Annotated in this window: 56 protein-coding genes and 1 tRNA gene (2 of these 57 running past the window's edge); 19 read left to right on the top strand and 38 right to left on the bottom strand. The window is 64.4% G+C overall.

Going from position 1 to position 55,687, the window contains the following annotated elements:
* The 5 genes in view from BLQ71_RS07745 to BLQ71_RS07725 are tightly spaced (at most 37 nt apart) and all read right to left on the bottom strand, a layout consistent with a single transcriptional unit that may run on beyond the window.
* On the bottom strand, positions 1–1,023 hold the 5' end (the start) of the coding sequence (locus tag BLQ71_RS07745; RefSeq protein WP_229754777.1) for a phosphoenolpyruvate carboxylase. 1,614 nt of this gene lie to the left of the window's left edge; 1,023 of the gene's 2,637 nt are visible here — the first part of the coding sequence; its start codon is at positions 1,021–1,023; its stop codon lies off the left edge, out of view.
* Complete coding sequence (locus BLQ71_RS07740; RefSeq protein WP_074621295.1) at positions 1,020–2,012, bottom strand: 2-hydroxyacid dehydrogenase; 993 nt, start codon at positions 2,010–2,012, stop codon at positions 1,020–1,022. Before BLQ71_RS07740 ends, BLQ71_RS07745 begins: the two co-directional genes overlap by 4 nt.
* Positions 2,012–2,905 (bottom strand): succinate--CoA ligase subunit alpha, encoded by an 894-nt coding sequence (sucD, locus tag BLQ71_RS07735; protein ID WP_043141897.1) that lies wholly within the window; start codon positions 2,903–2,905, stop codon positions 2,012–2,014. The genes BLQ71_RS07740 and sucD overlap by 1 nt, the downstream gene beginning before the upstream one ends.
* Positions 2,902–4,101 (bottom strand): malate--CoA ligase subunit beta, encoded by a 1,200-nt coding sequence (locus tag BLQ71_RS07730; protein WP_074621270.1) that lies wholly within the window; start codon positions 4,099–4,101, stop codon positions 2,902–2,904. The genes sucD and BLQ71_RS07730 overlap by 4 nt, the downstream gene beginning before the upstream one ends.
* A 37-nt stretch (positions 4,102–4,138) precedes the next feature.
* Positions 4,139–5,386 carry a pyridoxal-phosphate-dependent aminotransferase family protein gene (locus BLQ71_RS07725; RefSeq protein ID WP_074621269.1) on the bottom strand — a complete coding sequence of 416 codons (1,248 nt, stop codon included), beginning with the start codon at positions 5,384–5,386 and terminating at the stop codon, positions 4,139–4,141.
* Positions 5,387–5,626: 240 nt separating this feature from the next.
* On the opposite strand from BLQ71_RS07725, the gene BLQ71_RS07720 reads away from it, so the two are divergent.
* From BLQ71_RS07720 to BLQ71_RS07710, 3 genes are all read left to right on the top strand, one after another.
* Positions 5,627–6,229: a response regulator transcription factor gene (locus BLQ71_RS07720; RefSeq protein ID WP_043142039.1), complete on the top strand. Its 603-nt coding sequence runs from the start codon at positions 5,627–5,629 to the stop codon at positions 6,227–6,229.
* Positions 6,230–6,340: 111 nt separating this feature from the next.
* Positions 6,341–7,318 (top strand): HpcH/HpaI aldolase/citrate lyase family protein, encoded by a 978-nt coding sequence (locus BLQ71_RS07715; protein WP_043141902.1) that lies wholly within the window; start codon positions 6,341–6,343, stop codon positions 7,316–7,318.
* Positions 7,305–8,579: a glycerate kinase type-2 family protein gene (locus tag BLQ71_RS07710; protein ID WP_074621268.1), complete on the top strand. Its 1,275-nt coding sequence runs from the start codon at positions 7,305–7,307 to the stop codon at positions 8,577–8,579. The genes BLQ71_RS07715 and BLQ71_RS07710 overlap by 14 nt, the downstream gene beginning before the upstream one ends.
* 4 nt (positions 8,580–8,583) lie before the next feature.
* Here the strand turns inward: BLQ71_RS07710 and BLQ71_RS07705 are convergent, their stop codons facing one another.
* Complete coding sequence (locus tag BLQ71_RS07705; protein ID WP_069209877.1) at positions 8,584–9,039, bottom strand: group II truncated hemoglobin; 456 nt, start codon at positions 9,037–9,039, stop codon at positions 8,584–8,586.
* Positions 9,040–9,083: 44 nt separating this feature from the next.
* The gene (locus tag BLQ71_RS07700) at positions 9,084–11,456 is read right to left on the bottom strand and encodes a trimethylamine N-oxide demethylase (protein WP_074621294.1); all 2,373 of its coding nucleotides are present in this window, start codon (positions 11,454–11,456) and stop codon (positions 9,084–9,086) included.
* A 121-nt stretch (positions 11,457–11,577) separates the two neighbouring features.
* On the opposite strand from BLQ71_RS07700, the gene BLQ71_RS07695 reads away from it, so the two are divergent.
* Positions 11,578–12,423 carry a DMT family transporter gene (locus tag BLQ71_RS07695; protein WP_074621267.1) on the top strand — a complete coding sequence of 282 codons (846 nt, stop codon included), beginning with the start codon at positions 11,578–11,580 and terminating at the stop codon, positions 12,421–12,423.
* Between the two features lie 17 nt (positions 12,424–12,440).
* Here the strand turns inward: BLQ71_RS07695 and BLQ71_RS07690 are convergent, their stop codons facing one another.
* The 13 genes from BLQ71_RS07690 to BLQ71_RS07630 form a co-directional block, all read right to left on the bottom strand.
* Entirely contained in the window at positions 12,441–13,316 is an 876-nt protein-coding gene (locus tag BLQ71_RS07690; protein ID WP_074621266.1) for a bifunctional 5,10-methylenetetrahydrofolate dehydrogenase/5,10-methenyltetrahydrofolate cyclohydrolase, read from the bottom strand.
* Entirely contained in the window at positions 13,313–14,215 is a 903-nt protein-coding gene (gene folD / locus BLQ71_RS07685; RefSeq protein ID WP_043141911.1) for a bifunctional methylenetetrahydrofolate dehydrogenase/methenyltetrahydrofolate cyclohydrolase FolD, read from the bottom strand. Before folD ends, BLQ71_RS07690 begins: the two co-directional genes overlap by 4 nt.
* A 147-nt stretch (positions 14,216–14,362) precedes the next feature.
* Positions 14,363–16,039: a formate--tetrahydrofolate ligase gene (locus BLQ71_RS07680; RefSeq protein WP_043136686.1), complete on the bottom strand. Its 1,677-nt coding sequence runs from the start codon at positions 16,037–16,039 to the stop codon at positions 14,363–14,365.
* A 28-nt stretch (positions 16,040–16,067) separates the two neighbouring features.
* Positions 16,068–18,845, bottom strand: a complete 2,778-nt coding sequence (gene fdhF, locus BLQ71_RS07675) for a formate dehydrogenase subunit alpha (RefSeq protein ID WP_074621265.1) — start codon at positions 18,843–18,845, stop codon at positions 16,068–16,070.
* A gap of 3 nt (positions 18,846–18,848) precedes the next feature.
* The gene (locus tag BLQ71_RS07670) at positions 18,849–20,531 is read right to left on the bottom strand and encodes an NAD(P)H-dependent oxidoreductase subunit E (protein ID WP_074621264.1); all 1,683 of its coding nucleotides are present in this window, start codon (positions 20,529–20,531) and stop codon (positions 18,849–18,851) included.
* Positions 20,532–21,095: 564 nt separating this feature from the next.
* Positions 21,096–21,743 (bottom strand): aminotransferase class IV family protein, encoded by a 648-nt coding sequence (locus BLQ71_RS07665; protein WP_074621263.1) that lies wholly within the window; start codon positions 21,741–21,743, stop codon positions 21,096–21,098.
* Positions 21,701–22,822, bottom strand: a complete 1,122-nt coding sequence (locus BLQ71_RS07660) for an aminodeoxychorismate synthase component I (RefSeq protein WP_074621262.1) — start codon at positions 22,820–22,822, stop codon at positions 21,701–21,703. The genes BLQ71_RS07665 and BLQ71_RS07660 overlap by 43 nt, the downstream gene beginning before the upstream one ends.
* Before the next feature lie 147 nt (positions 22,823–22,969).
* Positions 22,970–23,044, bottom strand: a tRNA-Gln gene (locus tag BLQ71_RS07655).
* A 60-nt stretch (positions 23,045–23,104) separates the two neighbouring features.
* The gene (locus tag BLQ71_RS07650; RefSeq protein ID WP_074621261.1) at positions 23,105–24,103 is read right to left on the bottom strand and encodes a GGDEF domain-containing protein; all 999 of its coding nucleotides are present in this window, start codon (positions 24,101–24,103) and stop codon (positions 23,105–23,107) included.
* Positions 24,100–24,702: a heme NO-binding domain-containing protein gene (locus BLQ71_RS07645; protein WP_074621293.1), complete on the bottom strand. Its 603-nt coding sequence runs from the start codon at positions 24,700–24,702 to the stop codon at positions 24,100–24,102. Before BLQ71_RS07645 ends, BLQ71_RS07650 begins: the two co-directional genes overlap by 4 nt.
* Before the next feature lie 111 nt (positions 24,703–24,813).
* Positions 24,814–26,388 (bottom strand): trimethylamine methyltransferase family protein, encoded by a 1,575-nt coding sequence (locus BLQ71_RS07640; protein WP_074621260.1) that lies wholly within the window; start codon positions 26,386–26,388, stop codon positions 24,814–24,816.
* Between the two features lie 83 nt (positions 26,389–26,471).
* Positions 26,472–27,179 (bottom strand): HAD family hydrolase, encoded by a 708-nt coding sequence (locus BLQ71_RS07635; RefSeq protein ID WP_074621259.1) that lies wholly within the window; start codon positions 27,177–27,179, stop codon positions 26,472–26,474.
* The gene (locus BLQ71_RS07630) at positions 27,176–27,460 is read right to left on the bottom strand and encodes a DUF3572 domain-containing protein (protein ID WP_074621258.1); all 285 of its coding nucleotides are present in this window, start codon (positions 27,458–27,460) and stop codon (positions 27,176–27,178) included. Before BLQ71_RS07630 ends, BLQ71_RS07635 begins: the two co-directional genes overlap by 4 nt.
* A 133-nt stretch (positions 27,461–27,593) precedes the next feature.
* Between BLQ71_RS07630 and BLQ71_RS07625 the strand changes: the two genes are divergently transcribed.
* Positions 27,594–29,036 carry a diguanylate cyclase gene (locus BLQ71_RS07625; protein WP_229754778.1) on the top strand — a complete coding sequence of 481 codons (1,443 nt, stop codon included), beginning with the start codon at positions 27,594–27,596 and terminating at the stop codon, positions 29,034–29,036.
* 16 nt (positions 29,037–29,052) lie between these two features.
* On the opposite strand, the gene BLQ71_RS07620 is transcribed toward BLQ71_RS07625, so the two are convergent.
* The 4 genes from BLQ71_RS07620 to BLQ71_RS07605 form a co-directional block, all read right to left on the bottom strand.
* A complete protein-coding gene (locus tag BLQ71_RS07620) occupies positions 29,053–29,586 on the bottom strand; it encodes a periplasmic heavy metal sensor (RefSeq protein WP_074621256.1) in 534 nt (177 codons plus the stop codon).
* Positions 29,587–29,589: 3 nt separating this feature from the next.
* A complete protein-coding gene (locus BLQ71_RS07615; RefSeq protein WP_074621292.1) occupies positions 29,590–29,964 on the bottom strand; it encodes a hypothetical protein in 375 nt (124 codons plus the stop codon).
* Complete coding sequence (locus BLQ71_RS07610) at positions 29,957–30,544, bottom strand: RNA polymerase sigma factor (protein ID WP_069209887.1); 588 nt, start codon at positions 30,542–30,544, stop codon at positions 29,957–29,959. The genes BLQ71_RS07615 and BLQ71_RS07610 overlap by 8 nt, the downstream gene beginning before the upstream one ends.
* Before the next feature lie 84 nt (positions 30,545–30,628).
* On the bottom strand, positions 30,629–31,207 hold the full coding sequence (locus BLQ71_RS07605) for an EF-hand domain-containing protein (protein WP_088702305.1): 579 nt from the start codon (positions 31,205–31,207) through the stop codon (positions 30,629–30,631).
* 230 nt (positions 31,208–31,437) lie between these two features.
* Between BLQ71_RS07605 and BLQ71_RS07600 the strand changes: the two genes are divergently transcribed.
* The 3 genes from BLQ71_RS07600 to BLQ71_RS07590 are packed head-to-tail and all read left to right on the top strand — an operon-like array spanning position 31,438 to position 33,352.
* Positions 31,438–31,818, top strand: coding sequence for a DUF983 domain-containing protein (locus BLQ71_RS07600; RefSeq protein ID WP_043136818.1), 381 nt, complete (start codon positions 31,438–31,440; stop codon positions 31,816–31,818).
* Positions 31,819–31,827: 9 nt separating this feature from the next.
* Positions 31,828–32,541, top strand: coding sequence for an NUDIX hydrolase (locus tag BLQ71_RS07595; RefSeq protein WP_074621255.1), 714 nt, complete (start codon positions 31,828–31,830; stop codon positions 32,539–32,541).
* 46 nt (positions 32,542–32,587) lie between these two features.
* Positions 32,588–33,352, top strand: a complete 765-nt coding sequence (locus BLQ71_RS07590) for an alpha/beta fold hydrolase (RefSeq protein WP_074621254.1) — start codon at positions 32,588–32,590, stop codon at positions 33,350–33,352.
* 147 nt (positions 33,353–33,499) lie between these two features.
* Here the strand turns inward: BLQ71_RS07590 and BLQ71_RS07585 are convergent, their stop codons facing one another.
* Positions 33,500–34,465: a LysR family transcriptional regulator gene (locus BLQ71_RS07585; protein WP_074621253.1), complete on the bottom strand. Its 966-nt coding sequence runs from the start codon at positions 34,463–34,465 to the stop codon at positions 33,500–33,502.
* 65 nt (positions 34,466–34,530) lie between these two features.
* Between BLQ71_RS07585 and hisD the strand changes: the two genes are divergently transcribed.
* From hisD to cuyB, 3 genes are read left to right on the top strand one after another with little or no spacing between them, the layout of a single operon-like run.
* A complete protein-coding gene (gene hisD / locus BLQ71_RS07580) occupies positions 34,531–35,844 on the top strand; it encodes a histidinol dehydrogenase (protein ID WP_074621252.1) in 1,314 nt (437 codons plus the stop codon).
* A 3-nt stretch (positions 35,845–35,847) separates the two neighbouring features.
* A complete protein-coding gene (cuyA, locus tag BLQ71_RS07575) occupies positions 35,848–36,858 on the top strand; it encodes a D-cysteate sulfo-lyase (RefSeq protein WP_074621251.1) in 1,011 nt (336 codons plus the stop codon).
* Positions 36,855–37,520, top strand: coding sequence for a cysteate racemase (gene cuyB / locus BLQ71_RS07570; protein WP_043136651.1), 666 nt, complete (start codon positions 36,855–36,857; stop codon positions 37,518–37,520). Before cuyA ends, cuyB begins: the two co-directional genes overlap by 4 nt.
* 9 nt (positions 37,521–37,529) lie before the next feature.
* On the opposite strand, the gene BLQ71_RS07565 is transcribed toward cuyB, so the two are convergent.
* The 3 genes from BLQ71_RS07565 to BLQ71_RS07555 all read right to left on the bottom strand — a co-directional run bounded on the left by BLQ71_RS07565 (position 37,530) and on the right by BLQ71_RS07555 (position 39,373).
* A complete protein-coding gene (locus tag BLQ71_RS07565; protein ID WP_043136648.1) occupies positions 37,530–37,883 on the bottom strand; it encodes a hypothetical protein in 354 nt (117 codons plus the stop codon).
* 166 nt (positions 37,884–38,049) lie between these two features.
* Positions 38,050–38,847 (bottom strand): Hint domain-containing protein, encoded by a 798-nt coding sequence (locus BLQ71_RS07560; RefSeq protein ID WP_074621250.1) that lies wholly within the window; start codon positions 38,845–38,847, stop codon positions 38,050–38,052.
* A 334-nt stretch (positions 38,848–39,181) separates the two neighbouring features.
* The gene (locus tag BLQ71_RS07555; RefSeq protein WP_074621249.1) at positions 39,182–39,373 is read right to left on the bottom strand and encodes a hypothetical protein; all 192 of its coding nucleotides are present in this window, start codon (positions 39,371–39,373) and stop codon (positions 39,182–39,184) included.
* 196 nt (positions 39,374–39,569) lie between these two features.
* On the opposite strand from BLQ71_RS07555, the gene BLQ71_RS07550 reads away from it, so the two are divergent.
* From BLQ71_RS07550 to BLQ71_RS07540, 3 genes are all read left to right on the top strand, one after another.
* A complete protein-coding gene (locus BLQ71_RS07550) occupies positions 39,570–40,190 on the top strand; it encodes a hypothetical protein (RefSeq protein ID WP_074621248.1) in 621 nt (206 codons plus the stop codon).
* A gap of 164 nt (positions 40,191–40,354) precedes the next feature.
* Entirely contained in the window at positions 40,355–42,160 is a 1,806-nt protein-coding gene (lepA, locus tag BLQ71_RS07545) for a translation elongation factor 4 (protein ID WP_043136640.1), read from the top strand.
* Positions 42,161–42,666: 506 nt separating this feature from the next.
* On the top strand, positions 42,667–42,990 hold the full coding sequence (locus BLQ71_RS07540; RefSeq protein WP_074621247.1) for a hypothetical protein: 324 nt from the start codon (positions 42,667–42,669) through the stop codon (positions 42,988–42,990).
* Positions 42,991–43,004: 14 nt separating this feature from the next.
* On the opposite strand, the gene BLQ71_RS07535 is transcribed toward BLQ71_RS07540, so the two are convergent.
* Positions 43,005–43,283 (bottom strand): hypothetical protein, encoded by a 279-nt coding sequence (locus BLQ71_RS07535; protein ID WP_043136631.1) that lies wholly within the window; start codon positions 43,281–43,283, stop codon positions 43,005–43,007.
* Positions 43,284–43,376: 93 nt separating this feature from the next.
* Complete coding sequence (locus BLQ71_RS07530) at positions 43,377–44,240, bottom strand: DUF1353 domain-containing protein (protein ID WP_074621246.1); 864 nt, start codon at positions 44,238–44,240, stop codon at positions 43,377–43,379.
* A gap of 140 nt (positions 44,241–44,380) precedes the next feature.
* Between BLQ71_RS07530 and BLQ71_RS07525 the strand changes: the two genes are divergently transcribed.
* Positions 44,381–44,560, top strand: coding sequence for a hypothetical protein (locus BLQ71_RS07525; protein ID WP_043136629.1), 180 nt, complete (start codon positions 44,381–44,383; stop codon positions 44,558–44,560).
* On the opposite strand, the gene BLQ71_RS07520 is transcribed toward BLQ71_RS07525, so the two are convergent.
* Complete coding sequence (locus BLQ71_RS07520; protein ID WP_074621245.1) at positions 44,551–45,000, bottom strand: low molecular weight protein-tyrosine-phosphatase; 450 nt, start codon at positions 44,998–45,000, stop codon at positions 44,551–44,553. The genes BLQ71_RS07525 and BLQ71_RS07520 overlap by 10 nt on opposite strands.
* Positions 45,001–45,046: 46 nt before the next feature.
* Between BLQ71_RS07520 and BLQ71_RS07515 the strand changes: the two genes are divergently transcribed.
* Positions 45,047–45,745 carry an NAD-dependent deacylase gene (locus BLQ71_RS07515; RefSeq protein ID WP_074621244.1) on the top strand — a complete coding sequence of 233 codons (699 nt, stop codon included), beginning with the start codon at positions 45,047–45,049 and terminating at the stop codon, positions 45,743–45,745.
* A 32-nt stretch (positions 45,746–45,777) separates the two neighbouring features.
* Here the strand turns inward: BLQ71_RS07515 and BLQ71_RS07510 are convergent, their stop codons facing one another.
* From BLQ71_RS07510 to meaB, 4 genes are all read right to left on the bottom strand, one after another.
* On the bottom strand, positions 45,778–46,269 hold the full coding sequence (locus tag BLQ71_RS07510; protein ID WP_074621243.1) for a copper chaperone PCu(A)C: 492 nt from the start codon (positions 46,267–46,269) through the stop codon (positions 45,778–45,780).
* Positions 46,270–46,312: 43 nt separating this feature from the next.
* The gene (locus BLQ71_RS07505; protein ID WP_074621242.1) at positions 46,313–46,660 is read right to left on the bottom strand and encodes a hypothetical protein; all 348 of its coding nucleotides are present in this window, start codon (positions 46,658–46,660) and stop codon (positions 46,313–46,315) included.
* A gap of 105 nt (positions 46,661–46,765) precedes the next feature.
* Positions 46,766–47,053 (bottom strand): 50S ribosomal protein L28, encoded by a 288-nt coding sequence (gene rpmB, locus BLQ71_RS07500; RefSeq protein ID WP_043136807.1) that lies wholly within the window; start codon positions 47,051–47,053, stop codon positions 46,766–46,768.
* A gap of 225 nt (positions 47,054–47,278) precedes the next feature.
* Entirely contained in the window at positions 47,279–48,259 is a 981-nt protein-coding gene (gene meaB, locus BLQ71_RS07495; RefSeq protein WP_074621241.1) for a methylmalonyl Co-A mutase-associated GTPase MeaB, read from the bottom strand.
* Positions 48,260–48,369: 110 nt separating this feature from the next.
* Between meaB and hrpB the strand changes: the two genes are divergently transcribed.
* Positions 48,370–50,829: an ATP-dependent helicase HrpB gene (gene hrpB, locus BLQ71_RS07490; protein ID WP_074621240.1), complete on the top strand. Its 2,460-nt coding sequence runs from the start codon at positions 48,370–48,372 to the stop codon at positions 50,827–50,829.
* Between the two features lie 70 nt (positions 50,830–50,899).
* Here the strand turns inward: hrpB and argF are convergent, their stop codons facing one another.
* The 3 genes from argF to BLQ71_RS07475 all read right to left on the bottom strand — a co-directional run bounded on the left by argF (position 50,900) and on the right by BLQ71_RS07475 (position 54,249).
* A complete protein-coding gene (gene argF / locus BLQ71_RS07485) occupies positions 50,900–51,826 on the bottom strand; it encodes an ornithine carbamoyltransferase (RefSeq protein WP_069209905.1) in 927 nt (308 codons plus the stop codon).
* Between the two features lie 73 nt (positions 51,827–51,899).
* Positions 51,900–53,081 carry an aspartate aminotransferase family protein gene (locus BLQ71_RS07480; protein WP_043136613.1) on the bottom strand — a complete coding sequence of 394 codons (1,182 nt, stop codon included), beginning with the start codon at positions 53,079–53,081 and terminating at the stop codon, positions 51,900–51,902.
* 217 nt (positions 53,082–53,298) lie between these two features.
* Complete coding sequence (locus BLQ71_RS07475; protein WP_074621239.1) at positions 53,299–54,249, bottom strand: acyl-CoA desaturase; 951 nt, start codon at positions 54,247–54,249, stop codon at positions 53,299–53,301.
* A 169-nt stretch (positions 54,250–54,418) separates the two neighbouring features.
* Between BLQ71_RS07475 and BLQ71_RS07470 the strand changes: the two genes are divergently transcribed.
* Together BLQ71_RS07470 and BLQ71_RS07465 are read left to right on the top strand one after the other, a co-directional pair.
* Positions 54,419–55,399: a membrane dipeptidase gene (locus tag BLQ71_RS07470; RefSeq protein WP_074621290.1), complete on the top strand. Its 981-nt coding sequence runs from the start codon at positions 54,419–54,421 to the stop codon at positions 55,397–55,399.
* 21 nt (positions 55,400–55,420) lie between these two features.
* Positions 55,421–55,687 carry the 5' end (the start) of a zinc-dependent alcohol dehydrogenase family protein gene (locus BLQ71_RS07465; protein ID WP_074621238.1) on the top strand. It continues 771 nt past the right edge of the window, so only the first 267 of its 1,038 coding nucleotides appear in the window; its start codon is at positions 55,421–55,423; the stop codon falls past the right edge of the window.

Genomic DNA, 55,687 nt, shown 5'->3' with positions numbered 1-55,687 from the left:
ACCAGAGACATCGCGATAGCCGCCTGACGCAAGGCACTGCCGCATGGCCGTGCCCGCCTGGCGGAAGATCTCGTTCGGGTTGCGCTGCGCACAGAGGTCCGGATCGGAGCTGCGGGTCTCGACGATCCGGGCCAGCGCATCTCGGTGCGGACGCGGGACGGCGACGATCTTTTCGGACACGCTGAGCCGGGGAATGATCCGGTCCAGGGCCATGACGTATTCCTCGAGGATCATCTCGCGCGAGCGACCGATCGCATCGCGCGTCACCTCGGCGGTCACGTTGGGATTGCCGTCACGGTCGCCGCCGATCCAGGAATGGAACCGGATGCAGCAGTGGTCGCGCCCCGTCGGGCCGAAGACCGCGCTGACTGCGTCATGGTACCGTTCGAACAGGCGTGGCACGGCCTCGAAGAGGCTGGTGCGGTAGAATTGCAGGCCCCAGTCGATCTCGGAGGCGAGGCTGGGACGTTCCATCCGCAGTTCGCCCGTCAGCCAGAGCAGGTCGATTTCCATCTCCAGCGTTTCTTCCAGCCGCACGATTTCGCGCGGGCTCCAGCGCATGGTCTCGAACAGGACCAGCGTGCGGTAGATGCGGCGATGGATTTCCATGACCGAGACGCGCTTGGCCTCTGTCGGATGGGCGGTGATCGTCGGACCGACGGACAGCTGACCCTCGGACAGCAATCGCTGCATGGCAGGGCGCTGATCCTCGGGGCAGTCGGCCAGGGCCTTGTGAAACCCGCCCTCGCCCGGGTCGCCATCCTGTTCGGCCAGGCGCCCGGTGCGGATCGTCAGGTTTTCGTCCATGATCTGCTGCAGGTGGAACCAGATCGTGCTGGCCTGCAGGTGATCGGCGTAGTCGCCTTCGTCCCAATGGGTGACACCGTCCTCGATGGATTGCGCCACATGCGGCGCGCGACGGTGGAGAACCTTCAGCCACGCCCCGCGCAGGCGGCGGTACACGTCTTCCGCATATTGATCGGGGGCTTCAAGCCCCGCAGGTTCTGCCACCATCTGCATCATGCCACCTGGTCGCCGGGGGTCCGGCCCTCGAAGAAATCGACGAGATTGTCGAGTACGCGCAAGCCCATCGCGGTGCGGGTTTCCTCGGTCGCGCTGCCGAGGTGGGGCAACATCACCAGGTTGTCGCAATCCAGAAGGATCGGGGCCACCTTGGGTTCACCGTCGAAGACATCCAGCGCCGCGCCGCCGATGCAATCGTACATCAGCGCCTGGGCCAATGCGTGCTCGTCGATCACCTCGCCGCGGGCCGTGTTGATCAAAAAGGCGCCGGGCTTCATCAGGTCCAGCCGGTGCGAGTTGATGAGGTGCCGGTTGGCCGCGCCGCCGGGACAATGCAAAGAAACGAAGTCGCACTGAGGCAACAGGTCCTCGATCGTGTCGACCTGCACCGCGTTGTAACGGTCCAGCACGTCCTGCGCGACGCGCGAGCGGTTCTGCACGAGGATCTTCATGCCGAAACCGAAATGCGCGCGCTGTGCCATCGCCTGGCCGATCCGACCGAACCCCACGATGCCCAGAACCTTGCCAGAGACCTTGGCCCCCACCAGATGCGTCGGCCGCCAGCCGGTCCACTGCCCGGCACGCAACTCGCGCTCACCCTCGCCCGCGCGGCGGGCCACCATGAGCATCAGCGTCATGGCCAGATCCGCGGTGCATTCCGACAGCACGTCCGGCGTGTTGGTGACGGCGATGCCCAGCTTTTTCGCCGCATCGGTGTCGATATGGCTGAAGCCCACGCCGTAATTGGCCAGGATGCGGGTGCGCGCCTTGCTCACGTCCATTGCCTCGCTGCCCAGCCCGTCGGTGACGGTCGGCAGGATGGCGTCGAACTTGCCCAGGGCGTCGCGGAAATCCTCGGCGCTCATGGGACGGTCCTCGACGTTGAAGACCGTGTCGAACCGTTCCGCCAGTTCAGCCTCGACCGTCTGGGGCCAGCGGCGCGTGACAAGCACGCGCGGCCGGTTGTTCAGGATGGCGGGGGCATTCATCATGCGGCCTCCTTCTGCATCACCTTCGCAATAGTGTCGCCGATCTCGGCCGGATGCGGAGCGACGGTGACACCCGCTGCGGTCAGGATCTCGACCTTTTCGCTGGCGCTTTCGCCGAAGGCCGAGATGATCGCACCCGCATGGCCCATCGTGCGGCCCTTGGGGGCGGTCAGGCCCGCGACATAGGCGACCACCGGCTTGGTGACGTGATCGCGGATATAGGCCGCGGCTTCTGCCTCTTGCGGGCCGCCGATCTCACCGATCATGCAGATGACGTGGGTCTCGTCGTCCGCCTCGAAATGTTCGAGGATGTCCTTGAAGGACGAGCCGTTGATCGGGTCGCCACCGATACCCACGGAGGTCGAGATACCGATGCCGTGCTCCTTGAGCTGCGCGGCGGCCTCGTAGCCCAGCGTGCCCGAGCGACCGATGATGCCGACGTGGCCCGGCAGGTAGATATGGCCGGGCATGATCCCCAAGAGCGCCTTGCCCGGGCTGATGGTACCGGCGCAGTTCGGGCCGGTCAGGACCATCCGGCGATCCTTGGGATAGCGATACATGTAGCGCTTGACGCGGATCATGTCCTGGGCCGGGATGCCGTCGGTGATGCAGACGCAGTACTTGATGCCCGCATCGGCCGCTTCCATGATGCTGTCGGCGGCAAAGGGCGGCGGCACGAAGACCAGGCTGGCCTCGGCGCCGGTGGCGGCCACCGCGTCCTCGACCGTGTCGAAAACGGGCACGCCCTCGACCGTCTGGCCGCCCTTTCCGGGGACCACGCCGCCGACGACATTGGTGCCGTAGGCGATCATGTCCGCGGTATGGAACCGCGCCATCTTGCCGGTGATGCCCTGGACGATGACGGGGGTGCCTCTGTCGATGAAGATGCTCATTGGACTGCCCTCATGTTGGAGCCCTGGGAAAGGTCGTTCTGCCAGGCGCCGACGGCGCGCTGTGCCGCTTCGATCAGCGTGGTGGCGCGGATGATCGGAAGGCCGGACTTGGCCAGGATCTTCTGCCCCTCCTCGACATTGGTACCCGCAAGGCGGACCACCACCGGCACATCGACCTTCACCTCCTTCAGCGCCTGGACGACGCCCTCGGCGACCCAGTCGCAGCGGTTGATGCCCGCGAAGATGTTGACCAGCACGGCCTGGACGTTGTCGTCGGACATCACCAGACGAAAGGCCTTGGCGACGCGTTCCGGGGTGGCACCGCCGCCGATGTCCAGGAAGTTGGCGGGTTCGCCCCCGGCCAGCTTGATCGTGTCCATCGTGGCCATTGCCAGGCCCGCACCGTTCACGATGCAGCCGATATTCCCTTCCAGCCCGACATAGGACAGGCCCCGGTCGGCGGCACGGCTTTCGCGCGGGTCTTCCTGGCTCTTGTCACGCAGCTCGCTGATCTGCGGGTGGCGGAACAGCGCGTTGTCGTCAAAGGTCATCTTGGCATCGAGCGCAAGAATGCGGTTGTCGCCCGTCACCACCAGCGGGTTGATCTCGACCATCGTGGCGTCATGTTCGCGGAAAGCCCGGTAGCAGCCCTGCAGCGTGCGCACCATCGGTGCGGTCAGCGCCGGATCCATGCCCAGCTTGAACGCGATCTGGCGGCACTGGAAGTCCTGCAGCCCCACGGCGGGTTCGACGGTCGCCCGCACGATGCTGTCGGGACGGTTGGCAGAGATCTCCTCGATCTCCATCCCGCCTTCGGCAGAGGCCACGATCATCACCCGCTGCGAGGTCCGGTCGAGGACGAACCCAAGGTAGATCTCGCGTTCGATCGGCACGGCGGCCTCGACGTAGACACGGTAGATGCCTTTGCCCTCGGGGCCGGTCTGATGCGTGACCAGCTTGCGGCCAAAGAGCGACTCGCAGGTTGCCTGGATCTCGGCATCGCTGTCGCAGACCTTGACGCCGCCGGCCTTGCCGCGGCCACCGGCATGAACCTGGGCCTTGACCACCCAGCGCTCACCGCCCAGTTCCCGGGCACGGTAGGCCGCCTGTTCCGGACTGTAGGCCAGCGCCCCCGGGGGGCTGTGCACTCCGAAATTGGCCAGGATTTCCTTGGCCTGGTACTCATGAATGTCCATGATCTTTCCTCCTCCGAAAGATTGGCACGTGTTCTGATTATTCGGCCGCGACCGCGCGATCGTAGACGCCGTTCAACGCCTCGGTCACACGGACATCGTCCACCTCGCCGCCCAGCGCGCGGATCGCATCCGCGAACCGGGTGACGATGTCGGTGATCGCCTCGCGGCTCAGCAGGTTGAGAATGCCGATCCGGATCTGCACCGGCTCCGACAGGGTCGGCCAGATACCGAAGTTCTGCGCCCGACAGGCCTGGACAAGTTCCATCTCGCGGCCCGCCAGTGCCTTGGGCAGGTTCAGGACGACCAGCGAGGTCATGTTCGACGTCACCTCGCAGCCCATCGCCTGCACCGCGCGGCGCAGTGCCGTTTCGTGGTGGGCATAATCCTTGGCCCGCTCCGCGATGCCCTGTTGCAGGGTGATGCGCAGCGCCTCGTGGAAGGCGGCAACCGCGTAGGCGGAATGGGTCCGGTGATAGGTGCCCTTTTCAACGTCCTTGCCGTCGATGATGCCCCAGTGGCGGGCTTCCATGATCGGGTGATGCACAAAGGTGCGGGTGCCGGTCTTTTTCAGGGTCTCAATGTAACGGTCGCTGAAGGAGACAGGCGCGTAGGTCAGCGGCAGGCAGCAGATGCCCTTTTGCGGGCAGGAAGCCCAGCCATGCACACCCGGGTAGTCGTCGATGCGGAAGTTCTCGACCCCCAGAGACGAGACCGCGTCGACGAGGCCCATCACGTCGTGCTTTTCACAGGCCGCACTGAAACCGGCGATGTCGTTGATGCGGCCCGAGCCGGTTTCCCAATGCGCCATCGCGGCCCACTTGGGCTTGTGCTCGGCCAGCGCGGCCTCGACCATGCCCCCGGTCACGGACATGCCGTGCGGCACATCGACGATGATGACCGATGCGGGTTTCGGATCCAGCGGGCTCAGCGCCAGTTCGGCGGCGGTGGCCGCCTTCATCCGGACGGTCAGACCGTCGATGCCCGAGAAGGTGCCGTTGGTGAAGACCACGACCTTGTCACCCGGCATCACGGCGCTGAACATCACGTCCAGGCCGCTCCACCCGGTTCCGGCAACGCCGAAGGTGTGCACGTTCTCCGTACCCCAGACCTGGCGCAGCATGTGCTTGCACTCGACCATGCCACGCAGGACGTCGCCATGCATGTGATCGGCCAGCCCTGCCCCGGCATAGGCCGCCAGCACCCGCGCGTCGGTGTTGCCCGGTCCGGGGCCCGCGGCGATGGTTTCGGGGATTTCGAGCTTGGGGAATAGCTGCGCAACGGTCATGATCGCTCCGTTCGTTCACTTGAGGGGACTAGTTGTTTCCCCTCGGTTATAAAATTGCTTGCTCACAGGAAAAACGTTCCTTAATCCTGCTTTTGGGCATCCAAATGGGTGGGGAAATTACCATCCTTTTTGGCAAGTATCCCGTTGTATGCCGTTTTAGACCCTGCCCAAAGGGGTAGTTTATCACGGAAATGCGAAGAAAATCAGGGGGCTAAAGTGCAGAGAGAACGCATCGACATCATGCTGGGCGACGGCAATCCGCTGGTCCTGTCGGCCATGTCCGAAGTGTTCGAACGCGATCCCCGATTCTCGCTTGTGGCGACCAGCGCCACCGCCGAAGGGTTCCTGGGGATGATCATGCGGGTGCCGGTAAAGGTCTGCGTGATCGACTGGAACATCCCGGCGCTGGGGGCGGAAAAGCTGATCGAGGTGCTGCGCGCACAGGAAAACGCGCCGCGCATCGTCGTCTATGGCCATGACACCGACGCCGCCGTACCGCGCCAGGCGATGGCTTCGGGCGCGGCGGCCTTCGTATCGCGGGCCGCCCCGACCGACGCGCTGGTGCAAACCTGCCTCGACGTGGCCGCGGGCAAGATGGTCTTCCCCTACCTCGACATCCGCGAGCTGAAGACCGATCCCATCAGCACCCTGTCCCGCAAGGAGCGTGCGATTCTGGATGCCCTGGCCGAGGGACTGACCAACAAGCAGCTTGCCGCGCGGCTCGAGATATCGACCAATACGGTCAAGTTCCATTTGTCGAACATCTTTGACAAGCTCTCGGTCAAGAATCGCGCCCAGGCCATCGCGCATTTCTACGCGTCAAAGGCGAAAAGCGGCGGATGACACGGCGCGCTGTGTGCACTGGTATGCAAAAAAATTTATTGACAGGAATACCGATTTCCCAAATGCAAATAGGGGTCCGACCCAATTTTCCTGTCAGAAAGGACCCTGACCATGTCTTTCCACGCCATCGACCAGGCGCCCGCACGGCTTAATCGCTCGGAACTGGCCGTGCCCGGCTCTCAGCCTCAAATGTTTGAAAAAGCGGCACAATCCGATGTCGACGTAATCTTCCTCGACCTCGAGGACGCAGTTGCGCCCGACGAAAAGGCGCAGGCCCGCAAGAACATCATCAAGGCCCTGAACGAAATCGACTGGGGCACCAAGACCATGTCCATCCGCATCAACGGGCTGGACACGCATTACATGTATCGCGACGTGGTCGACGTGGTCGAACAGGCTGGCGAACGGCTGGACCTGATCATGATTCCGAAGGTCGGCACCGCCGCCGACGTCTACGCGATCGACATGATCGTGACCCAGATCGAAGACGCGATGGGCCTGAAAAAGCGCATCGGTTTCGAGCACATCATCGAAACCGCGCTTGGCATGCAGAACGTGTCGGAAATCGCCGCCGCCTCCAAGCGCAACGAGAGCCTGCACTTCGGTGTCGCCGACTACGCGGCTTCGACCCGGGCGCGGACCACGATCATCGGCGGCGTGAACCCCGACTACTCGGTCCTGACCGACCCCGACGCCAACAACGCCCGTGAAACCCACTGGGGCGACATGTGGCACTATGCACTGGCCAGGATGGTGGTTGCCGCACGCGCCAACGGTTTGCGTCCGATCGACGGCCCCTTCGGCGACTTCCAGGACCCCGACGGCTATCGCGCCGCCGCCAAGCGCGCCGCCGTTCTGGGCTGCGAGGGCAAATGGGCGATCCACCCCAGCCAGGTCGCGCTGGCCAATGAGGTCATGAGCCCCTCCGAGGCCGAAGTGACCAAGGCCGAGCGCATCCTGGCCGCGATGGCCGAGGCCGAGGCCGCCGGCAAGGGCGCGGTTTCGCTCGACGGGCGGCTGATCGACTATGCTTCGATCCGTCAGGCCGAAGTTCTGGTCGAGAAGGCGCGTCAGATTGCTGCCGGATAAGATCCCGGCATTGAAAGGCGATGCGGCCCGGGCATTTCGGGCCGCGATCCGCCGTGCCGACCCGGCACTGGCCATGCGCGAGAGCCTGGGGCAGCATCCGCTGCCCCGCCCGGCGCATGGGTGCCGGACCATTGTCCTTGCCCTCGGCAAGGCCGCCCCCGCAATGCTGCGCGCAGTCCTGCCCCGCATCAGCGGGCCGCGGGTGATGATCTGCGTCACCCATCGCGAGAACCAGGAACAGGTCCCGGGCGCCGAGGTCTACCGGGCCGGCCACCCCGTTCCCGACACCGTGGGCGCGCGCGGCGCCGAACGGATGCAGGAAGTTCTGAAAAGCGCCGTCGCGGGCGACGTCGTGATCGCCCTGATCTCGGGAGGTGGCTCTGCCCTGCTTCCCGCACCGCCGGATGGTGTCAGCCTGGAAGACAAGCAGGCGCTCAACCGCCTGCTTCTGGACAGCGGGCTGGACATCGTGGCGATGAACCTTGTCCGGCAGCAAGTCTCGCAGCTGAAAGGCGGCGGGATGTTGCGGCTGGCCGCCCCCGCGCTCGTCACTGCCTACATCCTCTCGGACGTGATCGGTGACGACCTGCGCGCCATTGCCAGCGGCCCCAGCGTCGCGCCCATCGGCACGCCGGGACAGGCGCGCAACCTGCTGCATTCGATGGGCCTGTTCAACCGCATGCCCGAAAGTATCCAGCGCCACCTGCGCAACGCGCCGCGAGCAAACGCGAACCTCACGGCCAGAAATCACCTGATTGGTGGCAACCGCGAAAGCGTGCAGGCCGCCGCCGAGGAACTGCGCCCAGACTACGAGATCCATGTCATCGAGGACCCGCTGACCGGCGACGTGAACGAGGCCGTCTGCAAGACCTTTCGGACACTGCGTGATGTCGGACCATCGGACAAGCCGCGCGCGTTCCTCTGGGGCGGCGAAACCACCGTTCAGGTGCGCGGCGGCGGATTGGGTGGGCGGAACCAGGAACTGGCCTTGCGGATGGCGGCGCTTGCCGACGCCGAACCGATCGCAGCGCCTTGGGTCTTTCTTTCGGCCGGAACGGACGGGCGGGACGGACCGACCGACGCGGCTGGCGCGATTGTCGACCAGAACACCCTGGCCCGCATCCGAGGCAAAGGGCAGTCCCCGACAGAGTACCTGGACCGCAACGACAGCAACGCCGCCTTGCGCCTGTCCGAAGACCTGCTGATCACCGGCGCAACCGGCACAAATGTTGCCGATGTACAGATCCTGCTGATCGGCTGAGGCTTCAGCCTCGGCGCAAGGCCCCATGATCACGCAAGACTTCGCGATCCTGCGTGTCTTCGCCTTGGCGCCAATCGGGGACATCGTTCACCAGCATATGCGCGGCCCGTTGCAGGGTCGCGCGCATCTTTTCCACCGCCGGCCCCGTCAGCCCCACATCGGCCAGCGCCCTGTCGAACGTCTGCAGCCACAGCTCCGCATCCGCTTCGCGGATCGGGATATGGGCATGTATTTCGCGCAGGTTCATGTGACCATTGCGCTCGCGGTAGTACGGCCTGCCGCCAAGAAACCCGCTCATGAACTCGAATTGAGCCTGGCGGGTGTGGGACAGCCCATGTCCGCGGAAATGCAGGCGGTGCAATTCATGCACCGCCGGGTCACTTTCCATCAGGTCGTAGAACCGCTCCACGAGGTCTCGCAGAGCGGTTTCACCGCCAATCTCTTGCAATGCACTTGTCATGGCTTCGGCCTAACCCACCCCGGCAAGGGTGGCCTTGAGATACGTCAAGACCGGGGCTTTTCCTTCTTGGGGTCATAGGCGGCCAGGTCGGGGCGTATCGTGGCAGGCAGACGTTTCTGATGCCCGTCCAGCTTGCCGATCTCCAGCTTGGTGCCCGGTTCCGCATGGGCCACGTCGACCCGCGCCATCGCGATGTTGCGGCCCAGGATCGGCGAGCGCATGGACGATGTGATCTCGCCGATCTGCGCGCGGCCGATGTGGACGCAATCGCCGTGCCCAACCTCGACATTACTGTCGATGTCCAGCCCGACGAGTTTTCGCGCCGGCGTTTCCTTGCGGCGGATCAATGCCTCGCGCCCGATGAAATCGTCCGGTTTGGATTTAAGCGGCACGGTAAAGCCGACGCCGGCCTCGAACGGGTCGGTCTGGTCCGAGAAGTCGTAGCCGGCAAAGATCAGCCCGGCCTCGATCCGCACCATGTCCAGCGCCTCCAGACCCATCGGGCGGATACCGTGCGCCTGACCCGCCTCCCAGACGGCGTCAAAGACCTCGCCCGCGTGTTTCGGGTGGCAGAAGATCTCGTAGCCCAGTTCACCGGTATAGCCGGTGCGGCTGACCACGACCGGAATGCCCTGGTCGTCGCCGATGCGCGCGGGGGCAAAGCGGAACCAGGCGAGATCCTCGAAGTTCGGCTGGTGCGGGGCCGTCCAGATGATCTTTTTCAGCAGGTCGCGGCTTTCGGGTCCCTGCACGGCGATGTTGTGCTGCATGTCGGTGGACGAGCGGATCAACACCTTCAGGCCCAGTTCCTCGGCCTTTTCGCGCAGCCAGTCGCCGCCGTAGTCCGACCCGCCGATCCAGCGGAAGTTGTCCTTGCCCAGTCGGAACACGGTGCCGTCGTCGATCATGCCGCCGTGCGGGTAGCACATCGCGGTGTAGACGACGCCGCCCACCGGCAGGGTCTTCATATTGCGGGTAAAGACGTATTGGCACAGCGCCTCGCTGTCCGGGCCGGTGATCTCGAACTTGCGCAGCGCGCTGAGGTCGAGGACGACGCATTTTTCGCGGCAGGCGTGGTATTCCTCGATCGGACCGGCGCTGGACATGCAGTTGGCCAGCCAGAAACCGTTGTATTCGATGAAATTGTCGGTGAACCGGTCGAACCGGTCGTGAAAGCCTGTCTGTTTAGTCATCTTCGGTTCCGCATCAGGAGTAGGCCGGTACGCGACGGCGCGTTGAAAGGTTTCCTTGCCGCTGTAGGTGCGCACATGGATGTCGGTCGGGTTCCAGCCGTTCGCCGCCGAGGTATCGTCCGGGCAGGCAGAGCTGACACAGACAAGGTCGGTCAGTGCGCGCAGCAGGACATAGTCCCCGGGGCGCGACCAGGGTTCGTCCGAGTACATCACCCCGTGCTCGTCCAGCCCGGTGTTGAAGAAGAAGTTGATCGCCATCCAGCCCTTGCGCCCGGTCACCCCATGCGGCGCCAGCGCGCCGTTGAAGTTGTCCGAACAGTTGACGTGGCCGGGATAGCCGATGTCGTCGTAGTACTTGGCGGAACAGGCCAGCGCGAAGGCATCGTGCCGCCCACAGGTGTCCTGGATGACCTCGACCAGCGGCAGCATGTCCTGATCATAGTACTTCGCATGCAGGCCCGGCATCGGGTAGGCATGTTCCATCAGGGTGCGCGTGGTGGTCACGTCCAGCGCGTGTTCGATTCCCTTGTCCAGCTTGCGCGCGGAAAAGCACTGGAAATCAGTGCATTGGCGTCCGTCCACGTCAAGGATCTGGATATAGTCGCCAGCCTTGACGAAATAGGCCTCTGCCGTGGCGGAATGCACGCGCACGTCCGCCACCGGATCGGCCAGCGGGTCGGGCAGCTCGAACTTCGGCAGGGGTTTGATCGTCGCCCGACGGATGTAGATCGTCAGCGGAGTCGCCGTGTCCTGCGCCTCGAAATCCATGATGCCGCCGGGCGCGGCGATGATGGCGATCCCTTCTTGCGAGGCGGTAAAGCTCTCGGTTGTCTTTGCGGGGGTCGTGGATTCAAACAGGGTGACCGCCTGAGCTTTGGAAAGGTCCAAGCCACGCGCCTCGACCCCCATGCGCAGGCTGCGCAGCGACTGGTCAGATGAGGTCAGCAGCGCCTGCAAGCCCGTTGCAGGCCCCTGCCCGCTCGCACCGATCAACGCCGGATCGAAGGTTCCGTCCGGACGGGCGCAGACGATCTCGCATCGCTGGCCGCCTTCCGTGTTCTCGATCTCCAGCCGGTCACCCGCCTCGAGCCGCACCAGGATCGCGCCCATGCCTTCGACGACATAGCGCTCGGTCCCCGGAGGCATCGAGAAGACCCGAGGCTCGAAGATCCCGCTGGGCCGCGGCGGTCCGGGGACCACGTTGGGATATCTGGTATCAAGCACGTCCATTCCTCCCGATATTTGCCTTTACGGAAAATAATATTAATGATGAGAATATACCCGGTGATGTGTTCGCGCAAGCGATACAGACAGGAATCTCTCTAATCGACAGGAGTTTCACGACATGAGTGCGCTTTTTCTGGGCCTGGTTGCGGCCGTTTGCTGGGGTCTGCATGACATCGCGATTCGCTATCTCAGCCGGACCGTTCCGCTCATGGGCGCATTGCTTGTGGTCCTTTTGACGGGCCTTGCATTCCAGGGGGGCGTTATTCTCGTCAGGGGTGAGTGGCTTTTGCCACAGGGGCCGGCGCTCTGGTATGCGCTGGCCGCGGGTTTCACCTTTCTCGCGGCAAGTCTCGGGCTCTATTTTGCCTTTGAACGTGGTCCCGTACGTCTGGTCAGCCCGATCATCGGCGCCTTTCCGATCCTTTCCCTGATCTACGCGGCGCTTGGCGGCTCGATAATCACGCCCGATCAGATCACAACCGTTCTGGTTGTGATCGGCGCCGTCGGCCTGGTGGCCATCCTCTCGGATTCCGCGCAGGGCGACGTCCCGCCCCGGGGGCCGACGATCGCCTATTCTCTGCTCTCTGCGTTCGGCTATGCCAGCACCTTCAAGCTGGGCCAGCTGGCGGCGGAAACCGGCGGCGAATGGCAAAGCACATTTGCCACGCGGCTGGTCGCGCTGCTGCTTCTCTGCGGTATCCTCTGGGCAATGCGGCCCGACATCCGGGTGGGCCGCAAGGCGGTGGTTCCGCTGGTGGCGATGGGCCTGCTGGATGGCATCGCCCTGCTGTCGGTGATCTCGGCCGCCTCGTTGCCGCAGCCCGAGTTCGCGGCGGTCGCGGCCTCGATCTTCGGTCTCTTCACAATCCTGCTGGCGCGCGTGCTGTTGAACGAACAGATGCGGATCGCGCAATGGGCCGGTTGTATCGTAGCCTTCCTGGGGATCGGTTACCTGACGCTCTGACCAGATGGCGGAGCCTGTCAGCTCCGCCAGCCTGCCGCCTGCTGGCGTTCATAGGCGCGGATCGCGTTCCGCATCAGGATCGCGACGGTCACGGGACCAACACCGCCGGGCACCGGCGTGATCCATCCGGCGACCTCCTTGACGGCATCGGTATCCACGTCACCGACGATCTCGGTCGTGCCGTCGGGGTGAACCCGCTGGTTGATACCGATGTCGATCACCGCCGCCCCCGGTTTGACCATGTCGGGACCGATCAAATGGGCCTTGCCCACGGCCACGACAATCACGTCGGCGCGGCGAGAGTGCATGGCGACCGAGCGCGTCAGGTGATGACAGACCGTGACCGTGGCGCCTTCGGCCATCAACATCATCGCCGCCGGTTTCCCGACGATTTCCGAGTGTCCCACCATGACGACCTCCAGCCCCTCCATGTTAAGGCCGGTCGCGCGCACCAGTTCGACCGCGGCGGCCGCGGTACAGGGCGCCATCGCCACGTCGTTGTAGACGATGTTCCCGATCGAGGCCGGATTCATCCCCTCGACGTCCTTGAGCGGATGGATCGCGGACTGCAAGGAGCGGACGTTGATGTGGCTGGGCACCGGGCGCTGCAGGATGATGCCCAGAACTTCCGGGTCATCATTCATTTCCTGGATTCGCGCCTTGCACTCTTCCTGCGTGACCTCGCCGCCCCAGAACTCCTGGTCAAAGGGCAGTTCGACGGCAGCCGCCGCCCGGGCCTGGTTGCGGACATAGACCGCAACCTCCGGAACATCCCCGATCGAGATCGACACAAGCTTGCCGATCCGCCCGGCGGAATTGGTAATGCCACGTACCTCGGCAAGGATACGCTCCTGCACGGGCTTGCCAAGCAGCAACCGGGGATCCTGTTTCATGCCGTCAGCCCCTCCGGCTCTGCCAGTCCATTCGCCCGGCAGCAGGCGGTCAGCGTGTTGGCCAGCAGGCAGGCGATGGTCATCGGGCCGACGCCGCCGGGCACCGGCGTGATCGCACCCGCAACCGCGGCGCAGCTCTCGTAATGCGCGTCGCCCACGAGGCGGGTCTTGCCTTCGCCCTTTTCCGGCGCGTCGATGCGGTTGATGCCCACGTCGATCACCGTGGCGCCCGGCTTGATCCAGTCGCCCGGCACCATTTCGGGGCGGCCCACGGCGGCCACGACGATATCGGCGCGGCGCACGACCTCCGGCAGGTCCTTGGTGCGGCTATGCGCAATCGTCACCGTGCAGGAGTCCCCCAGCAGCAGCTGCGCCATCGGCTTGCCGACGATGTTCGACCGGCCGATCACCACCGCGTCCATGCCGCTCAGCGACCCGTGGTGGTCGCGCAGCATCATCAGGCAACCCAGCGGCGTGCAGGGGACCATGGATTTCTGCCCGGTGCCCAGCAGGCCCACGTTGGAAATGTGAAAACCGTCCACGTCCTTGGAGGGCTCGATCGAGTTGATCACCAGGTCCTCGTCGAGGTGTTTCGGCAGGGGCAGCTGCACCAGGATGCCATGCACCGCCGGGTCCTTGTTCAGCTTGTCGATCAGCGCCAGAAGATCCGCCTCGGAGGTGTCGGCCTCCAGCTTGTGCTCGTAGGAGTTCATGCCGACCTCGACGGTCTGCTTGCCCTTGGAACGGACGTAGACCTGGCTGGCCGGGTCCTCGCCCACCAGCACCACCGCCAGGCCGGGCGTGATGCCGTTCTCATCCTTCAGCCGCGCCACATGCGCCGCCACCTTCTCGCGGACCGTGGCCGCAAAGGCCTTGCCGTCAATGATTGTTGCGCTCATCTCTCTAGTCCCTGTTCCGCGCGGTCCATGCCACGCCCCGAAATGATGGACGGGTGCGGAAGCATTCCGCCGCCGCACCCGCACTGTCAGGGACCCGAGGCTCAGGCCCCCTCAGTTGCTCTTGCCTGTCGGGCGGAGCAATCCGCCTTAGAACAGGCCTTCGATCTGGCCCGCGTCGTTCAGGCGGATGCTTTCCGACGCCGGCACCCGGGGCAGGCCCGGCATGGTCATGATCTCGCCGCAGACGACGACGATAAAGCCCGCGCCCGCGGAAAGCCGCACTTCGCGCACCGGCACCGAATGGCCCGTGGGTGCGCCACGCAGGTTCGGATCGGTCGAGAAGGAGTACTGCGTCTTGGCCATGCAGACCGGCAGGTTGCCATAGCCCTGCTCTTCCCAGAGCTTCAGCTGATCGCGGATCTTCTTGTCCATCAGCGCCTCGTCGGCACGATAGATGCGCTTGCAGATGGTCTGGATCTTCTCGGCCAGCGGCATCTCGTCGGGGTAGATCGGCGAGAAGTTGGCGCTTTCACCCTCGGCCACGGCCACGACCTTGCGCGCAAGATCCGCGGACCCTTCGGAGCCCAATTCCCAGTGACGGCTCAGCACCGCCTCGGCACCGTGGCTGGCGACGTATTCCTTGATCGCCGCGACTTCGGCATCAGTATCGGTGACGAAGTGGTTGATCGCCACGACGACCGGCACGCCGAAGGATTTGAGGTTCTCGATGTGACGGCCCAGGTTCGGGCAACCCTTCTTGACCGCATCCACGTTTTCGGCGCCCAGGTCGGCCTTGGCCACGCCGCCGTTCATCTTCATCGCGCGCACGGTGGCCACGCAGACCACGGCGGACGGCGCAAGACCGGCCTTGCGGCACTTGATGTTCATGAACTTCTCGGCGCCCAGGTCGGCCCCGAAACCGGCTTCGGTCACGACGTAGTCGGCCAGCTTCAGCGCGGTGGTCGTCGCGATGACCGAGTTGCAGCCGTGCGCGATGTTGGCAAAGGGACCGCCGTGGACGAAGGCCGGGTTGTTTTCCAGCGTTTGCACCAGGTTCGGCTGCATCGCGTCCTTGAGCAGGACGGTCATCGCGCCTTCGGCCTTGATGTCACGGCAATAGACCGGCGACTTGTCACGGCGATAGGCGATGATCATCGACCCAAGACGCTCTTCGAGATCCTTGAGGTTCTTGGCGAGGCAGAGGATTGCCATGACCTCGGAGGCCACGGTGATGTCAAAACCGTCCTCACGCGGGAAACCGTTGGCCACACCGCCCAGCGAGGAGGTGATCTGGCGCAGCGACCGGTCGTTCATGTCGACAACGCGGCGCCACTGGACGCGGCGCAGGTCGATTTCCTGTTCGTTGCCCCAGTAGATGTGGTTGTCGATCATCGCCGAGAGCAGCGAATGCGCCGAGGTGATGGCGTGGAAGTCGCCGGTGAAGTGGAGGTTCATTTCCTCCATCGGCACGACCTGCGCCATGCCGCCCCCGGCGGCGCCGCCCTTCATCCCGAAGTTCGGGCCAAGCGAGGCTTCGCGGATGCAGATCATCGCCTTCTTGCCAATATGGTTCAGGCCGTCGCCCAGACCCACTGTCGTGGTGGTCTTGCCTTCGCCCGCCGGCGTCGGGTTGATCGCGGTGACGAGGATCAGCTTGCCGTCCGGGCGGTCCTGAACCGAGTTGATGAAATCCTGACTCACCTTGGCCTTGTCGTGACCGTAGGGCAGCAGGTGTTCGCCCGGAATGCCCAGCCCGTCGCCGATCTCCTGGATCGGTTTCTTCTTGGCCTCGCGGGCGATTTCGATATCCGTTTTATGTGCCATGTTAAGTCCCTGTGGGTTGGAGCTTGGATTACTCGGCTGCGGTTTTTGCCAAGGCCTCGACCCTCACGGCCGAGAACTTGAACTCCGGGATCTTGCCGTAGGGGTCGATCGCCGGGTTGGTCAGGACGTTCGCCGCCGCCTCGACATAGGCGAAGGGGACGAAAACCATGTCCTCGGACACGGCGCGGTCCGCCCGCGCCATGATCTCGATGCTGCCCCGCCGCGTGGTCAGGCGGATCATCTCTCCGGGAACCACGCCAAGCGAGCGCAGCGTCCTGGGGTGCAGCGAACAGTTCGCTTCGGGTTCCACCGCGTCCAGCACGCTGGCCCGCCGTGTCATCGACCCGGTGTGCCAGTGTTCCAGCTGGCGGCCCGTGGTCATGATCATCGGATAGGCCTCGTCCGGCGCCTCATCCGGTGGGATGACGGCGGCGGGGGTGAACTTTGCCCGCCCCTCGGCGCGGGGGAACCCGTCGCCAAAGACCACCGCCTGTCCCGGATCGGTCGGGCTGAGCGAAGGATAGGTCACGGTTTCGGTTTCCAGCCGGTCCCAGGTGATGTTATCCAGCGACCTCATCACCAGTTTCATCTCGGCAAAGACCTCGGAGACATCCGAATAGTCCCAGGGAAGGCCAAGGCGCTGCGCCAGGTCGACGGTGATCTCCCAGTCCTCGCGCGCCTCGCCCGGCGGCGGAACGGCCGGACGCACGCGCTGTACCTGCCGATTGGTGTTGCTGACCGTCCCGTTCTTTTCATAAAGCGCCGAGGCAGGCAGGATCACATCGGCAAAGTTCGCCGTCTCGGTCAGGAAGATGTCCTGCACCACCAGGTGTTCCAGCTTGGCAAAGGCCTCGCGGGCGTGGTCCACATCCGGGTCGGACATAGCAGGGTTTTCGCCCTGTATATACATGCCCTTGATGTTTCCCGCGTAGACCTGATCGACGATCTCGGTCACGGTCAGGCCCTTCTTGTTGGACCAATCCTCGTCCCGGCCCCAGACGCCAAAGATGTCTTCCCGAACCGCGTCATCCTCGACCGAGCGGTAGTCGGGCACGAACATCGGGATCAGACCCGCGTCCGATGCACCCTGCACGTTGTTCTGACCGCGCAGCGGGTGCAGGCCGGTTCCCGGACGACCGACATGGCCGGTCATCAGCGCCAGGCTGATGAGGCAACGCGAGTTGTCGGTGCCGTGGATGTGCTGGCTGACACCCATGCCCCAGAAGATCATGCCCGCCTTGGCTCCGGCAAAGGTGCGGGCCACGTCGCGGATCACGTCGGGTGCAATCCCGCAGATCGGCTCCATCGCCTCGGGGGTAAAGGCCTTGAGGTGTTCCTTCTCGGCCTCCCAGTTCTCGGTGAAGGCCTCGATATACTGCTGGTCGTAAAGCCCCTCTTCGACGATCACGTTCATGATCGCGTTCAGCAGGCTGACATCGGCACCTGGCCGGAACTGCACCATCTGGTAGGCATGGCGTTTCAGCCCCTGCCCGCGCGGATCCATCACGATCAGCTTGCCGCCGCGCTTGGCGAACTGCTTGAAATAGGTCGCGGCAACGGGGTGATTTTCCAGCGGGTTGGCGCCGATGATGATCGCCACGTCCGCGTTCTCGACCTCGTTGAAGGTCGCGGTCACCGCGCCCGATCCAACGTTTTCGATCAGGGCCGAAACAGAGGACGCATGGCAGAGCCGCGTACAGTGGTCGACGTTGTTGTGCTTGAAGCCCTGGCGGATCAGCTTCTGGAACAGGTAGGCCTCTTCGTTGGTGCACTTGGCACTGCCGAAGCCTGCCACCGACTGTCCGCCATGCGCCTGGCGCAACCTGGCCAGACCACCGGCGGCGGCCTGCATTGCCTCTTCCCACGACGCTTCGCGGAAATGGGTCAAAAGGTTGCCCGGATCGACGTTCAGTCCCTTGGCCGGCGCATCCTCGCGGCGGATCAAGGGCTTGGTCAGCCGGTGCGGGTGGTGGATATAGTCAAAGCCGAAACGGCCCTTGACGCAGAGGCGGCCTTCGTTCGCGGGGCCGTTGATGCCCTCGACGTATTTGACCTTGCCATCCTTGACCTTGAGCGAGACCTTGCAGCCGACGCCACAGAAGGGGCAGACGCTTTCGGTTTCGCTGTCATAATCCGCGCTGTCGCCCTGCTGGGCCGCATCGACGACGGTCGAGGGCATCAGGGCGCCGGTCGGGCAGGCCTGAACGCATTCCCCGCAGGCCACACAGGTCGAGGCGCCCATCGGGTCGGCGAAATCGAAGGTCGGATAGGCATCGTGACCACGACCGGCCATGCCGATCACGTCGTTGACCTGAACCTCGCGGCAGGCCCGCACGCACAGGCCGCACTGGATGCAGGCATCCAGGTTGACGCTCATCGCGACGTGGCTGTCGTCCAGCAGCGGGATGCGGCCTTCTTCGAGTTTGGGAAAGCGGCTGGTGTCGATGCCGTTTTCATCCGCCATGTCCCAGAGGTGCGAGGACCGGTCATGTGCCGCTTCGCGTTCCGGCTGGTCCGCGACAAGCAGTTCCATGACCATGTTGCGCGCGGCCTTGGCGCGGTTGCTCGCGGTGTTGACGACCATGCCCTCGGACGGCTCGCGGATACAGGAGGCGGCCAAAGTGCGCTCGCCCTCGATCTCGACCATGCAGGCGCGGCAGTTGCCATCGGGGCGATACCCCGGTGCGGGCTTGTGGCAGAGATGCGGGATCTTCAGACCGCGGCCATTGGCCACTTCCCAGATCGTCATCCCCTTTTCGGCGGTGACGTCCTGGCCGTCCAGCTTGAAGGTGATTGTCTCGCTCATCGCTCAGACCTCGTCGGGAAAATGCTTGATTGTCAGGCGGATCGGGTTCGGGGCGGCCTGTCCAAGGCCACAGATCGAGGCGTCGACCATCGTCTGGCTCAGCTCTTCCAGAAGACCCTGGTCCCAGCGGCCGGCCTGCATCAGCTTGACCGCCTTTTCACAGCCTGCGCGGCAGGGCGTACACTGGCCACAGCTTTCGTCCTCGAAGAAGCGCAGCATGTTTAGCGCGGCATCGCGGGCGCTGTCCTGGTCCGACAGGACCACGACGGCAGCCGAGCCGATGAAGGAGCCATGCGGCTGCAAGGTATCGAAATCCAGCGGCACGTCGTTCAGCGACGCGGGCAACAGCCCCGAGGACGGACCACCCGGCTGGTACGCCTTGAAGCTGTGCCCATCCAGCATGCCGCCCGCTGCCTCGATGATATCGGTGATGGTCGAGCCTGCCGGCAGCAGATGCACGCCGGGCTTGTTCACACGGCCGGACACCGAGTAGCTGCGCAGACCCTTGCGACCGTTCTTTTCGACCGAGTTCAGAACCTCCGGCCCTTCGCGCAGGATGCGGGCCACCCATTTCAGCGTTTCGACGTTGTGAACCAGTGTCGGACGGTCAAAGACCCCGACCTGAGCCACAAAGGGCGGACGATGGCGCGGGATGCCGCGCTTGCCCTCGATCGACTCGATCATCGCGCTTTCTTCGCCGCAGATGTAGGCGCCCGCGCCACGGCGCAGGTCGATGTATCCGGGGGCAACGATACCGGCCTCTTCCAGCGCGGCGATCTCGCGGCGCAGGATTTCCAGCACGGCGGGGTATTCGTCGCGCATGTAGATGAAACAGGTTTCCGCCTCGACCGCCCAGGCCGCAATCAGCATCCCCTCGAGGAAAAGATGCGGCGTGCGTTCAAGGTCGTAACGGTCCTTGAACGTGCCGGGTTCACCCTCGTCACCGTTTACCGCCAGGTAACGCGGGCCCGGATTGGCACGCACGAAGCCCCATTTCTTGCCGGACGGGAAACCAGCACCGCCAAGCCCGCGCAGGCCGGCGGACAGGACCTTGTCCTGGACCGCTTCCCAATCGCCATCCTGACGCAGGTCGGCCAACACCTTGTAGCCACCTTCAGCCTTGTAGGCGTCAAAGGTTTCATAGTCGGGAATGCGGGCATGGGTTTCACCCGCAGCGATCGCGGCCTGCACCTTTTCCGGCGTGGCATGATCGATGTGATTGTGCCCCAGTTCCAGCACCGGCGCGGTATCGCAACGCCCCATGCAGGGCGCCCGCAGGACACGCACCTGGGTCGGGTCCATCCCCTTTTCCAGCGCCGCGCGCAGCTGATCCGCACCCGCCAATTCGCAGGACAGCGAGTCGCAGACTCGGATCGTCAGCGCGGGCGGCGGGGTGTCGTTTTCCTTGATGACGTCGAAATGCGCATAGAAGGTCGCGACCTCGTAGACCTCGGCCATGCTCAGGCGCATTTCTTCGGCAAGGGCCCGCAGGTGCCGGGCCGAAAGATGTCCAAAGTGGTCCTGGATCCGGTGAAGGTGCTCGATCAACAGGTCACGGCGGCGCGGCGCATCCCCGAGGAGAGAACGAACCTCGGCCAGTGCTTCGTCATCATACTGACGGCCTTTCGGCGTGTGACGCCCCTTGCCTCGGCCTGTCTTCCAGATACCCACGTCATCGAGCGACATGTTCAACGATCCTCTCGGTTTTTAGACCTTCAATACTTTCCCAATAATCAATTTATTTTACCCACGGTCAACACCAAATTTTGGCACCGAAGGGAAAAGGGCATCGCTGAAGAGGATGGAATCGTGCACTTGGCGCGGTCGATCCGAACGGCGCCTGCCTTCGCAGAGAAACAAATTTCGCGGATAGGAAATTTAAATTTTTTAATTTATAATCAATTACTTGATTCGAATGACACGCCTCAACACGAAACACTTGCTCGCACATTCAGTCGTGTTCTTCGCGCGATAGATCGGGCCGCCGCCACTCCTTGGATGGCGGTGACAACCGGTCGATCTGAAGCGCTCAATTAACAATGCCAGTGAAATTCAGCGGCAAGCCTCGCTGCCTAGGCTTTCGACCCGCCCTTGCCGATGAGATTGGTGACCGTTGTCGCGCGCCCAGAGAGCAAAACGCGTTGTCATCCGACGCCTGAAAGCCCGGGAATCAGGCTGGAGAATCGACATGGCGGCGAAGACTCGCACAAGGTTGGAACCGCTTTTGGCAGGACCTGCGCCGTAACAGGGTCAGCCGGGCCAGTTCACCAGTTCTGCCTCTATCTGGCCGCGCAATGCATTGCACATTCGCAGGCCCATGGCTGTCCGCAGGTCATCCGGGGTCACGCTGCCAACCCGCACTTTTCCGGTCGACAACAGCTGCGCCCGCATGACCCCCGGCAAGACCCCGTCCGACAGGGGCGGTGTCACCCACTGATCCCCCTGACGAACCAGCAGGTTGGTGATCGTGCCTTCGCAGACATGCCCTTTCTCATTCAGAAAGACAGCCTCGTCCACGCCTTGGGGAAGTGCTGCGCGCATGTCATCGTAAAGCCGTCGGCGCGTGGATTTCACCCTTAGCCAGGGGTCTTTCGAATCTAGCGTTGCCGGCGCGATGGCAACACGCCAGACAGCCGCAGGGGGCGGCAAGGACGCCGTTGTCGTCTCGAGCCGCCCATCGCTGTGCAACAATGCGCGCACCCGCAGCGGGTCTGCCCCTTCGATCCCTGCCAAGACACCATCAAATGCCCCGGGATCAAAGCGGAACCCCAGCTTGCGGGCCGCGAGGCACATCCTGTCCCGATGCCGACGCGCCAGGACCACACCCTGCCCCGGCTGCCACAGCATGGTTTCGATCAGGCCGGTTCCTGCTGGAACGTCGCGAAACGGCTCTTCCACAGCGCCTCCTCGTATTCATTGTCTGCACGGCTGTCCCAGACGAGGCCACCGCCGACATTCAGTACCGCTGTGCCATTCTCGACCAACAGCGTTCGGATCGCCACGTTGAATTCCGATCGCCCGTCGGGTGCCGCCCAGCCGATGGCGCCGCAATAGGCCTCGCGCGGGGCCGTCTCCAGGTCGTTGATGACTTCCATCGCGCGGATCTTGGGCGCGCCGGTGATCGATCCACAGGGAAACAGGGCCCGGAAGATATCAGAAAGTTCAATGCCGGGCGCCAGCCGCGCCTCGATCTGGCTGACCATCTGGTGCACGGTTTCATAGGTCTCCACCTTGAACAGTTCCGGCACGGATACGGTTCCGGGCGTCGCGACCCGGGACAGGTCGTTGCGCAAGAGATCAACGATCATCAGATTTTCGGCCAGGGTCTTTTCATCCCCAGCCAGCCAACGGCGCAGGTCCGCGTCTTCTTTCGACGTTCGTCCCCGCGGCGCGGTTCCCTTCATCGGGCGCGTCGCTATTCGGCCGTTCTCGTCGACGCGGAAGAACAGCTCGGGCGAGCGCGACAGGATGGCCGGGCCATCATCAGGCATGACCAGCGCGCCGTGCGACACTGGTTGACGGGCGGAGAGCGCACCGTAGAGTGCCCTCAAGTCACCTGAACAGGGCGCGCAAAGCGGAAAGGTCAGGTTGGCCTGGTAGATGTCCCCGGAACCAATCCAGTCATGAACCTGCGCAAAGGCGCTGGCGTAGCGTGTCGCATCCCAGTCCGGTCGGAAGATCCCCAGACTGAAATCTCCGCCCCGAGGCGCTGAGGCGGGTCCGGGTGCGGGATAGACGCCAAAACACAAAAGCGGCATGCGCCGCCTGTCCGGCATCCGGTCTTCAAGGCGCGGCTCCAGCGCATAGCCCAGTTCGTAGCTGGCATAGCCGGCAAGCCACTGCCCCGCCTGGCGCGCAGCATCGAGCTCCGCGAGTGCCGTCGGCACGTCCTCTGTGCTGTCGGCACGGATCAGGCGCGACGGGTTGGCAAATTCTGCTGCCGCATAGCCGGGGCCGAAATCGAACCGTATTTCCATCCTGCGCCCTGCCCAGAAGACCCGTTTCCAGAGTCGGGAGCGATACAGCAGGACAGCCGTGGGTTCAAATTATTTCACTCAAGGGAAATTCACGAAGGGCCGAAGTGCCTCTTCAGAAGATCGATAATCGCTCACTTCGGTGAAACTTGGCTGGGGTGGTAGGATTCGAACCTACGGTACGCGGTACCAAAAACCGTTGCCTTACCACTTGGCTACACCCCAACCGTGGCGCGCTACTTACGATGAGGTTTCAGCGGGATCAAGACCAAAGTTTCAGGAATTTCACTTACCCGCCATCTGCGCCGGACCACCCTCTGCCGGAGCCTCTCCGAAGAAGCGGAACTGGGCCCGCCCGGCGCGTTTGGAGGCGTAGAGTGCCATATCTGCCTGCTCCAGCAACTCGTCAGGATTCTCGATGCCGCCGCTGGCGGTGGCGATGCCGATACTGGCGGAAACCCGGCACTCCCGGCCGTCGTAGCTTACCGGTTCCTCGATCCGGTCTATGAGATCGGCGGCAATCTCACCAAGACGCTCGGGCCGCATCAGGCCACCGAAGACAATCAGGAACTCGTCCCCGCCGACCCGGACTGCGGTATCATCCTTGCGGATAACGTCTGTCATGATGCGCGCCACATGCCGCAACACCAGATCGCCGGCCGCATGCCCCAAGGTGTCGTTGACCTGTTTGAAGAAATCCAGATCGATGTGCATCAGGGCAAACGGTTCCCTTCCGCGCTTGAAACGTTCCAGCACCGCGTCAAGCGCGCGGCGGTTGCGCAGCCCGGTCAGGGTATCCGTGAAGGCCCGTTCTTCGGCGGCGACCATCGCTCCCTGAAGCCTGGTATTCAGGTTCCGGGACGCATCCATCGCCGCGGACTTTGCCTCGACCAGGTACAACATTTCGACGGCAAGATCCGTGGGCGCAAAATCCGAACTGGTCAGGGCATAGTCCCGCACCGCGCTCATGACATGGATGCCGAAAGACAGGTTGACCACCGCGCCACCCTGTCCATCGGCAACAAGCACGCCGTAAAGCTGTGTGCGGACTCCGCCGCGCAGCCGCAGACGGATCTTGCGGCCTTCGGTCTGCAACAGCTGCTTCATGCAGGTTACGGCGCGGGGCCTAAAAACCTCGAACACCTCGAGGAAGCGGGCGCCCTCCAGCGGTTCGGGACTGATCTTGTGCAAGGTCGGGCCGGCCTGGCGGATATGGCCCGAAGGCTCCAACAGCAGGTGCATCGGGCAGATCAGGTGCAGGATTTCCTCGGGAAGCGTGCTCATCCCTCGCCCGCCCCGCCACTGCCCGCAGCCAGTTCGAACTCCCGCCCCTCGGCATAGGCGGTCTCGATCACCGTCACCATCAGGTATTGTTCGCCCCGGTGCCCGCTTTCGGTATCCAGAAGAACCAGCGCGCCGTAGTCATCGGCCATCGCCCGCAAGACGCCCATCATGACGTAGCCGAACCCGGGCAAGCCATCGCCCACCCGCAGCTTGAACTGGGTGTTTCCGTTATCCGTCAGTTCAAGGTCAGGCAGAACCAGATCGGCGACCACCAGGCGGCTCCGGTCCGGAAGATCGTCCAGGGAATGCAGGAACTCGATGAAATCGACGCCACCAAAGCGCAGCAGGCGACGCAAGCCCTCACTGTTGGGATGCGACACGAGGTAGGTGCCGACATCCTCCCAGATCGCCTCGGCCGGCTTGTCCAGAACGGTTTCCGCCGCACCGATCAATGCGCTGTAGGTTTCGGGCGCATAGTTCAGCATCGCCTCGAAGTCGGGCACCTCAAGGCCCGCCTTCTCGGCAATGTCGGCCCATATCCCGGGTCCATATGTATCCTCCACAAAGACCTGGAAGGTCCGCAGGATCAACCCATGCATCATGCCATACCTCTACGCCTTGGTCGGAGCATGGCGGTCAGCGATTAAAAATCCGGAAACAGGTACAATTGCCCGGATTTCCGCGGGGAAGCCTGCGGACAAAGACCCGTCTCAGAAATCCGTCGGCGCCCCGCCCTCTGCCTTGCGGCGTGCGACGAAGTCCTCCAGCTCCTCACGGATCGCCACGTCCAGGGGCGGCGCCTCGAACTCGTCCATGATACGTTTGAACAGTGTATGCGCGCGCTCGGCCGTCCAGACGGCGCCAGCCGCTTCCCAGGCCTCGAAGTTCTTCCAGTCCGACAGGAAAGGTTGGTAAAAGGCGGTCTCGTAGCGTTCCTGCGTGTGATCGACCCCGAAGAAATGGCCATTGGGGCCCACTTCGCGGATCGTCTCGACCGCCAGTGCATCGTCCGAAACATCACAGACCTCGGGCTCGAGGTAACGCTGGATCTGCTGCAACACCTCGCAGTCCATGATGAACTTTTCCGGGCTGGCCACCAGCCCGCCCTCCAGCCAGCCAGCCGCGTGATAGACCATGTTGGTGCCCGACTGGACCGCGGCCCAGAGCGAATGTTCTGTCTCCCACATGGCTTGCCCGTCCGGCACGTTGGCCGCGCAGACCCCCGATGACCGCATCGGCAATCCGTAAAACCGCGCCATCTGGCCGGTCATCTGGGTGGCACGCATGTACTCCGGCGTGCCGAAAGCCGGCGCGCCGGTCTTCATGTCGACGTTCGAGGTGAAGGTCCCGATCACGCAGGGAACACCGGGATTGATGATCTGCGCCAGAACCACCGCCGCCAGCCCCTCGGCCAGGGATTGCGCCACCGCGCCCGCCATCGTCACCGGCGCCATCGCACCGGCGAGCGTGAAGGGCGTCACCACCAGTCCCTGCCCGCGCCGCGCCATGCGCATCCAGCCATCCATCATCGGGTAGTCATGCTTCAATGGCGAGGTCGAGTTGATGTTGGTGTACATCCGGGGCGAGGCGTTGAACTCCTCGTGGCTGATCCCCTGGCTGATGCGGACCATTTCCATCACGTCCTCGACCCGCTCCTTGCCCAGTGAATAGGCGTGCATGACCTTGTCGGTCAGTGTCAGCTTGTCAAAGACCACGTCCAGATGGCGCACGCTGGCATGCACGTCCACCGGCTCGACCGGGTAGCCGCCGGCGAAGTGGATGCAGTTGAAATACTGCGTCAGCTTGAGCAGGTTGGCACATTGCTGGCGGGTGCCGGAGACCTTCTTGCCGATTTCCAGGTCATAGTAGTTGGGCGGGGACGAGACGTTGCCAAAGAGGATATGCCCGTCCCCGATGGTCAGTTTGCGGTCTGGGTTGCGCGGCATGAGCGTGAACTTCGCCGGGGCCTTGGCGACCATCTCCATGACCATGTCACGCCCGATGCGGACGTTCTCGCCCTGGACGGTGCAACCCGCGGCACGCAGGATCTCGACCGCTTCGGGGTGCAGAAACTCGATTCCGATCTCTTCGAGGATGCGCATGGTCGCATGGTGCAGGCGTTCCACGCCCTCCTCGGTCAGCGGTTCCGTGGGGCGATCGATGTTGACGGGCAGACGCCATGGCATCTGTTCGATTGCCGCGCCACCGCGGCGCCGGTTGCCCGCGCGCCCCCCGGTCCGGCGGCGTTTCTGGGCGGTCAAGATAGCGTCAGCGGCATCCGGCATGGTGGCTCTCCGTGTCTGGTGCCCACCATCACACAGCGCCCGCGACGCGCCTTCCTTCGCAAAACCGACGAAATTGGTCGCTTTCAGGTTCCGCGATCAGAGAGCCAGTCCGGAAGATGCCCGATGTCGGGCAGAACCACGTCCGCCATCGGTGCCAGGGTATCCGCATCCGCCATCCCGGTCAGCACACCGGCTGTCCACATGCCTGCGGCACGACCGGCGGCAAGGTCATGCAAGCTGTCGCCAACCATGATCACCCGGTCCGGTGCATGACCTGTCGCCGAGGCAAAGGCCAGCAAGGGCCGGGGCGACGGCTTGGCGCCGTGACCGCTGTCAGCGCCGGCAACGAAATCGAACATCCCCTCTATCCCGGCGGCCCGCAGATGCGCACGCGCCACGGATTCGCTGTCGTTGGTCATCACTCCCAGACTGAGCCCGCGCGCCGCCAGTCCGGCGAGATAAGGCACCAGCGCCACGGCTTCGCTTAACGGGGCGTCGGCCGCCTCGGCGATGATCAGCGATTCGAGCTCTTCGATACCGCGTTCGGGCAGGATGGGGGCGATCAGTTCGGCAACCTCGCGGTTGGTTCCCGCGATCACCGGGCTGCCAGGCAGGAAACTGCCCGCCTCGAGATCGAACATCAGGGCCCGCGCCAGACCGTGCCGCCGCAGGTCATCTCCGTCGGCCAGACGTAGGATCAGGCGCGCCGCAAAGGCGTTCCAGGTTTCAGCAAAATCGAACAGGGTGCCGTCCTTGTCGAAAAGCACCGCCTCGATCGCGGCTAAAGTCATGTCCAGTGTACCGTTTCCCCGCCCGGCAGGGCCATCCGCGCGGCCATAGGGTCCTGCGGCCGAAGACCTTCCGCCTCGCAGAAAGCCATGACCCAGGCATCATCCATCAGGAGGAAATCAAGAACCGACCCCTGAAAGACCGGGTCCTGCAACCCCTCCCGAAAGTCCTCCTGCGAGGCCCCCGTCGCGCCCAGGAAGACCGGCAGCAACTCGTCGTTTCCGGCCAGCCAGGCCACCGCCTGCAAGCCGACGGTTTCGGCGGCTTCCCGCGACAGATCCATTTTGATCTCTCTCCGAAAGGGTTTCTTAACCAATAGTCATCAAAGCTGAGCGGAAAGAAAAGTGCAAGCGCGGCTAACTGCGGCTAACCTGCATATGCGGGGGTATCGAAAGATGACCGGAAGGATATTGATAGTGGATTCGGTTCCGACGAACCGCATCATCCTGCGTGTCAAACTGTCCGCCGCCTACTACGACGTGATTCAAGCCGACAACGGAGAGGCCGCGCTGGCCTTGCTGCGCAAACTCTCGCCCGATCTCGTGATTACCGCCACCGACCTGCCCGACATGACGGGGCGTGCGCTCTGCGCGGAAATCAACAAGTTGCCGGCCAGCGTGCGCATTCCCGTGGTGATCCTGCATGGCGCCGACGACCCCGGCGAACGGCTTGCATCGCTTGCAGCGGGCGCCGACGATGTGCTGACCCGTCCGGTCGATGATCTTGTCATGCTGGCCCGGCTGCGCTCTCTCCTGCGTGCCCGCGACGCGGAGGCAGAGCTGCAGTTGCGCGACGACACTCAGCGCGCGCTCGGCCTTGCCGAACAGGGGACTGCATTCGTGGCGCCGGGCCTTGTCCGCCTGGTCTCTCCGCCGAAACTGCCCGAGACGAAGGCTCTGAGCGAGGGGCTGGCCGCGCGCATTCCCGACCGGATCGAGGTGGTCGACCCCGAGGACGCGTTGCGCGAGCATACCCGCGCTCCGGATGTCGTGGTCGTCGCCGAGGCGCCGGGCAGTTCCGGCGAGGCGCTGACGCTCTTGCCGCAACTGCGCGCCAGCCGTCACACCCGCCATTCGGCGCTGATCTACATCGCCCAGCCCAACCAGCAGCGAGAGGCGGCAAGTGCGCTCGACATGGGCGCGAACGACCTGCTCAGCTCGGGTCTGGACCTGGACGAACTGGCCATCCGGTTGAAGAAGCAGGTCGAGCGCAAGCGCACCAATGACCGGCTGCGCGCCAATATGCGCGACGGGCTGCGCGCGGCGGTCTGCGACCCTCTTACCGGGCTCTACAATCGCCGCTATGCGGTGCCGCATTTGTCGCGGCTGGCGGACCGTGCCACGGGCCAGAAACGCCCCTATGCCCTGTTGCTGGCGGATCTCGATTTCTTCAAGCAGGTCAATGACAACCACGGCCATGCAGCCGGGGACGCGGTCCTTGTTACCCTGGCCCAGCGGCTAAAGGACAACCTGCGCGCCGCTGACCTGATTTCGCGCTGGGGCGGTGAAGAATTCCTGGTGGCCATGCCGGACGCCGACCGAACCGCGGCCAAGCGTACGGCGGAACGGCTTTGCCGGATCATGTCGCGCCAGCCGGTGACCTTGCCCGACGGCAAGCAGTTGACCGTGACGCTGTCCATCGGGGTCGCAATTGGCCGCCCCGGCCACGAGTCCAGCCCGCTGGAACTGATCGAACGCGCGGATGAGGCGCTTTATGCGGCCAAGCACAAGGGCCGCAACACGGTGGTCATGGCAGACACGGTACGCCCGCTTACGACGCGCGGCCCGACGCCGCTGGCCAAAACCCTGTCTGCCAAGGACGACAAGGAAGCCGAGGCTCGGCGCGCCGGACTGACCTGACAAAAGTCCGCCGCGCTCAGTCGCGCGGCGGTTTCGGCGCCTGGCGTCCGTCGCGGTCCTTGTCCCGACCATGTCCACGGCTCCGCATCCGTTCCAGCTCGGCTTCCAGTCGGTCGGCATAGGCGCGACGCTCCTCGGCGCTCATCTCGACCAGGAATTTCACCAGGACCTCCTGGCCCCGCGTCCGCACTTCGACGCCGCGCGCAGCCTGATCTGCAAGCAGTGCCGCAAGGGCCGCCTGGTCGAAGGGGTCCTGCCGCAACAGCTCCAGTCCACGCTGGTAATCCGCAAGATAGCCAGCCCGCATTGCACCGGCATCCTTGCGCATCGCCCGCCAGAGCCCTCGACGCAACTCGCGCCGCTGATCCTCGTCGAAGGCGCGCGTGTAAGGCAGCACCGGATCGCTCCGGTCGCCGCGCGGCGCTGGCGGTCCATTGAGGAAAAACCCCACCGCCGCGCCAACCACCAGCAGGTTGAGCGCCAGCGACAGGAACAGCAGGATGCGCAGCCAGCGCCCGGGCCGGCCCGAGGTTTCCATTTCCGACGCCATTGCCTACCCTTCCATCAAAGCAAGGTCGAACCCGCCGAGGGGATCGACACCGAGCGTCCCCAGCCCGGCGGCATCGCCCCCCCAGAATACCGACAGGCTTTCCGGAGAACTGACCCCGATCAGGATCCCCGCCGCGCAGGCGGTCGCCAGCCCGGTCACGCCAATCCATCCACCCAAGGCTTCGCGCAGCTGCGCCAACCGGCCCGGCCTGGGCGGCCGCACAACCGGCGCCGGGGACGCCGCGCGCGGCTGCTCGGCCAACGCCTGCGCCTCGATCCGGGCCAGGAAATCGCCGTCGGGAAGCGGAGCCTCGGCGCGTGCCGCTGCGAAAAACAGCCCCAGTGCATCATCGTCCTGGTTGTCCTTGCGCTCAGTCATCGTCTTCATATCCCAGTTCTGCGCGGCGCCCGATCAGCGCCGCCTCCAATGCCCGCTTGCCCCGCGCCACAAGACTCTCGACCGCGCGCGGCCCGATGTCCATGATCTCGGCGATCTCGGGGTTGGGCAGCCCCTCGATATGACGCAGGATCACCGCCTGTCGCTGCCGATCGGGCAAGGCGTCCAGCGCCCCCTGCAGTGCCTCGGCGCGGGCCTGTTGCTGCAGCCCCGCCGCTGCCGAGGGTGTTTCATCCAGAGGTTCGGGCACCGAGTCGATGTCCGTCCCGCCACGCCGCCGCCGGATGCGATCGATGCAGAGGTTCGCGGTCACGCGGTAAAGCCAGGTCGAGACCTTGGCCTCGCCCATCCGCCACCCCGGCGCGGCACGCCATAGCCGCAACAGCGCCTCTTGCGCCACGTCCTCGGCCTCGGCCCTGTCGCCGCCCAGCATCCGCATGGCATGTGCGAAGACACGCGGCGCTAGGCGCTGGGTCAAAACCCGCGCCGCGCTGGCGTCGCCGGCGGCGTAATCCGCCAGCAGGTCTTCATCGGCTGCCGCACTCATGGCTTCGAAAGGCATGTCCTGTCCATCGTTCCGCGCTATCCCGGCAATTCGCCGCGTGCAACGGTCCGGGCGGCGGCCAGCGCCGCCCGGTCTCATCACTCAGCTGTCGTCCGACATGTCGGGGCCACCGAAGAACGGAAAGCCCATGCCGCCTTGATGGCCATGCCCGCCACGATGGCCGTGCTCACGGTCCTTATGGCCAAAGCGGGACTTGCCGCCGCGCTGGAAGGCACCGCGCGCCTTCTCGATCTCTTCCAGCGTCAGCGCGCCATCATCGTCCGCATCCAGCCGGTCGAACATGTCCTGAGGTGCACGCCGGGCCGGACCTGCAGCCAGTTCATCGGCACTCAGCAATCCGTCACCGTCCTGGTCCAGCCGCTCGACCATCGTCTGCATCCGCGCAACACGTCGGGCATCGCGGGCCGCCGCGATCTCTTCGCGGGAGAGCTTGCCATCGCCATCGGTATCGGTGGCCTCGAACTGTGCGGTCTTGAAGGCCTCGATCTCTTCCTTGGTCACCTTGCCGTCGCCATCCGCGTCGATCTCGGCAAACATTTCCTGCATGAAGGCGCCGCGCGGTCCGTGGGCGCCGAATTCCATGCCCTTGGCCGAGGCCACACCTGCGGTGCCCATCGCCACAACCATCGCGCCGGTGATCCAGAGTGCAGTCGTTTTCATTTCCTTGTCCTTCCAGAGCTAGTCTCGGGTGTCCAAGCCGCCCGCTCTCCGGGCGTCTCTGCAGTCTATCACGGCCCACCCCGGCAATTCCGTCGCAAGAAATCGCAGCACTGCCTTCACGCTGCCGTGATCTGTGACATCCGGACGCAATGACGTTTTGCACCCTTCCACCGCATCGGTCGCGCCCCCATCCTGAAAGCTGGAAACGCGAAAAAACTGAGATGTACGACATGCCGGACACACCGGAAAAAGACAGCCTGTGGCCGACGCTGTGGCGGGGCTGGCGGCGACGCTGCCCCAATTGCGGCAACGGCCCGATGCTGTCGGGCTACCTTACCGTGCGCGATCATTGCCCGGTCTGCCGCCAGGAATTGCACCATCACCGGGCGGACGACGGCCCGGCCTACCTGACGATCCTGATCGTCGGTCACCTCATGGCGCCCCTGCTGCATGTGGTCTTTACCACGTGGCGCCCCGAGCCGCTGGTCCTGTTCACGATCTTTGGCGTTGGCTGCGTCGCGCTCTCGCTCTATCTTCTGCCCCGATTGAAAGGGGCGATCGTGGCCTTCCAGTGGGCACGCGGCATGCATGGTTTTGCGCCCCCAAGCTGAGGGGCGCAGATGACCGAGACGACGGCCAAGACCATCGACAAGACCGCGATCCGCGATGCCGCCACGGTGGTTGTCCTGCGTGACAGGGCCACGCGTCCGCGCGTCCTGATGGGACAACGCGGTGCCAAGGCCGCCTTCATGCCCAACAAGTTCGTCTTTCCCGGTGGCGCGGTCGATGCGCAGGACGCACAGATCCCGCTGGCCCGCGCCCTGCCCCCGCTCTGCGCGGCGCGGCTGAGCGAGGATTCCTCGCCCGACATGGCCCGCGCGCTGGCCGTCGCCGCCGTACGCGAGTTGTGGGAGGAGACCGGCCAGATCCTTGGCGTTCCAGCCCCCTGGCCCGAATCGATCCCCGAGGACTGGCTCGAGTTCGCTGGCACCGGGCACCGCCCCTCGGCCGAACCACTGCAGTTCATCTTTCGCGCCATCACCCCGCCGGGACGACCGCGCCGCTTTGATGCACGGTTTTTCCTGCTCGACGCGGACGAACTCGCCTCGGACCCGGATGATTTCGACGCCGCCACGGACGAGCTTTCGCACCTGCAGTGGATCGCCGTGGACGAGATCCGCAACTATGACATGCCCTTCATCACCGAGGTCGTGCTGGCAGAGGTTGCGGCGCGCGCAACGGACGAAACACCCCCCGATTCCGTCCCATTCTTCCGCAACGACGACGAGGAAAGCCTGTTCCTGCGCCTGCATGGTGCCGGGATGCGCGACTGACGCGGCGCCACTGGCCCTCGCCCACGGTGCATCGTATGTGTAGCCCATGTTGAATACGCTTTCTCACGGCACGCCCGGCGGTACACCCCTTGTCATCGTCCACGGGCTTTACGGGTCGGGGCGCAATTGGGGTGTGATCGCCAAGCGCCTGTCCGACCGCTGGCACGTCTTGACCCCGGACATGCGCAACCACGGTGACAGTCCCCGGACCGAAACCCACGGCTATCCCGACCTGGCCGGGGACCTGGCAGAACTGATCGACGCCCACGGCGGCCGCGCGCACGTCGTCGGCCATTCGATGGGCGGCAAGGCGGCAATGGTCCTGGCACTGCAACACCCTGAAAAGCTTGCCTCGCTCCTCGTCGCCGACATCGCGCCCGTGGCCTATACACACAGCCAGATCCAGTTCATCGAAGCCATGCGCGCGGTTGATCTGTCCTGGGTCGAAAAGCGCTCGGACGCGGTTGAGCAGCTGGCACAGCATGTCGAGGACAAGACCCTGCAAAGCTTCTTCACCCAGTCTCTGGACGTGCAGAACAAACGGTGGAAGCTGAACCTGGACACGCTGGCCCGGGAAATGCCCAAGATCCTCGGGTTTCCCGAGATCGAGGGTCGATACGACGGGCCGACGCTGTTCCTTTCGGGCGGTCAGTCCGACTATGTTCAGGCCGAACACCGTCCGCGTATTCGCGAGCTGTTCCCAAAAGCACGGTTTGCCAAGATCCCTAAGGCAGGACACTGGCTGCACGCAGAAGACCCGCGCGGGTTCGAGGCCTCGGTTCGGGCTTTCGTGGATCACGTCGAAGGGTAGCGGGCCAAGGGCAGTTTCACGATTCCCGAAACTGCGGCATTTCCTTCCGAAAACAGACGATTGCCCCGTGGACAGGCCATGCCCTTGCGGCAATCTGGCGTCATGCGACAGATCAATACGCTGCGCGCGCGCAGATGCCGCGCGCCGTCAGCTTTCCATCACTCTCAATTCGCCGTCCAGCCAGGGCAGCTGCGCCAGCGCGGGGGCAATGACCATGTCGCCCACCAGCATCCGCATGGTGCGCGCCACGTCGCGCGGAACCCGGTCCGCCCAGTCCGTTCCGGCAAAAAGGGAAATGGTGCGCGAGAAGGGTTTGAAGGGTACGGGATGCGCCTCCATCTGTTCGTGGTAACGCCCGGCGCGCATGTATCCCAACGGCGTGGTGATCGCCCAGCCCATGCCACGCGCCACCAGCGTCATCAGGGAGAGGTGCGCCCCGATCTCGAATCTCTCCGCGAACTCCAGCTTCTGCCGCGCCAGGTGGGCCTCGATCTGGCGCCCGATCAGCTGCGCGCGATCGTAGCGCAGGATCGGCAGCGCCTGCATCATCGCCTCTACTCCGCCCGCCGCCTCGACTGCCCCACGGGCACAAACAAGGATGTAAGGGTCTCGCACCAAAGGGTATTCGACGATCCCCTCCATCACCTCGCCGCTGCTGGCAGCGATGGCAAGATGCAGGCGGCGCGCCTTGATCTCTTCGGAAATCTCGTGGCTGGGCGCGGTGATCAGCTTGAACCGGCAGCGCGTCATGCTCTCGGCCAGGATGGTGACAAGACGCGGCGTCAGGTCATTGTCGAAATCGTCGATCACCCCCAGGCTCAGCGTGCTGAGATGGGTGAGGTCCATCACCGTCAGTTCGTTCTGCGCCAGCCGCAACTGCCGCAGCACCGCCTGGGTCCGCCCCAGAAAGGACCGGCCCGCCGGGGTCAGCCGCATCGGCCGGCGCCCGTGATCCACAAGGTCCACCCCCAGTGCGCCCTCGAGGTTGCGCATCTGCTGGCTGACCGCCGGCTGGCTGAGTCCCGTCACCTCGGCCGCCCTGGCGACCGAGCCAGTTTCCGCCAGCGCCTCGAAGACCTCGAGCCCGCGCAACGTCACGCCTTTCATCAACATCGCAGAATCTCCGAGGCCACAGTTTCCGTTTTTGTGAACCTGTCCGCTTACGTCAAGGAAAACGCATGTCCCGCCTGATCAAATCCGCCCCCGGCCTGCCCCCCGCCTCGATCGCGGAAATTTCCGACACCGTGCAGGTCATGCTGGCCCGCCTCAAGAGCGGCGGCGAAAAGGTCGCGCGTGACTATGCCGAGCGCCTCGACAGCTGGACCGGAGAGATCACCGTATCACCCGATGAGCTGCATCACGCCGCACGCCAGGTGCCAGATGCATTGAAACAGGCGCTGGCCTATGCTCACGACAACATCCGCCGTTTTGCCGAAGCACAGCGCGCATCGGTCCGGGATTTCGAGATCGAACTGCATCCGGGCCTGACCACCGGACAGAAAAGCCTGCCCGTCGCGGCGGCCGGTTGCTACGTCCCCGGCGGACGTTACGCGCATATCGCCTCGGCGCTGATGACCATTGCCACCGCCCGCGCCGCGGGTGTGCCCCATGTCACGGCCTGCGCCCCGCCACGCCGTGACGTGGATGGAACCGCATTGGGGATCGACCCGGCGACGCTCTATGCCATGCAGCTTGCCGGGGCCGACACGATCCTGACCCTGGGCGGCGTGCAAGGGATCGCCGCGATGGCCTACGGCCTGTTCGGAACACCACCCGCCGACGTCCTGGCCGGCCCCGGCAACGCCTATGTCGCCGAAGCCAAGCGCCAGCTTTTCGGCCCCGTGGGCATCGACATGTTCGCCGGACCGACCGACGTGCTGATCCTGGCGGATGCCACGGCCGATCCGGAGTTGGTTGCGCTGGACCTGGCCGGGCAGGCCGAACACGGGCCAACCTCGCCCTGCTGGCTGGTGACGGATCACGAACCACTGGCCACTTGTGTTGCGGAGATCATGCCGCGCGCCTGCGCCCGGCTTGGCGGCGACAATGCGCGCGCCGCCCTTGAGGCCTGGGAGGCGATGGGCGAAATCACCCTCTGCGCCAGCCGCGAGGAGATGGCGGCAGAGTCCGACCGCCATGCCCCCGAACACCTGCATGTCCAATGTGCCGACCTTTCCTGGTGGCAGTCACGCCTGTCCAGCTACGGCTCGCTGTTTCTGGGCGCCGAGACCACCGTCGCCTTTGGCGACAAGGCCTCTGGCCCCAACCACGTTCTGCCCACCGGAGGCGCCGCTCGCTACACTGGCGGATTGTCGGTGCACAAGTTCCTGAAAACCGTCACCTGGCAACAGGCCCGAGGCGAGGCCCTGCCCGCCCTGGCCCATGCCACGTCTGTCATCTCGCGGGCCGAAGGCATGACCGGACACGCCTTGACGGCAGAGGCCCGCCTCGCAAACCTGTCCCCACGCGCCTGCGCCGCAAACGAAAGTTGAAAGATGAACCTCGCCAAGTTTCCCCGTGTCCGCCTTGCCCACCTGCCCACGCCGCTGGAACCGCTGCCGCGCCTGACCGAATTTCTCGGCGGCCCCGAAATCTGGATCAAGCGCGACGACTGCACCGGCCTGTCGACCGGCGGCAACAAGACCCGCAAGCTGGAGTTCCTGATGGCCGAGGCGCTTGAGCAGCGCGCCGATGTTGTCCTGACCCAGGGCGCAACCCAGTCAAACCACGCTCGCCAGACAGCGGCGGCGTCGGCGAAGCTGGGCATGGAATGCCATATCCTGCTGGAGGACCGTACCGGCTACAATCACGAGAACTATCGCTACAACGGCAACGTCCTGCTGGACGTGCTGCACGGCGCCTCGATCGAACATCGCGGGCCGGACCTGGACATGAATGCCGAAATGGAGGCCGTGGCCGAGACCATGCGCGAGCATGGCAAGCGCGCTTACACGATCCCGGGCGGCGGATCGAACGCGACGGGCGCACTTGGCTACGTCAACTGTGCGCTGGAGATGCTGAACCAGTTCGTCGAGACCGGGCTGCGCGTCGATCACATCGTTCACGCCACCGGCTCTGCCGGGACACAGGCCGGGCTGATCACCGGGCTCAGCGCGATGAACGCCGGTATCCCGCTGCTGGGGATCGGGGTCCGCGCACCCAAGGCAAAACAAGAAGAAAACGTCTTTAACCTGGCCGTGAAGACAGCCGAGAAGCTGGGGTGTCCGGGGGTGGTCGCCCGCGAGGACGTGGTGGCCAATACCGATTACGTCGGCGACGGTTACGGCATCCCGGCGGAAAGCACCCTTGAGGCCATCGACCTCTTTGCCCGACACGAGGCGATCCTTCTGGACCCGGTCTATTCGGCCAAGGGCGCGGCCGGGCTGATCGACCTGATCCGCCAGGGCCATTTCAAGAGCAATGAGCGCGTCGTCTTCCTGCACACCGGCGGCGCCATAGGGCTGACCGGCTACACGCATGCCTTCGACGTGAAATCCCGCGCATGAGGCCGGTCGGCATTCTTGGCGGGATGGGGCCGCAGGCCACCATCCTGCTGATGCAGAAACTGCTGGACGTGGTGCCTGCGCAGGATGACGCCGACCACGTGCCGGTGATCGTGCATCAAAACCCGGGCGTCCCCTCGCGCATCGCCGCCCTGATCGAGGGCACGGGCCCCTCGCCCCTGCCGGTCCTGCAAGGCATGGCCCGCGACCTGGCCGCTGCAGGCGCCACCGCGTTGGCCATGCCCTGCAACACCGCGCATCACTACGCCGCCGGTATCCGCGCGGCCACCGATCTGCCATTTCTCGACATGCTGGCCGCCACCGCGCAGTCGCTCGAGGGAAAGGGGCGCATCGGTATCCTGGCCTCTCCGGCAACACGGTTGACCGGCATATTCGACACCTATCTGGATGCGCCCTTCACCGCGCCGCCGGACGACGCGCCCCTGCTTGGGATGATCCGCGCGATCAAGGCCGGCGCGACGCCCGAACAAATCCTGCCCGCGCTGACCGAAGAGGCCAGGCGCCTGCAGGAGCGCACCGATCACATCCTGATCGCCTGCACCGAACTGTCGCTGGCCGCCCCGTTGTTGCCACGGGACATCGCCTGGACGGACAGCCTCGACTGCCTCGTGGGGCGGATCCTCGGCCATGCGCAGTCCGGCTGACGATCCGGATTACTGTCCGCGGCAAACCTGTTCGGCGCGGGCGGCGAAGGCCTTGTATTTCTGCCAGAAGGCCTCGTGCCTCGGGTTGTCCGATTGGCGGATTTCCTGTGCGCGGTGCGGGTCTGAAAAGAACGAGACCGCCATTCTCTGATCCGAGACCGAAAGATCCCGGTCCGCGACCCCCTGCACGCATCCGCACAACCGTCGCGTCGCCCCTTGTCGGCCCGCCGCCACGCAGGCATCGGCGATCGGCCCCGAACTGATGCGCACCTGCGGCGCTGCCCCATAGCTGCGTTTGGATGCTGTTCCGCCACCGCAGGCTGCCAGCCCAAGGCAGGCAGCCAGAATAACTGCTTGCTTCATCTCACCTGTCTCTCGTTGCCCGGACGCGGATTTTCCGTCTGCCCCGGCACTGCCCTCGGGCGCATCATGCGCGATTTGCCCGTCAGCTTCAAGAATCCACCAGCGTTCAGGGACAAACATTGCCCGCCCTTATTTGTCCCCAGAGCGTCAGGGGGCGTCTTGACGGTCAGGCCGCCATCAGACCTTCAAGACGCACCCTGACACTTTCCGGCATTAGGCGCGCCGCGCTCAGCCGCGGCAAGTCCATTTCGGTGATTCCGGTGTCCGCGCCGTATAGCTCCAAGTACTCGGCGTAATTGTCGAAACAGCTGCGCGCAACATAGTCGATATAGCTTTCCGCCTCGGCGCCTTCAGCCAGGATCAGCTCATGCGCCTCGGTTTCCACATGATAGATCGTGTAACTGTCTCCCAGGGCCTCGATCGGCTCCCAGCGAATGCTGGTGCCGTTGACCAGCGCCGAGGCATTGATCAGCAGCCCGTCGACGTGCAGCGCGTGATCGGCAGTAAGCAGAAGATCGCGCCGGGGCACCCCCCGGCCCAACGCGTCGGCACAGAGGCGGACGGGCCTCACCCTTTCGGCGGGCTGGAACCGGGGAAAGAGCGTCTGGCGACCGATCCACCTGACTTTCGTCGTTCCGGTCGCCGTACAGATCACCTGGCCGATTTCGAGATCCTGAACCGCCACGGTGCCCTCGGGCGTATCGATCCCAGTGCCTTCCAGAAAGCAGGTCGGGAAATCGCTGGTGTTCAAGTCCAAAAGGCGAAAAGTCCTGGGCTCATCGAAGTCACCCAGGTTCATGCCTTCAGGGATCCAGATATGGCTGAAGGTCCCATTGTGCGTCACCGGCAACCACATGGTGCCGCCCGCCACGAGCGGGACCTCGATGGTCCCGACAAAGGCGTTGTCAGAGCCAATCAGAATGTCCCCGACCTCGAACGTACCGTTTGCCTCGCCATCATCCAAATTGACGCCGCTGCCGGTGGATGACGAATACGTGGCCAGCCCCGCTGAACCTGAATATGACCAATACCCACCCGCGTCATACGTTGCCATTTTTCAAACCCAGATCCCGATGAACACACCTACAAAAAATTTGGCAAAAGACATCACATGTCAACCCGGGCACCGAGAATTTGACGCGGCGCCGCACGCTGGAGTTGAATGCGTGAACCATTTGTCAAAGCGCCTGTCGGGACAGGAGCTTCGCACGTTTCCGCGCCCGGATCGTTGAGAAATCTTTACAAAATGCTTCCCGACTGCAGATCAAAACGTGACCGGAACAAGCAGAAGCCCGGGATCAGCGCGTCCCGCCAAGGCCGCCGTCGCTGGCAAAGCCGCCCGCGACGGCTTTGCCCGTTCCCGAAGCCCCGGCAAACCCGTCGATCCGGGCGCTTCGATCCGTGGTCTCGCGTGCTTCCGGAGCGGCCTCGACTGCAATGGCCGTGAGGCCGGCAAGGACAAAAATGGCGAGGGCAACGATACGGGTCATCAAACTTCTCCAATCAACTGTGAGGACCCTATGGGCGCGAATTGCGGCGGCACAGTCCGGAAATCCCCCAGAGGTGCCATTCCGCCGCTGCAACCTGTTGCCATTTCTCACCATCCCCGCATCACATGAGTCGTGCAGCGTTGCCCCCGGGATGTCCGTTTGCCAAGACACCTCCGTCAAAGAAGGACCCTCGAAGATGCGGCGATTGGCTCTACTGGCCTGCCTCCTGGGCACATTCGGTCTGACGGGCTGCGACGTCGATGGCGGTGGTCTTGACCGGGCACGGCAGAACTTCGGCGTGACCAACCCCAAGCCTTCTGCCTTCCATGTCTGCGGCAGCCACAACTGCCGCAAGCGCGTCGCCGTTTCGCTGAGCCCCGCCGAATGGTCCAGTGCCAGAGCCCCTCTGCGCAGCCGCCCGCGCACCCCCGGCGCCGAGCGCCGCGCCCTGGCCGAGACCCTGCGCCGGCTGGAAGTCGTGGTGGGACGCAAGACGGGATATGACAGCGACAGGGCCGGATCGACCCTGCAAATGGGCGTCAAGGCGCAGGACTGCGTCGACGAAATGGTCAACACCGCCGTTTACCTGAAGATGCTGGACGATGCTGGCGACCTGCGCTTTCACCGCCCCGGCCAACGCGTCACGATCGGTTTCATGACGCGCGAATTCTGGACCCACACGGTCGCCTCGATCTATCAGAAGGACACCGGGCAGGAATTCATCGTCGAGACCTGGGTCGTGGATTTCGGAGAGACACCTTACATCATGGATCGCAAGGCCTGGGCGGCGAATGAGCCATTGCGGCGGGATTTCTGAAAGTCATTGACCGCGGGGACTGCCACCTATGCGCGGCAGGAAACCGAGGTCGACAAGCACCAGTGCGCAGTCGCTGCTTTGCGCCCTGTCAGCCCCACCGTGCCAAGGTCGCTCTCTCCCATCCCCACTTGACCAAACCCCTGTTCCACAGCATATCGCACGTCATGAGCACACCCCTGTCCCGCATCCGCAACTTCTCCATCGTCGCCCACATCGACCACGGGAAATCCACCCTGGCCGACCGGCTGATCCAGCTGACCGGAACCGTCGCCGAACGCGACATGAAGGCTCAGCTTCTCGATGCGATGGACATCGAGCGCGAGCGCGGCATCACCATCAAGGCCAACACCGTCCGCATCGACTACCCGGCCAAGGACGGCAACACCTATGTCCTCAATCTCATCGACACCCCCGGACACGTCGACTTTGCCTATGAGGTCTCCCGCTCCATGCGCGCGGTCGAAGGCTCGTTGCTGGTGGTCGATGCCTCTCAGGGCGTCGAGGCGCAGACGCTGGCCAATGTCTATACCGCCATCGACGCCGACCATGAGATCATCCCGGTCCTGAACAAGGTCGACCTGCCCGCCGCCGAGCCTGAGCGCGTGGCCGAGCAGATCGAGGATGTCATCGGCATCGACGCCTCGGACGCCTGCCTGATCTCGGCCAAGACCGGCATCGGCATCCCCGACGTGCTCGAGGCGATCGTCAAGCGCCTGCCCCCGCCCCACGGCGGCGATCCGGACGCGCCGCTCAAGGCGATGCTGGTGGACTCGTGGTATGACCCCTACCTCGGCGTCGTCGTCCTGATCCGGATCATGGACGGTACCCTGAAAAAGGGCGACAACATCCGCATGATGCGCACCGGCGGCAAGTACGGCGTCGACAAGCTGGGCGTCTTCCGCCCCGCCATGCAGGACGTCAAGGAACTGGGCCCAGGCGAGATCGGCTTTTTCACCGGTTCCATCAAGCAGGTGCGCGACACCAAGGTCGGCGACACCATCACCCATGACAAGAAACCCTGCGCCGAACCGCTGCCGGGCTTCAAACCCTCGATCCCGGTGGTTTTCTGTGGCCTGTTCCCGGTCGACAGCTCGGAATTCGAGGACCTGCGGGACGCGATCGAGAAACTGGCCCTGAACGACGCCAGCTTCTCCTACGAGATGGAAACCTCGGCCGCGCTTGGCTTCGGCTTCCGCTGCGGCTTCCTCGGCCTTCTGCACCTAGAGGTCATCCGCGACCGGATCGAGCGTGAATATGACATCGAACTGATCACCACCGCGCCCTCGGTCGTCTACCACGTCTTCATGCGCGATGGTGAGCGGATCGACCTGCACAACCCGGCCGACATGCCCGACCCCTCCAAGGTGGACCACATCGAGGAACCGCGCATCAAGGCGACGATCCTGGTGCCGGACGAGTTCCTGGGCGACGTGCTGAAACTCTGCCAGGACCGGCGCGGGCTGCAGCAAGACCTGACCTATGTCGGCGGGCGGGCGATGGCGGTCTACGACCTGCCCCTGAACGAGGTGGTCTTTGACTTCTACGACCGGTTGAAATCCGTGACCAAGGGCTATGCCAGCTTTGATTACGAGATCACCGATTACCGCGAGGACAACCTCGTCAAGATGCAGATCCTGGTGAACGATGAGCCGGTGGACGCGCTCTCGATGATGGTGCACCGTGACCGGGCCGAGATGCGCGGGCGCGCCATGTGCGCCAAGCTCAAGGACCTGATCCCGCGCCAGATGTTCAAGATCCCGATCCAGGCGGCCATCGGCGGCAAGGTCATCGCGCGCGAGACGCTGTCGGCGCTGCGCAAGGACGTGACGGCGAAATGCTACGGCGGCGACGCGACCCGGAAGAAGAAGCTGCTGGAAAAGCAGAAGGCCGGCAAGAAGAAGATGCGCCAGTTCGGGAAGGTGGAGATCCCGCAAGAGGCGTTTATTTCAGCGTTGAAGATGGACGAGTAATCGTCCATTTTAAGTGACGTTGGGCGAAAGTTGGTTGTGCGAAGCAGGTTCCGCGTGCCCACATGGCGGGGTGTTGCAACCCGTGCCGCTTGACGAACAGATCATCAATCTTGATCAACTGAGTACCAAATCAGTTAATATCAAGATCCCTGATCTGTCCCAACATGGCAGGACCCGTTTCCACCTCGGAACTCTTATTGAAGCATTGTACGATTACGAAACCGGTCGTTCGTTAGGGTCAGGACCCATTGATTTGGTCTGACTGGCATGATTCACGGTTCGAAAACGAGCGGTGATCATGTTGGCGGACCGCCCGACTTCGGCCTCGCGGCGGTTGATCTCGCTAAATTAGGGACTCGCGCTTAGCGGGCTGAGTCTCTACGCATCTCCCCAGTGTGCCACACCACCCGCCACTGCCGACTCCGTCCACAGCATCCCCAGGTACCTCTCGACCTATCCGAATCCCCCTTTGCCCCGGGCACGCAAACCCCTAATGTCCCGGCCTCATGCGACTGCCCCTTCGACTCGCCCTGCTTACCCTCGCCCCGCCCGGCCCACTTGCCGCGCAGGAACCGGGGGAGTGTATCGGGCATGACCTGAAAAGCCCCGATCAGCGCATTCAGCTACTGGCGCCCACGCATACCTGGACGCTCTACAATCTTGGTCCTGGACAGGTGGTGATCCATGCCAGCAGCGGGCAGAGCCTGCCCGGCCCCGCCCCCAGCAGCGAACCGCAGCCCAGCCCCTTTCGGGGAGAGACCGGCACCAGCTATGCGCTGTCGCTGGACGGGCCGGGGCTGACCATCGTTTATATCTGCCCCGGCACCTGACCCGCGCCCCCCCCTCAGGCCGAGGCGCCGCGCGCCGCGTCGGGGTGCTCTTTCAGGAAATGGTGCAGCACGCCGTAAAGCTCCCTGGCATGCGCCTTGTCCCCCCGGTGCAGCGCTTCGCGGATGTCCTCGCAGATCATCTGCTGCACCTTCGCGGCACCATGATGCTGGTGCATCATGTATTCGGCGAGGCAGGAGGCGCTGACGTCCGGCAGTCGGTCATGTTCGGCAACGGCCTCGATCTCCTCCCGTGTCAGGCAGGTCATGTCCTCGATATCGTCCAGCGTGATCATTTTTCCCCTCCCGGATCTACGCACATCAGGAGGAGGATAGGCCAGGACCACGCGGGTGACCTTGATCCGGATCAGGCCAGACGTCCGATCGGGTCAGGTTCCGTCGGTGCCCAGACCAGGATCGGTGACCTCGGGATAGTCATAGCCCGTCGCCGGATCATCCAGGATGAAGTCGAAATAATAGCCTTCATCGCCGTAGTGCTGGAACTCGTCCTCCGGTGCGGGCATCTGGTTGCGCACCAGGTCATTCTCAAGCCGGCGCAGGTAGGCGATCAACCGCGGCAGTGGCGGGCGGTTGCGCTCGATATAGCGCTTGGCCTTGCGCATCGCCTCCTGCTTCTCCCAGGTTGGGACCGCGTCGAGCGGATTGTGGAAGGACGGCCCGCGTGCCGCCCCCTGCCCCTGGGTCGAGACGACCGCGCCCGTAGGATCGGCCCATCGCGGGCCGCCCAGCCAGACCGCCGCGAACATGATCTTGGCACGGATCTCTGGCGTACCGCCGACGATCAGCCCGTCATAGAACATGACGTGCACGTCTTCCCATTTCGCGCGGTGAAACATCGGCCCCCGTTCGTTTCCGACACCGCAATAGGCGTCATGCACGGCCGCGGCATTGATGTATTCGGGCGAGGTCGGATCGCCGACGATGCTGATGAAGATCTTGGGGATCGACGCACCATCCGTCAGTGTCCGCGGCGGAGCGTTCCAGGATTTTCCATGTGCATCGACGAAGTTCAGCGGATCGGCAGTTGGGAAGAACTTGTACGGGCGCCGCGGCAGCTCAACCGGCTCGTCGAGGACCCGCAGCGGCGACTGGCTGAAACTGCAGCCCCCCTGCGGTTGGGTCAGGCAGGAAATCTCGGGCGCCTCGGCGCGGCTGCTCTGGGCGATGTAGGTTGTCGGGTCGCATCCCGCCACGGCGAGGACACAGGCCGACAGAAGGGCAAGTTTGCGCATGGTCTATCCATTGGATCAAATACGATGGCGCGAACCTACGAGAGTCGTCCATCCCGATCAAGCGGCGCCTGACCCAGATCAAGGATTTCGCATGCGGTTCCGGATATGTGTCGCGAAATCAAGCACGTCCGGAGGGTTTCATGTTTCGTCTTGCCAGTCTTCTCTATTCCCTGATTTCAACCTCCCTGGCGGGGACCTTCATCATTGTCGCGTTGGTTTCAGGGCAAGACACGCTCTACCCGATTGTCGTAGCCGCCATCGCCGGGTTCGTGGTCGCCGCGCCGGTGTCCTGGCTGGTGGCCCGTCAGCTCTACAACTGATCCAACAGACCCTCGGCGCAGCGCTCGATCAGGTCCAGCGTCCCGTCGAAGTCACGCGTGTAATAGGGATCGGGCACCTCGTCGGTGCCAAGCGACGGGGCATAGTCCGTCATCAGTCGCAGCTCTGCCCCGCCCGTTGCCGGCGCCATGACGCGCAGATCCCGAAGGTTCTGCCCGTCCATCGCAACGATCAGGTCGAAACGCGCAAAATCGCGCGCCGTGACCTGCCGCGCACGCAGAGCCGACAGGTCATATCCCCGCTGATGCGCCGCCTGTTGCATCGCCGCATAGGGTGGCTCTCCGATGTGCCAGCGCCCGGTCCCTGCGCTGTCCAGGTCCACCGCCATGCCGCGCGCCTCTGCAAGCGTCCGGATCACCGCCTCGGCAGAAGGGGAGCGGCAGATGTTGCCGAGGCAGACAAAGAGGATACGATGGGCCATGTCACGGTCCTAGCGAGCCGTGGGGAACAGGGCAAGGACCGAGGATATGACTGGGAAGATCGTCATCCTGACCGGCGCCGGGCTTTCGGCGGAGAGCGGGCTGGGTACCTTCCGCGACGAAGACGGACTCTGGGCGAAACACAAGATCGAGGACGTGGCGACCCCCGAAGGCTTTGCCCGTAACCCCTCCCTCGTCCACGATTTCTACAACGCCCGCCGCCGTCAATCCGCAGGTGCCGCGCCGAATGCCGCCCACGAAGCGCTGGCCCGCCTGCAACAGTATTGGCCTGGCGAGGTGATTCTTGTGACGCAGAACGTCGATGGGCTGCATGAAAGCGCTGGCGGCGAAGCGGTCCACATGCACGGTACGCTGGCCGGGGCGCTCTGCGCGGCCTGCGGTTTCCGCTGGGCCGCACCAGAGACGATGCTGCCCGAGGACCCCTGCCCCGCCTGTGCCGCCCCCGCGACGCGACCGGACGTGGTCTGGTTCGGAGAGATCCCCTATCACATGGACGAGATCGCAGAACATTTGCAGGACTGTGCGATATTCGCCGCTATCGGAACCTCTGGACAGGTCTATCCGGCGGCAGGTTTCGTGGTCGAAGCCGCGCTCGCCGGGGCGGAAACCGTGGAACTGAACCTGGAACGGACCGAGGTGTCACGGGCCTTTACCAGGCACTGCATGGGCAAGGCGACAGAGGTCGTGCCCCCTTGGGTGGACAGTCTGCTGGCCCGACAGGTGTAAGGCAGGCCCACAAGGCCTGCCCCATCACATCTTCAGTTGCTGGCGCCCATGCCGGCGCCGTGGCCCATACCGTGGCCCATGCCTTGCTTCGGCTGGCGTTCAAGATCGACGGGAATTTCGACGACCATGTCGCCCGCCTTTTCAAAGGTCAGCGTCACGGTAACCGTCTGACCTTGTTCCATCGGACCTTTCAGCCCCATGAACATGACGTGATCGCCACCGCGTTGCAGCATGTGCGCACCACCCGCGGGCACGGGAAAGCCTTCCTCGACTTCCATCATGCGCATGACGCCTTCGCCCATATCCTTGTGCGTGTGCAGTTCGACCCGCACGGCGATGTCGGACTTTGCGGCAATCAGCCGGTCGTCCTCCGCGCCGGTGTTCTCGATCATCATGAAGGCGGCCCCGGCTTTGGCCAGCGGTCCGGAACTGCGGGCGTAGGGGTCCTTGATGACGATTTCGGCAAAGGCAGGTGTGGCAAGGGCCAGCGCGCAGGCGCCGGCAAAGAGGGTTTTCAGGGTCATTTCAATATCCTCGGTATTCTCTGTCAGTGATGTGGTCTGTCAGTCAGAGAATACGCGGAGGTCCCCGGGCCCGGGCTTGAGCATTTGCCTGCTCGGCCAGAATCGTCTCTGGCTGCTCCCAATCCACGGTGCGCCAGGTCAGCCCCAAGGCAAGCGGGAGCGCGATGGAGCCTGTCTCTACGAAAAGAACCGTCGCCGCGTCGGGGCAGACATGGGGCGGCTCAACTGGCTGGCCCTCATCGTCCACGAGCACGGTCACGACGGTCAGGCCACGGCAGATCACGATGCTGCCCGCAGGGTCCGCCTGCCCGCGCGCATAGGCGGCTGACAGGCCCGTGAGGGCCAGCACCATCGCCAGCAAGACGCCTATGAAGGGCCGGAGTTTCAGCATCGCTTCTATGATATAGACGCCCTGTCCGGGCGCCCCAAAGCGACAAAAGGAAACAGCCCCGCGGCCGGGGCCACGGGGCTGTCTTCACTGTCCCTCAGGAAAGCTTCAGGCTTCGGCCTGTGCCTTCATGATCTCTTTTTTGACCTTCAGGGCGCGATCCGAAAGCTCGACATCTTTCGCCTTGGCCAGGAACTTGTCCAGGCCGCCACGGTGGTCGACCGAACGCAGCGCGTGCGCGGTGATGCGCAGCTTGATGCCGCGGCCCAGCGTCTCGGACTGCAGGGTCACGTCGTTCAGGTTCGGGAGATAACGCCGTTTGGTCTTGTTGTTGGCGTGGCTCACATTGTTGCCCACCATCGGGCCCTTGCCGGTCAGTTCGCAGACACGCGACATCGCTTCGTCCTCATCCACTGGTGGCAAGGCCTCTGCCCCGCCGGTCTCATCCTTGCAGCGTACCCCGGTTCAAACGAATCGAAGACCCTGCCAATATCAAAGGGCGCCGCCCGTTTTGGTTATTCGGGGGGCGCCCGGAATCTGGTCTGACGGTGCATATGCAGATGCGCGGGTTTCGTCAAGTCCCTGTTGCAAGGCTTTCGTCCCGCGGCCTGCATGGCGGCCTCATCCCATCTGCAGGTAGTCGCGCAACAGCTCCTCTGCTGCCGCCGAAGGCGTCAGCCCGCCCGCCTCGACGTCACGCGCAAGTGCCTCCATCGCCCCTTTGACCGGCTCCCGCTTCAGCCGTGCCAGCAGGCGTTCACGGACTTCGGCTTCGAACCAGAATCGCGCCTGTTCGGCGCGACGGCCCGCGAAATGCCCGGTCTCACGCCGCCAATCGGCAAGGGACTGCATCTCTTCCCAGGCCGTCACCAGGCCCGAATCCTCCAGCGCCGAAACGGTCATCGCCTTCGGAAAGCCCTCCGGGTCCTGCGGACGCTTGCGCAACAGGCGCAGTGCCCCGGCATAGTCCGCGCAGGTCCGCACGGCGGTAGACTTGAGCGCCCCGTCCGCCTTGTTGACCAGCAGGATGTCGGCCATCTCCATGATGCCGCGCTTGACCCCTTGCAACTCGTCACCACCGGCGGGCGCAAGCAGCAGCAGGAACAGGTCGGACATTTCCGCCACCATCGTCTCGGACTGGCCGACGCCCACCGTCTCGATCAGCACCACGTCGAATCCCGCCGCCTCGCAGAGGTCGATAGCCTCGCGCGTGCGCCGCGCGACCCCGCCCAGCTGCGATTGCGACGGCGAGGGGCGGATAAAGGCGTTTCGCTCGCGGCTCAGCCGCTCCATCCGTGTCTTGTCCCCCAGGATCGACCCGCCCGAACGCGCCGAACTGGGATCCACGGCCAGCACGGCGACCTTAAGCCCCTGCGCCGTCAGCATCATGCCGAAGGCCTCGATGAAGGTGGATTTGCCGACACCCGGCGTACCCGACAGGCCGACGCGCAGCGCCTCGCGGCCATGCCCCTTCAACGCTTCAAGCAAGGAAAGCGCCTGCGCGCGATGATCCGCCCGCCCGCTTTCCACCAGCGTGATGGCACGCGCCAGGGCACGCCGTTCGCCCGCCAGGATGCGGGTCTTGAGATCCTCGATATCCATGTGCCCATTTCCCGCGCCCGCGTGGAAAAGTCCAGAGCCGCGACGTCGCTGTCAGACCTCTCCCCAGGCGCCCACTTTCCAAGCGCCCCGTGGTCGCTCATAAGGCGCCCATGACCAGACTGCCCATCGAAGACGCTCTGCCTGGGCTGATCTCTGCCCTCCGTGATCGCTCCCGCGCGGTGCTGCAAGCGCCCCCCGGCGCGGGCAAGACGACGCGCGTGCCTCTGGCGATGCTTGAGGCCGGCCTGACATCCGGCAAGATCGTCATGCTGGAACCCCGCCGCCTTGCCGCGCGGGCCGCTGCACAACGGCTGGCGGAGCAACTGGGTGAGGACCCCGGCCAGACCGTCGGCTATCGCATCCGTGGCGAATCGAAGGCCTCGAAGTCAACCCGGATCGAGGTTGTGACCGAAGGCATCCTGACCCGCATGATCCAGTCCGATCCGGAGTTGACCGGCATCGGTGCGGTGCTCTTCGACGAATTCCACGAAAGATCCCTGAACGCCGACCTCGGGCTGGCGCTCTGCCTGGAAATCGCCGATGCCCTGCGCGATGACCTGATGCTTCTGGCCATGTCGGCGACGCTGGACGCGCAGCCCGTGGCCGACCTGATGCAGGCGCCCGTCGTGACCTCCGAGGGACGCAGCTTTCCGGTCGACACCCGCTGGTTACCGCACCCCCTGCCCAAGCGGCATAGATTCGACCAAGCCCTCGCCGACCTGATCCTTCAGGCCCATGACGAGACAGAGGGGGGTATCCTGGCCTTCCTTCCCGGAGAGGGCGAGATCCGCCGGACCGAGGCCCTGCTGAAATCACGCCTGCCAAAGGACACGCTTCTGCGACCGCTCTTCGGCGCGATGGATCTTGCCGCGCAGCGTGCCGCCATCCGCCCGGAACGGTCGGGTCGCAAGCTGGTTCTGGCGACCTCAATCGCCGAAACCTCGCTGACGATCGAAGACATTCGCGTGGTCGTGGACGGCGGCAAGGCCCGCCGGGCGCGCTTCGACCCCGGTTCGGGCATGTCCCGGCTGGTCACTGAACGTGTTACCCGCGCCGAGGCGACCCAGCGCGCCGGGCGCGCAGGCCGCGTCGCGCCCGGGATTGCCTACCGGCTCTGGACCAAAGGTGAGGAAGGCGGGCTAAGACCCTATCCGCCCGCGGAAATCGAGGCCGCGGACCTGGCGGGGCTGGCGCTGGAAATCGCGCTCTGGGGTGCCGATCCGGCGGAAATGCCTTTTCTTACGCCCCCACCCGAAGGGGCGTTCGCCGAAGCCCGGTCCCTGCTCAGATTCCTCGGCGCGCTGGACGACGAAAACCGGATCACCGCGCACGGCAGGATCTTATCCACATTACCACTTCACCCTCGGCTTGCACATATGATGATTCTGGGGGGGGCAAAGGCGGCAAATCTGGCCGCACTCTTATCTGATCGCGATCCGCTCACATCGGCATCCACAGACCTCGCCCTGCGGCTCGATGCGCTGCGCGATCCGCGCGGGTTTTCCGAGCGCAGACCCGAGCAGATCAATCGTGGCGCCCTGGAACGCATCCGCGCAGAGGCGAAACGCCTCTCGCAAAGCATCAGGAAGCGCGACAAACCGTCTGAAAAGGCGCAGGATTTCAGTGACGCCGAAATGGCCGCCCTGGCCTACCCCGATCGCATCGGTCTGCGCCGCAAGGGCGAGGCTGCCCGTTTCCAGCTGTCCGGCGGCAAGGGCGCGGTGATGGAGGATCACGACCCGCTGGCAGGCGAGCGACTGATCGTCGTCACCGATACGGACGGCAACCCGCGCGAGGCGCGCATTCGCCAAGCCATCGCGATCTCCCTGGCCGAGGTGCGCGCACTCTTTGCCGACCGGATCGCCTGGCACGACCTCTGCGAATGGTCGAGGCGCGACCGCCGTGTCATCGCCCGCCAGCAGGAACGGCTGGGGGCCATTGCGCTGGATGACCGCATCTGGAAGGACGCCCCGGAAGAGGCCGTGGCCCGCGCCATGCTGGACGGGGTGCGAGACCTAGGGATCACCCTGTCAGATGCCGCCCGACGGTTTACTGCCCGCGTGGCCCTCGCCCGCGAAGCCGGGCAAGACCTGCCCGACATGTCCCCCGAGGCGCTGATGGAAACGCTCGAAGACTGGCTCTTGCCCTTCCTGAGCGGCGTCCGCACCGCCGCCGACTGGAAACGCTTTGACTTGCTGCCGGCCCTGCGTGCGCGGCTGGACTGGACCCAGACTCAGGCGCTGGACGCAGGCATTCCGGCGCATTTCACCACACCGCTGGGGCGCAAGGTGCCGATCGATTATTCAGGCGAACACCCGGAAATCCAGTTGCGCCTGCAAGAGCTCTTTGGCCAGACAGTGCATCCGATGGTCGGGCGTACCCCGCTGCGGATCACCCTTCTGTCACCCGCGCAGCGTCCGGTACAGACCACGATGGACCTGCCCGGTTTCTGGTCCGGGTCCTATGCCGACGTGCGCAAGGACATGCGCGCACGCTATCCCAGACACCCCTGGCCCGAGGACCCGACACAGGCCGACCCCACGCTGCGGGCAAAACCGCGCGGAACATGACGGGCGTGGCTGGCGGGTGGGCCGCTGACGCGCGCAGGCACGGCAGCCGGGGCGCCGGCCGGCCCCGCCTTCAGGCCCCCAGGCAATAGCGCATGATGGCCTTCTGCGCGTGCAGACGGTTTTCCGCCTCGTCCCATATCACCGAGTGCGGACCGTCCATGACCTCGGATGTCACTTCCTCTTCGCGATGCGCGGGCAGGCAGTGCATGAACAGCGCATCCGGCTTGGCTGCTTCCATCAGCCTGGCGTTGACCTGGTAGGGGCGCAGCATGTTGTGGCGCCGTTCCTTGGCGCTCTGCGCGTCGTGCATCGACACCCAGGTATCGGCGACGATCAGGTCTGCGCCTTCGACCGCGCGCATCGGGTCGCGCTCGATGGTGATCGTCGCGCCCTCGTTGCGCGCCCAGCCGACGAACTCCATTTCCGGATCCAGCTGAACCGGGCCGGAAAAGGTCAGGTCGAACCCGAATTGACCGGCGGCGTGCAGGAAAGAGGCACAGACGTTGTTGCCATCACCGCACCAAACCACTTTCTTGCCCGCGATCGGGCCGCGATGCTCTTCGAAGGTCTGCACATCCGCCATGATCTGGCAGGGGTGTGTGCGGTCGGTCAGCCCGTTGATGACCGGCACGCTGGCGTATTCCGCCATCTCTTCCAACACGGATTCATCGAAGGTCCGGATCATGATCAGATCGACATAGCGCGACAGAACGCGGGCAGTGTCGGCGATGGTCTCGCCGTGGCCCAGCTGCATCTCGTTGCCCGAAAGCACCATGCTCTGCCCGCCCATCTGGCGCACACCCACGTCAAAGGAGACGCGCGTCCGGGTCGAGGGTTTCTCGAAGATCAGGGCCACCATGCGTCCGGCCAGTGGCTGGTCGTCGTCGGGGGCGGCCTTGGGCCTTCCGTTGCGGGCGGATTTCATCGACTTGGCCTGGTCGATGATCGACCGCAAGGCGGCCTTGTCGGTTTTGTGGATATCCAGGAAATGGTTCATATCATTGTTCTTCTTGCAAGCCGGGGGCGCGACGGGCGCCACCCCCGATGTCCCTTTCGGCCAAAGACCGGTTTCAGGCAGAGGCCTTGGTAACGGCAGAAGCCGCGGCGTCGAGCCGTTTCAGCGCCTCCCCGATTTCGTCCTCGGTGATGTTCAGTGGCGGCAGCAGGCGCACGATATTGTCCGCGGCCGGCACGGTGATGACCTCGGCGTCATAGCCCGCCTTGACCACGTCCAGGTTTGTCACCTTGCATTTCAAGCCCAGCATCAGACCACTGCCGCGCACGCCCTCGAAGACATCCGGATGCGCCGCAACCAGACCCTCAAGTTTTTGCCGCAGCAGCCCCGCCCGGGCGCGTACCCCGTCAAGGAATTCCGGGTCGGAAACGATGTCCATCACGGTCTTGCCCACGGCACAGCCCAGCGGGTTGCCGCCATAGGTCGAGCCGTGTGTGCCCGCGGTCATGCCGCAGGCCGCCTCTTCCTTGGCCAGCACGGCCCCCAGCGGAAAGCCTCCGCCGATGCCCTTGGCGACCATCATGATGTCCGGTTCCACCCCCGACCATTCATGCGCGAACAGCCGTCCGGTCCGGCCGACACCGCATTGCACCTCGTCTAGGATCAGCAGGATGCCTTTTTCGTCGCAAAGCGCACGCAGTCCTTTCAGGCACTGGTCGGGCAGGACGCGGATGCCGCCCTCGCCCTGCACCGGTTCGATCAGGATCGCGCCCACGGTCTCGTCGATGGCGGCGTGCAATGCGTCGTGATCGCCCCACGGCAGGGTTTTGAATCCGCCCAGCACCGGGCCGAACCCCTTGACCATCTTTTCCGACCCGGAGGCCGCGATCGCGGCAGAGGAGCGCCCGTGAAAACAGCCCTCGAAGGTCAGGATCGTGGTCTTTTCCGGCTGGCCCTTCTCGTACCAGTATTTCCGCGCCATCTTGACCGCCAGTTCGCAGGCCTCTGTGCCCGAATTGGTGAAGAACACCGTATCGGCAAAGCTGGTTTCCACCAACTTGTCGGCCAGCGCCTGCTGGTTCGGGATCTCGTAGAGGTTCGAGACATGCCAGAGCTTGCCCGCCTGGTCGGTCAGCGCCTTGACCAGGTCGGGGTTGGCATGGCCCAGCGCGTTGACGGCGATGCCACTGCCCAGGTCCAGGAATCGGCGCCCGTCTTCCTCTGTCAGCCAGCAGCCCTCGCCCTTCACGAAATGCAGGGGCGCGCGGTTGTAGGTGGGCAGAACGGAGGGGATCATGTCGCAGTCCTCGAAAGTGTGGAAGCCCGATTGGTGGCAAGGCCCGGGGGCCAAGTCAAGAAGGGCCATGTTTTGAAGGGAGAAAAGACGCAGGACGTCACGCCCTGTCAGGGCGCGGGGAACAGTGAGCTCAGGCTCGTCGGGTTCGGATCGCGTGCATCATGCTGCGCAGATAGACGGATCGCCGAAGAAAGAAAAGCGATAAAACGCAGGCACCTCAGTCCAGCCGCCGCAGGCCGGGACGCGGCGGGGCGCTGTGCGGCAGGTGGATACCGCTGGCCAGCCCCAACCAATCCAGCGCCTGAATGAGGCGAAAGCCCGGATCCGACTGCCCCGGGAGGACGCCCAGCCGAGCGGAATGCGGAAAGGCGTGGTGATTGCCGTGCCAGTTCTCGCCGAAGGTGATCGGGCCAAAACCCGGCAGGTTGTACCCCTGCACCGGCAGTCCGTCGATGGTCCAGTCCTGCTGCCCGCCCTTGTGGGCCGCGTGGCCGATGGCCCAATGTCCGGTCAGCGAGACCACGATCCGCAGCGACACCCCCCAAAGCACCCAGCCCCAGCCGCCCAGGGCAAACAGAGCCAGCGCCACGGGCAGTTGTTGCGCCCACCACAGGCGTTCCATCCAGCGATAGACCGGGTCCTGCGCAATCTCGGGTTCGATCTCGAAAACCGGCGGATGGGCGAGGCGGAATTCGCAGTGCATCTGCCACCAGGCGTCTTTCAGAGGCCCGGCGCCGTGTGACGGATGCGGTGGGCAGTTGGCCTGTCGCTGGTGCCAGTCGCGCTTGTCATGGGCACGTATCATGCCGAAAGGCCCTGCCATGCCGACGAGGACACCCAACCAGACAAGCAGGTATTCCACAGGCTTTGAGGTTTCGAAACTGCGATGGATCAACAAGCGGTGCATACCGACGGAGTGGCCGGCGCAAATGGTGATCCCCGTCAGCACCAGGAACACGGCCAGACCACTCCACGACGGGAAAGCCGTGACCGCCAGAACACCGCTTAGGGCATGTGCAAACCACCAGGCGCTTTTGCCCGGCGCCCAGTGGATACGGCCCGCGCAAGGGTCAGTGCCCGGAAGGGGCCTTACCCGCTCGCTCGCGACAACCTCGACACTCGGGGCCGGGCTTGCGCCCACGGCCGGGCCCTGCGTGGCATGGAACATGGCAACCTGCACTTTCTGATATGTGTGCCTCAGGATCGGCCCCGGCCTGTTTGCAAGGCAAGTCCGGAGTTCCGCCGGACACGCGTCGCGGTCACCGGGACCAAGGGGAAACCCCGATGCACTGCGGACGGCATTGCGCGCCACGGCCCGCGCGGCTAGCGTCATCGTCATGACAGCGCCTCTCATCGACAACCTGCAGTACTGCAACTTCTCGGAAAAGGTCTTTCGCCAGCTTCGCGCCGGCGGGGTGGACGCGATCCACGTCACCATTGCCTACCACGAGAGTTTCCGCGAGATGGTGCTGAACCTCGAACGCTGGAACCGCTGGTTCGAACGCTTCCCCGATCTCATCATGCGCGGCACCGAGGCGGCGCATGTGCGCGAGGCGCAGGAGACAGGCCGCACCGCCGTCTTCTTCGGCTTTCAGAACCCCTCGCCCATCGAGGACGACATCGGCCTCGTCGAGATTGCGCACCAGCTGGGCGTGCGCTTCATGCAACTGACCTACAACAACCAATCCCTGCTGGCGACCGGCTGCTACGAGGAAGAGGACACCGGCCTGACCCGCATGGGCCGCGCCGTGGTGGCAGAGATGAACCGCGTCGGCCTGGTCATCGACATGAGCCATTCCGCCGAACGCTCGACCCTGGAGGCGATCGACCAGTCCACCCGCCCCATCGCCATCACCCATGCCAATCCCGACTGGTGGCACCCTGCCCTGCGCAACAAGTCGGACGCGGTGCTGCGCGCGCTGACAAACTCCGGTGGAATGCTGGGGTTTTCCCTGTACCCGCATCACCTGGCGGGCGGCACGAACTGTTCGCTCACCGGGTTCTGCGAGATGGTGGCAGAGGCCGCCGACCGCTACGGGGCGGAAAACCTCGGGATGGGCAGCGACCTGTGCCAGGACCAGCCGGACAGCGTGGTCGAATGGATGCGCGTGGGCCGCTGGACCAAGGACATGGACTACGGCGAAGGCTCTGCCTCGGCGCCCGGGTTCCCGCCCATGCCGGACTGGTTCCAGGACAATCGCGACTGGGACAATATCCGCGACGGGCTGCGAGAGATCGGCTTTTCACGGGTCGAGACCGATGGCATCCTGGGCGGCAACTGGCTGCGTTTCTACGAGACGAGCTTTGGCCCCGCCTGACCCGGCCTGAAAGGACCCCCCATGAAAGCCATGCTCTACGAGGCCTTCGGCGCCGCGCCGAAGATCACCACCCTCCCCGATCCCGCGCCTGCACCGGGCGGCGTCGTGCTGAAGGTCGAGGCGACGGGCCTTTGCCGCAGCGACTGGCACGGATGGATGGGCCACGACCCGGACATCGAGCTGCCGCATGTGCCCGGGCATGAACTGGCCGGCACCGTCGCGGCGGTTGGTGAGAGCGTCACGCGCTGGTCCGAGGGCGACCGCGTGACCGTTCCTTTCATCTGCTCC

Source organism: Antarctobacter albus, from assembly GCF_900101505.1.
GTDB lineage: Bacteria > Pseudomonadota > Alphaproteobacteria > Rhodobacterales > Rhodobacteraceae > Antarctobacter > Antarctobacter albus.
This window is presented reverse-complemented; position numbering and strand designations above follow the sequence as displayed.

Coding starts and splice junctions, on each gene's coding strand:
- BLQ71_RS07740 (WP_074621295.1), bottom strand. CDS start 2,012: ATGAATGCCCCCGCCATCCTGAACAACCGGCCGCGCGTGCTTGTCACG.
- sucD (WP_043141897.1), bottom strand. CDS start 2,905: ATGAGCATCTTCATCGACAGAGGCACCCCCGTCATCGTCCAGGGCATC.
- BLQ71_RS07730 (WP_074621270.1), bottom strand. CDS start 4,101: ATGGACATTCATGAGTACCAGGCCAAGGAAATCCTGGCCAATTTCGGA.
- BLQ71_RS07725 (WP_074621269.1), bottom strand. CDS start 5,386: ATGACCGTTGCGCAGCTATTCCCCAAGCTCGAAATCCCCGAAACCATC.
- BLQ71_RS07720 (WP_043142039.1), top strand. CDS start 5,627: ATGCTGGGCGACGGCAATCCGCTGGTCCTGTCGGCCATGTCCGAAGTG.
- BLQ71_RS07715 (WP_043141902.1), top strand. CDS start 6,341: ATGTCTTTCCACGCCATCGACCAGGCGCCCGCACGGCTTAATCGCTCG.
- BLQ71_RS07705 (WP_069209877.1), bottom strand. CDS start 9,039: ATGACAAGTGCATTGCAAGAGATTGGCGGTGAAACCGCTCTGCGAGAC.
- BLQ71_RS07695 (WP_074621267.1), top strand. CDS start 11,578: ATGAGTGCGCTTTTTCTGGGCCTGGTTGCGGCCGTTTGCTGGGGTCTG.
- BLQ71_RS07690 (WP_074621266.1), bottom strand. CDS start 13,316: ATGAAACAGGATCCCCGGTTGCTGCTTGGCAAGCCCGTGCAGGAGCGT.
- folD (WP_043141911.1), bottom strand. CDS start 14,215: ATGAGCGCAACAATCATTGACGGCAAGGCCTTTGCGGCCACGGTCCGC.
- BLQ71_RS07680 (WP_043136686.1), bottom strand. CDS start 16,039: ATGGCACATAAAACGGATATCGAAATCGCCCGCGAGGCCAAGAAGAAA.
- fdhF (WP_074621265.1), bottom strand. CDS start 18,845: ATGAGCGAGACAATCACCTTCAAGCTGGACGGCCAGGACGTCACCGCC.
- BLQ71_RS07670 (WP_074621264.1), bottom strand. CDS start 20,531: ATGTCGCTCGATGACGTGGGTATCTGGAAGACAGGCCGAGGCAAGGGG.
- BLQ71_RS07660 (WP_074621262.1), bottom strand. CDS start 22,822: ATGGAAATACGGTTCGATTTCGGCCCCGGCTATGCGGCAGCAGAATTT.
- BLQ71_RS07650 (WP_074621261.1), bottom strand. CDS start 24,103: ATGAGCACGCTTCCCGAGGAAATCCTGCACCTGATCTGCCCGATGCAC.
- BLQ71_RS07645 (WP_074621293.1), bottom strand. CDS start 24,702: ATGCATGGGTTGATCCTGCGGACCTTCCAGGTCTTTGTGGAGGATACA.
- BLQ71_RS07640 (WP_074621260.1), bottom strand. CDS start 26,388: ATGCCGGATGCCGCTGACGCTATCTTGACCGCCCAGAAACGCCGCCGG.
- BLQ71_RS07635 (WP_074621259.1), bottom strand. CDS start 27,179: ATGACTTTAGCCGCGATCGAGGCGGTGCTTTTCGACAAGGACGGCACC.
- BLQ71_RS07630 (WP_074621258.1), bottom strand. CDS start 27,460: ATGGATCTGTCGCGGGAAGCCGCCGAAACCGTCGGCTTGCAGGCGGTG.
- BLQ71_RS07620 (WP_074621256.1), bottom strand. CDS start 29,586: ATGGCGTCGGAAATGGAAACCTCGGGCCGGCCCGGGCGCTGGCTGCGC.
- BLQ71_RS07615 (WP_074621292.1), bottom strand. CDS start 29,964: ATGACTGAGCGCAAGGACAACCAGGACGATGATGCACTGGGGCTGTTT.
- BLQ71_RS07610 (WP_069209887.1), bottom strand. CDS start 30,544: ATGCCTTTCGAAGCCATGAGTGCGGCAGCCGATGAAGACCTGCTGGCG.
- BLQ71_RS07605 (WP_088702305.1), bottom strand. CDS start 31,207: ATGAAAACGACTGCACTCTGGATCACCGGCGCGATGGTTGTGGCGATG.
- BLQ71_RS07600 (WP_043136818.1), top strand. CDS start 31,438: ATGCCGGACACACCGGAAAAAGACAGCCTGTGGCCGACGCTGTGGCGG.
- BLQ71_RS07595 (WP_074621255.1), top strand. CDS start 31,828: ATGACCGAGACGACGGCCAAGACCATCGACAAGACCGCGATCCGCGAT.
- BLQ71_RS07590 (WP_074621254.1), top strand. CDS start 32,588: ATGTTGAATACGCTTTCTCACGGCACGCCCGGCGGTACACCCCTTGTC.
- BLQ71_RS07585 (WP_074621253.1), bottom strand. CDS start 34,465: ATGTTGATGAAAGGCGTGACGTTGCGCGGGCTCGAGGTCTTCGAGGCG.
- hisD (WP_074621252.1), top strand. CDS start 34,531: ATGTCCCGCCTGATCAAATCCGCCCCCGGCCTGCCCCCCGCCTCGATC.
- cuyA (WP_074621251.1), top strand. CDS start 35,848: ATGAACCTCGCCAAGTTTCCCCGTGTCCGCCTTGCCCACCTGCCCACG.
- cuyB (WP_043136651.1), top strand. CDS start 36,855: ATGAGGCCGGTCGGCATTCTTGGCGGGATGGGGCCGCAGGCCACCATC.
- BLQ71_RS07565 (WP_043136648.1), bottom strand. CDS start 37,883: ATGAAGCAAGCAGTTATTCTGGCTGCCTGCCTTGGGCTGGCAGCCTGC.
- BLQ71_RS07555 (WP_074621249.1), bottom strand. CDS start 39,373: ATGACCCGTATCGTTGCCCTCGCCATTTTTGTCCTTGCCGGCCTCACG.
- BLQ71_RS07550 (WP_074621248.1), top strand. CDS start 39,570: ATGCGGCGATTGGCTCTACTGGCCTGCCTCCTGGGCACATTCGGTCTG.
- lepA (WP_043136640.1), top strand. CDS start 40,355: ATGAGCACACCCCTGTCCCGCATCCGCAACTTCTCCATCGTCGCCCAC.
- BLQ71_RS07540 (WP_074621247.1), top strand. CDS start 42,667: ATGCGACTGCCCCTTCGACTCGCCCTGCTTACCCTCGCCCCGCCCGGC.
- BLQ71_RS07535 (WP_043136631.1), bottom strand. CDS start 43,283: ATGATCACGCTGGACGATATCGAGGACATGACCTGCCTGACACGGGAG.
- BLQ71_RS07530 (WP_074621246.1), bottom strand. CDS start 44,240: ATGCGCAAACTTGCCCTTCTGTCGGCCTGTGTCCTCGCCGTGGCGGGA.
- BLQ71_RS07525 (WP_043136629.1), top strand. CDS start 44,381: ATGTTTCGTCTTGCCAGTCTTCTCTATTCCCTGATTTCAACCTCCCTG.
- BLQ71_RS07520 (WP_074621245.1), bottom strand. CDS start 45,000: ATGGCCCATCGTATCCTCTTTGTCTGCCTCGGCAACATCTGCCGCTCC.
- BLQ71_RS07515 (WP_074621244.1), top strand. CDS start 45,047: ATGACTGGGAAGATCGTCATCCTGACCGGCGCCGGGCTTTCGGCGGAG.
- BLQ71_RS07510 (WP_074621243.1), bottom strand. CDS start 46,269: ATGACCCTGAAAACCCTCTTTGCCGGCGCCTGCGCGCTGGCCCTTGCC.
- BLQ71_RS07505 (WP_074621242.1), bottom strand. CDS start 46,660: ATGCTGAAACTCCGGCCCTTCATAGGCGTCTTGCTGGCGATGGTGCTG.
- rpmB (WP_043136807.1), bottom strand. CDS start 47,053: ATGTCGCGTGTCTGCGAACTGACCGGCAAGGGCCCGATGGTGGGCAAC.
- meaB (WP_074621241.1), bottom strand. CDS start 48,259: ATGGATATCGAGGATCTCAAGACCCGCATCCTGGCGGGCGAACGGCGT.
- hrpB (WP_074621240.1), top strand. CDS start 48,370: ATGACCAGACTGCCCATCGAAGACGCTCTGCCTGGGCTGATCTCTGCC.
- argF (WP_069209905.1), bottom strand. CDS start 51,826: ATGAACCATTTCCTGGATATCCACAAAACCGACAAGGCCGCCTTGCGG.
- BLQ71_RS07480 (WP_043136613.1), bottom strand. CDS start 53,081: ATGATCCCCTCCGTTCTGCCCACCTACAACCGCGCGCCCCTGCATTTC.
- BLQ71_RS07475 (WP_074621239.1), bottom strand. CDS start 54,249: ATGTTCCATGCCACGCAGGGCCCGGCCGTGGGCGCAAGCCCGGCCCCG.
- BLQ71_RS07470 (WP_074621290.1), top strand. CDS start 54,419: ATGACAGCGCCTCTCATCGACAACCTGCAGTACTGCAACTTCTCGGAA.